Here is a 57,671-nt window from a genome sequence, read left to right on the forward strand (position 1 = left end):
GTTGCAGCGCGTGGTATTGATATTGAAGGCCTACCACGAGTAATTAATATTGATTTACCATGGCTTGCAGAAGATTACGTACACCGCATTGGCCGTACAGGTCGTGCTGGTAATCAAGGCCAAGCTATTTCGTTTGTAAGCCGCGAAGAAGAAAACACCTTGTTTGAAATAGAGTCGTTAATTGGCCAAAAAATCAAGCGTGTTTACTTAGAGGGTTATGAAGTAAGTAGCCGTGAAGTACTTATTGATAAAATAGGTAAAAAACCAGCGCATTTACGTCGTAGCCGTACTAATAAGCCTACAGGGCAAGCAACAGGCGAAGCACGTGCGGTAAATCGCTCACGTATTTCAAATGTGCGTAAAAGCTTAAAAGGCGCCAAGCTTACCCTTAAAAAGTAAGCTTAAAAAATTTAGCATTTATAAAAAACCTGAGGTTTACTCAGGTTTTTTTGTGCCTCAATTTAGCTCAAGGTTTAAACAAAAAAACCTCACTAAGTGAGGTTTTTGATTAATAACTTAAAAGGGTTAAGCGTTTTCTAACATTGAGAGTGCAACGGCTTCAGCCGCTTTAATACCATCAATGCCTGCAGATAAAATACCACCTGCGTAACCGGCGCCTTCACCCGCTGGGTATAAACCTTTAGTATTTATGCTTTGGAAGCTTTTATCGCGCTTGATACTAATAGGTGATGATGTACGGGTTTCTACCCCTGTTAATAAACCGTCGTTTGTAGAAAAACCACGAATTTGCTTATTAAAGGCTGGAATAGCTTCGCGTATTGCATCGATAGCAAACTGTGGAAGTACATTTGCTAAATCGGTGAGTTTTATTCCTGGTGTAAACGACGGTTGTACATCACCTAAATCGCCCGATGCTTTTCCTTTTAAAAAGTCGCCAATTAACTGTGCTGGTGCATCGTAGTTGCTGCCGCCTAATGCATAGGCTTGCTCTTCTAGTTTACGTTGCAAATCAATGCCGGCAAGCGGGTGACCAGGGAAGTCTTTTTCAGGTGTAATACCTACTACAATGGCACTATTTGCATTGCGTTCACTCCGAGAGTATTGGCTCATACCGTTCGTTACTACGCGGCCCTCTTCAGAGGTGGCGGCTACAACAGTCCCTCCTGGGCACATACAAAAGCTGTAAACTGTGCGGCCATTATCACAATGGTGAACGAGTTTATAATCAGCAGAGCCTAAAATGGGGTTACCCGCGTTAGGCCCAAAACGACACTCATCAATCATCGATTGCTTGTGCTCGATTCTAAAGCCCACAGAAAACGGTTTAGCTTCTACATAAATGCCTTTATCGTGGATCATTTTAAAGGTATCACGGGCGCTATGTCCCACAGCAAGTACTACATGGCGGGTATTGAGCTTTTCACCGTTTGAAAGCGTTAAGCCAGTTACTTGTCCATCATCTATATGAATGTCGTCTACGCGGGTGCTAAAGCGGATTTCGCCGCCAAGTTCAATAATACGTGCGCGCATTTTTTCAATCATAGTAACAAGTTTAAACGTACCAATGTGCGGCTTACTTACGTATAAAATTTCATCTGGTGCGCCGGCTTCTACAAATTCGGTGATAACTTTACGCCCGTAATGTTTTGGATCTTTTACTTGGCTGTATAGTTTACCGTCTGAAAATGTACCTGCGCCACCCTCGCCAAATTGCACGTTAGACTCTGTATTAAGGGTACGTTTACGCCAAAAGCCAAAGGTGTCTTTGGTGCGTTCGCGTACTTCTTTACCGCGCTCTAAAATAACAGGATTAAAACCCATTTGAGCCAGCACTAAGCCCGCAAATAATCCACACGGGCCAAAGCCAATTACTACAGGTCTCTCAGTAAGGTTAGCGGGGGCGTGGGCAACAAATTTGTATGAGGTATCAGGGGCAGGCTTTACGTGCTGATCTTTAGCAAATGCGTTTAACAGCGCTTCTTCGTTATCTACTTCAATATCGAGGGTATAAATAAGTAAAATAGCCGTTTTTTTACGTGCATCGTACCCACGTTTAAACACATTGTAGCTGTGTAGCTGCGCTGGCTGTATTTTTAGTTTATCAACTATGGCTTGGCCTATAGCGTCTTCATTATGATCAAGCGGCAGCTTTATTTCGGTTAAACGTATCATTGTTATCTCTTTTAGGTGTCTTAGCGGTAATAGTATCCGCTCACAATAAGAAGTGTAGGGCTCGTAATGGCTATACATTAAGGGCGCATATATTACGTTAAATTGACCGCAGATGGCACATATTTATTGTGTTTTTAATGGGGTTGGGTATGATCCTCGCTTTAGATAATTAATTACTAGGTTTAAACTATTATGGCGTTTGTGGTCACCGAAAACTGTATTAAGTGTAAATACACAGATTGTGTGGCGGTGTGCCCTGCAGATGCCTTTTACGAAGGCCCTAACTTTTTAGCAATAAGCCCTATTGATTGCATAGATTGTGGATTATGCGTACCAGAGTGCCCAGCTGAAGCAATTTACCAAGAAGACGAGCTGCCAGAAGACCAAAAAGAGTTTACCGAGCTTAATGCTGAGCTTGCATTGGTGTGGCCACGCATTGTTGAGGTAAAACCAGCGCCTGCTGATGCCGATAGTTGGAATGGCGTGGCTAATAAGCTTAAATTAATTGAAACCTAGCTTTTAAATTAAGCCTTTAATATTAATTAGTTAAAAAAGCTATTGTTTTTAGTATCAAACTATTAACAAATGTACTGACTTAAATTACACTGCATAAATAAGTTTACCTTTTAAGGGTAAACACGTCTAAATGGATGTTTATGCAGTACTTAATAATTATAAAAAAACAATGCAGTGCTTTATTCCCCTTCTTATTAGCACTTTTATTTTCTAACCACCTTTATGCCAGTGAAAAACAGCAGCATTCTCTTGTACATATAAATGCAGATATTACTGTAGATGGCGTACTTGATGAGCCCCACTGGCAAAATGCCACTTTAGTTCCTATAGCATTTCAAGATGAGCCTAACGAAAAGGGCACCCCACCGGTTAAAACCGATGCTTACATGTATGAAAATGGCAGCCACTTATATGTTGCTTTTGTAGCCGAAGATCCACAGCCGAGCGAAATAACAGCGTCTCTTCGCGACAGAGATACGCTTTGGCAAGATGATACGGTTATTTTAATTATTGACACTTTTAACGACGAACGTTCAGCTTACGAATTTTATGTAAATCCATTGGGTGCGCAAGGTGATACGCGAATGAGTGACACCGATGGCTGGAAATCAGACCCGTCTTGGGATGCAATATGGGATAGCGCAGGGCAAATTACCGACCAAGGGTTTGTGGTTGAAATGCGTATACCTTTTAAAGCGCTAAGATTTCCTGAAAATAAAACAGATTTAACATGGGGCTTTGCCCTTATGCGAAATTACCAACGTGATGTACTGTATCAGCTTTCAAATATGGGGTTTGACCGAGATATAAAATGCAGTTTATGTCAGTTTGATAAATTAAATGGTTTTAAAAATATAAAAGCCAGCAAAAATCTGCAACTAACGCCCACACTTACGGCGCTCAGAAATGATTCAAAACCTACCTTGCCAGGGCAGTGGGATAATGGTGATATAGACACCGAAGCTGGCCTTGATTTACGCTGGGGGGTTACACAAGATGCGGTAATTAATGCCACTATAAACCCAGATTTTTCGCAAATAGAAAGTGATGCGTTAGCCCTTGATGTAAATACCACGTACTCAATTTATTATGCAGAAAAACGACCATTTTTTTTAGATGGCGCATCCTACTTTAAAAGCAGTTTATTTGAACTATTGTACACCCGCACTATTGCAGAGCCTGAAGTAGGGGCAAAATTAACAGGTAAAACAGGGCAACATAGCTATGCATTTATGTATGCCGATGACAATAATAGCAATATTTTATTGCCAACAAATCAAGGCTCTGGTTTTGCAATTTTAGAGGATAAAACCCATGCAGCAGCGGCGCGTTATCAATACGATATTGGCCAACAAGGCACTATAGGGCTAAGTACGACTCACCGCGAAAGCGATGATTACTATAATACGGTGCTTTCTGTCGATGGCAGCTATTGGTTTAATCAATCAGATCTACTGACCTACCAGGTAGCTACAACAGATTCTAAAAACTCTGATTTTTTAACAAGTAACTATAACTTATCTAAAACTCAATCTGATGAAGCGTACGCTATAGAGTTTACCCGTGATAAACGTGACTACAATTTGTTTGCTAGCTACGAAAATATAGGTAAAGACTATCGTACTGACTTAGGTTATCAAGAAAAAGTAGATTATGAGAACGTAGGCTTTGGGGGCGGACAAACCTGGTATGCAGATGAATCTGGCTTATTAACGTCATGGTCTTATGAGGCTGATTGGGATAAAACATGGGCGCAAAATGGCGACCTACTTGAAGAAGAATACCAAGGGTTTATAACATTAAAAGGGCAAAAGCAGTCTATTTTTGAAATTGGCTTACTGCATCGTTATGAAAACTATAATGATGCTTTTTATAACCAAAATATTGGCTTTGTTTATACGGGCTTTAAACCTAAAAATAATATATGGCTTTCATTTTATGGTGAGTATGGCAGCCGCATTGATTACGCCAATGAGCAAATTGGCGATTCGTATGCTACGCAAACGCAAGTTACGTGGGATATAAACGATCATTGGCAAGTAGACGCTACGCATAACTACAGCGTATTAGATAACCCTGAAGGGGAGCGAGTTTATACTGCTAACTTATTAGATTTTAGGCTTTATTATAAATTTAGCATGCGCGCTATGCTCAAGCTTATATTGCAATTTGAAGACATTGATAGAAATAAAGACGCCTACTACTACCAAGTTAGCCACATTAATAAAGACTATGGCAGCCAATTAGTTTACTCGTACAAAATTAATGCTCAAACATTATTTTATTTAGGCTACTCAGATAAAAGCTATCAAGACGATTCCCTAAAACACGTTGAAAGAGATCAACGCACATTTTTTACAAAAGTGAGCTATGCATGGCAACTTTAAATAACCATTAAAAGGATGAATATGAAAACAATAAAAATAACTATCGCAGCTGCAATGGTAGCAACCCTAGCGGGTTGTGCTGCTAAGCAAGATATAACTCGCTTTGACACTGTGAAACCAGAAGTAGTATGTATAGCTGAACATAAGGCAGTTAAAGAAGGCGTTGTCACAGCAATGGAAGAAGGGTTTGCAAAACATAACGTCAAAACACGTGTAATTGCTGCTAACTATGTATTGAAACATCAGGAGTATCAAACTGAATTACCTAATGCTGACATCGCAGGGTGTAATGCCGTTGCTTATTACGTGGCTAACTGGCATTGGGATTTAGCGTTGTACATGTCATACGCGAATATTTGGGTTACAGACGCTCAAACCAATAAAAAAATTGCGCAAGCATCTTATCGCACCGGCGGTGGTTTGGATAAGTTTATAGACGCGAAAGAAAAAATTATCGAACTAATCGATGGTATGTATTAAATACTTGTAATATTAGTTTTTTCAAACATTTTAAGCTTAAGGTTTATTTTTATTCATCACACTCTATAATTAGTTAATTATTAAGCATTAATTTATTCTTTTTGAGTACAGTTCTAAAAATTTTAATGAATAAGGACTGTGCTATGGCTTGCTTAGTACTAAAAATAGGCGATATAATCGTCTTTTAGTAACGGGTTTATAGGATAAGTAATTTAGATGGATTTTGTTGATGAATAAATTTAAACCCTTAGGCGGCATTTTTTTTGTATTTATCTTGTTTTGCTTTTGTTTAAACATCGAACTAACAAACCAGATTAACCGCATTAATTTATTCAATCCTGATATAGATTTGCGCCACTTTGATATTGTAGATACAACGCTCGAAATGGCGCCTTGGTATAACCCTATGCTCAATGGGCACTATTTAATTCACCAGCCTTCTGCCGATTTTTTGTTAGTTAAAACTACCGACACGGAATTTATTGCTGCAAACGCAACAAAGCTTATTTTAATGACGTTAACGTCGCCAATAAACTTTCTATTGGTGTGTATGGTATTGTTTGTTGGCTTTATAATTATTCGTAAAGAGCGTAAAAAAATCTCTTATCAGCATCAAATTGCACAACTGAATAACAACGCTAATCAATTGCTTGTAGCCTTTAACCTACAACCGCAACACGACAACCCGTCAGGGCTGGGTAATTTAAGCCAGTCAATAAACAATTTAAATACCCATGTTGCTAATTATTTAAAGCAAACACAAACAAGTATCTGCCAAGATAAACTAACCTTGCTCATTGACCGCCATGCTTATATTGAGCATATAGATAGGCAAATAAATTTTACTGATGAAGAGCAGCTTAAATGCGCCTTATTGTTTATTGACCTAGATGGGTTTAAACAGGTAAATGACTCGTTTGGCCACAGCTTTGGTGATGAAATTTTGGTACAGGTTGCTACGCGCTTAGCCAACGTATTACGCCATCATAAGTTAAGTAATATTAACGAGGCGAATCAGTTAGAGCAAAATTTATCACGTTTAGGCGGTGACGAATTTTCAATTTTTATTGAGTCGGTAGATACCGATAATAAAGTGGTCGATATTGCTAAGCACGTACTCAGTGAACTTGAAAAAGACTTTGTACTGGGTAATAAAATAATAAAAATTAGCGCCAGTATTGGTATAGCGGCGTACCCAGAGAGCGCATCAACACCACAAGCATTATTGCAATTGGCCGATGTGGCAATGTACCGTGCAAAAAGCGATGGAAAAGGCATTTTTAAAGTGTACTCCCCAGAGATGGGTAATAAAATGCGCCGCTATCACTATTTATTAGAAGAGTTGCGTTTAGCGGTTGCGTGTAAAGACTTTTACTTATCTTTTCAACCTATCGTGCATGTAGAAGATTGCATGATAGATTATTTTGAAGCGCTTACACGCTGGGATCACCCTATAGAAGGGATGATTTCACCGGCGGAGTTTATACCTATTGCCGAAGAGTCTAACCTTATTTTAGAGCTCGGCGATTGGATTATGCATGAGTCGTGTAGGCAAATGGCGGCATGGCATAATGCCGGTATGCGCAAAGTGAAAATTTCGGTTAATGTATCGGGTGTGCAACTAAAACACCGCTCAGTGTACGATTGGATAATGAAAAACCTAAAAAACACAGGGCTGCCATCGCATTCTTTAATGCTAGAAATAACAGAGTCTACGTTTATTAAAGCCAGTAAAAGTATGATTGAAGAGCTTGAGCGGCTTCGTGCAGAAGGTGTGACAATTGCTATTGACGATTTTGGTACCGGCTTTAGCTCATTAAGCACATTGGCTGATTTGCCCATTGATGTAATAAAAATAGATCGCTCGTTTATCTCTCAAGCCGATAAAAGTCCAAAGTACAACGATATCCTTAATACGATTAGCGAATTAGGTCAAAAGTTAGGACTTAAAATAGTGGCAGAGGGCGTAGAAGAAATCGAGCAGTTTGAACTTGTAAAACGTATGGGAGTAAGCTCTGTACAAGGTTATTTGGTTAGTCGCCCTCAATCATCTATCAATGTGGGTAACAAAGTTTTACGTAAAAATACCGCTAACTTATCTGCAGCGGGTACCAGCGCGTGGGAAATAGAAGGTTAGAGTCTGTATATTATTATAGGTAATTTAATAGCTTATGTAGGGTTTTAGGCTCAGGTTATGCTATGAAATTGCCACTACCGATAGCGATTAACTTGAGCATTTACTGGTGCAGTTATTTAGGCCTGGAAACGTTAAACCCTGTATTGTGCTTAATTGCCCCTAAATAAAACTAAGTTCTTTAGGGCTAGAGCCTTAAAATTTAGTAAAAAAAATGCCACTTTTAAAAGTGGCATTTTTGTTTGTAGAATCTAACAACTACAATTTTTATAAATCGAATGTGCGTGATATAGCAAGTACTATACGCTCATCAGCGTAATCGTAATCTAGGCTTGTGTCTTCAGCAGCAATCTCAATGCCAAAGCCTTCGTAGCTAGTTTGGTACGCTAGGCGGTAATGTTTGTATGATTTCTTTTGGTTTACATCCCATGCCCATTTTTCGCCATCAAGCGAATTAGAAATATCAAAGCTTGCACGAATGGCATGATTTGGGGCAATTTCAAAGGTGTGGGCAATCATAGAAATAACATGGCCAGCGCCTGTACCAAAGTAATCCCAGCTATACCAAAAGTTTAGCTCTGTTTGACCATACTCACTTGCATAGCCAAATTTTGTGTAGGCTTCGGCGTAGTTACCATCACTGTTATTACCTTGGTATGTGTAATAAGCAATACCGTAATCAGCGCTAACCGTGTCAGTTAATTGCACGTATTTACCTAGGTAGGCATCAAGTTCAAAATCAGTGTCATCACCAAAATCTACATTAGATGCCCATGCACCCGCGTAAACACCGCTGTCGAACGCGTAATCAAGGCTAGCTTGAATTGCAGGGTCGTTATCACCGTTAAAAGTATAGTCAGATGCTGCTGTAATGGTTGTTGACCAGTTAGCTGACACCGTAGTTGATAAAAGTGCGAAAGGTAGCGCTACTGCTAGTTGTTTTAGTTTGTTATTCATTGTTGATCCCTAATGTACAGTTTCTATTTTTGTGTAATCTATTTTGTTTGCTTTTGGCGAACTGTCTATATTGTTAACCGTTTTAAATTTGCTGTAGCCAATAAACGCAGCACAACCAAAAAACAGTGCAATTACTAACGCGCCAACCCATTGAATTTGTAAAAACTCAAGCTTAAACAATAGGGTTAGTAACGAAAGGGCAACAATATTGAGTATCATATAGTTCATTTTACCTAAACGTTTAACCGTTAAGTTAAGGTTATCTGTGTATAAGCGTATTAATGAATCAAGCGAATTAATAACAAACACTATCCCAACAAATACCATGGCAAAGTTTTTAATACCCGCTGTTGAAATACCCATTTCGTGGTAGTGATAAAGTACGCTAAACCAAATCGCAATCGGAATAGATGGAAATATCAACATTGCACCTAATACTTGGTATGTTTTAAGGCCGCCTACAAAGCGAGACGTAAATTGGCCAATCATAATGCTCCACGCAAACCACCAAAATAGATAAAATTCATGGTAGTCATTAAGCGGTAAAACAAACTGATTTATATTGGCAAAGTAAGTACCAATTTCAGCAAGGTTATTGGTAAATGCCGACATTTCGCTATCACCAACGACAAAGGCACCTGCCCACATAAAGGCAATTAATGCGATAAATAACCACGTAGTAGAAATACTTAAAAAGCGCACGTATTTAATATCTGTACTTGAGTACACAGCAAAGCAAATAGCTGCAAATACAATAAAGTAGAAGGTAGGTATAACGCTCGAACCATCGCCTAGCTCTGGTAAGTACCACGGCAAGTTAGAAAGCAGTAGGTAAGCTGTAAAGGCACATGTGCCAATAATAACTACGTTATTAATGAACTTAACCCATGAAATTTCGAAAAATTTAACTTTGGGCTCTATTACACAGAAATAAAAGCACGTAAGAAAGTAAAATCCCCAGATCAAGAATCCCCAATAGCCAAACTCAATAGCCAGTGGGTTTGCAAACGCGTATTCTGGGCTTGCTTTTATGTCTGCATAACCTGCAAATTCGGTTAATGGAAACATGATTAGGCCAACGTCTAGGCCTGAGGTAAATAAGATTGCGATAAAGGTAAAAGTTCTCACTGGTGTTACGCCTACTACGCGTACGTTACCCCATTTAAATAAAATAGTAATAACAGCAAGTAGCGTAAATATAATGCCAGCACTAAGCCATATAGTCATTATCGCCCTCCCAAAATGAATAAAAGTAACTCATAAGTTCTCCGTTTTTGTTTTATTACTTGCACAAACACCGCGTAACCAATTTACGCCGTGAGCCACTGCAAGTTGAACGTGCCCTACATAGTGTTAGGCACGTTATGGCTTAATTAAATCTCGCTATTACGTTGCGTTGTTTGCCAGTTACTGCTCATGGCAACGTTTACCGATGCCTGTGTAAGTGGGGTTTTACCTAAAATTAGATCAGCTGCTTTTTCTGCAACCATAATTGTAGGGGCATTTAAGTTGCCATTTGGCACCGTAGGGAAGATTGACGAGTCAACAACACGCAGCCCTTCAATACCGTGAACTTGGGTATTAGAATTAACCACCGCCATATCATCTTCGCCCATTTTGCAAGAACAAGACGGGTGATAGGCACTTTCTACTGCTTGGCGTACAAAGGCATCTATTTCTTCGTCGCTTTGAATGTGCTTACCTGGTTGAATTTCTTCATCGCGGTAGTCATCAAATGCGCTTTGCTCAATAATGTCGCGAGTTAGGCGCACACACGCTCTAAAGCCTTCAATATCGTCTTTATGCTGCAAGTAGTTAAATAAAATTTTCGGCGGTTGCTCAGGATTAGCTGATTGAATAGTGACACTACCACGGCTTTTAGGTTTGTTATGACCTACATGCACCTGAAAACCATGACCCGCAAATGCACTGCGCCCATCGTAGCGCATCGCCGCTGGTAAAAAGTGGTACTGAATATCTGGCCATTCAACGTCTGGTTTTGAGCGAATAAACGCACACGACTCAAAGTGGTTTGTTGCACCTAAGCCTTTTCGGGTCAGTAGCCATTTAGCGCCAATTAAGCCTTTTGAAATAAGACCTAATTTACCGTTTAAGGTAATAGGTTGTTTACACTTATACTGAAAGTAAAACTCAAGGTGATCTTGTAAGTTTTGACCTACGCCTGGTAAGTGATGCTTTACCTCAACACCGGCTTCTTCAAGTATGGCTTTATCGCCAATACCCGAAAGCTGTAAAATATGCGGTGAGCCAATTGGACCTGCACTTAATACAACGTCTTTAGTCGCATGCGCCGTTTTAAGAGTGCCATTTACTGTGTACTCAATGCCTGTGGCTTTTTTGCCTTCTAAAATCACTTTTTGTGCTAAAGCACCTGTAATAACTGTTAGGTTACTGCGTGATTTTACTGGGTCTAAATACTCGCGCGAGGCCGAACTGCGAACACCGTCTTTAACAGTCATGTGCATCGGGCCAAAGCCTTCTTGCTGAGCTGCGTTGTAGTCGTCTGTGTGTGCATACCCTGCTTCTACACCTGCTTTTATAAAGGTGGTGTAAAGCGGGTTTTGCATTTCGTTACCGTTATTAACGCCAAGCGGGCCTGTGCCACCACGGTGCGCATTTTCACCTAAATAAAAGCTTTCTGCTTTTTTAAAGTAAGGTAAGCACGACTGATAATCCCAGCCGTTAGCACCGTGTTGTTGCCACTCGTCAAAATCTTTCGCGTGGCCGCGTACATATACCATGCCATTAATTGATGACGAACCGCCTAACACTTTACCGCGTGGGCAGTGCATTTCTCTGTTATCTAAATACGGCTCTGGCTGAGTGTGAAATTGCCATGCGTATTTATCTGTATTCATAGGAATAGAGAGCGCAGTTGGCATTTTTATAAATATACTTTTATCGCTACCACCGGTTTCTAGCAATAGCACTTTATTGTTTGTATCTTCAGATAAGCGATTTGCAAGTACACAACCTGCAGAACCGGCGCCAACAATAATATAGTCGTAAGTGTTACTCATAGTTGCCACCTTAAAACGGGCTTTCTATGTCGGCCATGCCCACATAAATAGACTTAGTTTGCGTGTAATGATCAAGCGTTTCTATGCCATTTTCACGGCCGATACCTGATTGCTTGTAACCACCAACAGGCATTTCAGCAGGTGAATTACCGTAAGCATTAATCCAACAAATACCGGCTTCTAATTGGTGAATAACACGGTGCGCACGTTTAATATCGCTAGTAAATACGCCTGCGGCTAAGCCAAGGTGTGTACCATTTGCACGGGCGATAACATCGTCTTCGTCTTCAAAAACAAGCACGCTCATAACTGGGCCAAAAATTTCCTCTTTAACAATAGTCATGTCATCGTTGCAATCGGTAAATACCGTAGGTGCTACAAAGTAGCCATTAGGCGCTGATTCAGGAGAAAGAGTTGTACCGCCAGTAAGTAGCGTTGCACCTTCGGCCAAGCCACTTTCTATGTAGCTCATTACCAATTCTTGATGCTTTTTAGAAATTAATGCCCCAAAGTTAGTATTTAAATCTTGTGGGTCGCCGGCAATAATATTTTGCTCAGTACGTGTTTTAAGCTCATCAATAAATTGTTGATAGACATTTTTATGAACATAAATACGGGTACAGTTAGTACAAATTTCGCCTTGCGTATAAAAGTTACCTAACATGGCAGCACTGACTGCTTGCTCAATATTGGCATCTTCAAACACTAATAAAGGTGATTTACCACCTAATTCCATTGTTACGTCTTTTAATGTACCAGCAGCGCTTGCCACTACTTTTTTACCTGTGCCTACTTCACCAGTGAACGACACTTTGTCTATTTCACTGTGAGAGGTTAACCACTGACCTACATCACCCGCACCTTGCACAACGTTAAATACGCCGGCAGGTACGCCTGCTTCAACAAAAACTTCAGCTAGTTTAATAGCACCTAAAGGGGTTTCTTCAGAAGGTTTAAAAATAAACGCATTACCTGCGGCAAGGGCCGGGCCCGATTTCCAACATGCAATTTGCAGCGGGTAGTTCCATGCACCAATACCAGCACAAATGCCTAGTGGCTCTTTGCGGGTATAGTAAAAGTCTTCGCCAACCATTTGCTGATGGCCAACTTGCGCTGGTGCTAGGCCTGCAAAGTATTCAATTACATCTGCGCCTGTTTCTATATCAACGCAGTTAGCTTCTTGCATTGGTTTACCTGTATCAAGCACTTCAACTAAGGCAAGCTCATCATTACGCTCACGCAATAAAGCAACCGCTTTTAATAAAATACGGCTACGTTCTATTGGGCTCATTTTAGACCATTGAGCAAAGCCTTGTTTTGCACTTTCGATAGCCGCGTTTTGAATAAATTCGTCGGCAACTTCTACCGAGTAAATAACTTCATCTGTGGCTGGGTTTTTTACATCAAAAGTTTCACCACTTTGGTTTGCAAGGAAGTGGCCGTTAATAAAGTTTTGATAGACAGGTGTAGTCACGCTAGGCTCCATATTGCTTGATGAGTGAATGTACATAGCTTTTTGCTAATGTTTCACTGTGTTTAAATTGGTTTTCGTCAGATTGACTTAATACTGCTCTTAACCATAGGCCATCAATCATGGCGGCGCTAAGTTCTGCAGCTTGTTTTGCTTGCTTTACGGGCATTAGTTGCTTAAAAGAAAATGCTAAATTACTTTGCAAGCGATTACTGTTTACATTTTGCAGCCTGTGCAGCTCTTGATCGTGCATTGACTGCGCCCAAAAACTTAACCACGTTCGCGTGGTGTCATTGCGCTGTTGAACAAGTGCAAAGTTGGCCTCAACAATAAACATCAAACGCTCAATTGCGCTGGTGGTTGGCTCAACTTTTTCAATTAATTCATTTTTTAAATTCGATAACAAATACCTAACGGTTGCCTCTATTAACCCCTGCTTGCCACCAAAGTAATGGCTAATAATGCCAGATGATAAACCCGCATTTTTACTGATGGTGTTAATGGTTGTTCCTTGCAAACCGCGCTGTGCAACTGACTCAATGGTCGCGTCAATTAGCTGCTGACGCCTGACAGGTTCCATTCCGACTTTAGGCATAATTTTTATTAATTGAACGTTCAATAAAGATAAGCTTAATGTAATAGCTCTAACAATTCAAGGCGCAAGTAAACAACCAGATACCAAGATGTAGATGGATTATTAATAAAAACGGGTTAATTTGTATTAGTGCTATATGCAGGCCTTTATTAATAAAATTACTTATATTCAGTGAGTTATGTTTCTATTTTTAAATGGTAAAAATAGTAAGGATTTGTTTACGGGGTATGAGTAATAAAAAAGATAAATATTCGTTAGAATGGTAATAGTTAGAGTACGAAGGGTATTTTAAATAAGCAAACGTAACCATTTTACATGTTTAATTAGTGTACTAATTAAAAAAGTAGCAGTGTGTACTGGTTATAAGAGGAGGTGTTAAGGTTAAAAAAGGCGTGCAAATTAGGCGCTATTAATAACGCCTTTAAATAATAGCGGGTAGCGTCTAAGGCGATTACCTATGTAATCATCGGCTAAGATTTGTTGGCATATAAAATTAACATCGTTACTGGCCTCAAACACCCAGTCAAAGCGTTCAATAGCCAGCAAAAAACCGCGTTTAAGGTGAGTCTGTTCGCGGTATTCATTTAGGTTTCGACGGATTATCTCCAGCTTTTCTGGGTGCGCTTGCAGCTCAGTAATTACCTGGTTTATAAACGAGGTGGTTTGCTTGTTTGTGGTGCGTTTACGAATGCGTCTTGGCTGCATTATTCCTCATTAGCAATGTTGTATAGTTTTTTTAAAAAGTCGTCTTTATGTTTGTCATGCTCATAATCTAGGTGATAAGCATTATGAAACCCAAAGCGCAATAATACGCCGCTACCTTCTAAGTAAATAGTGTAGCCGTCAATATCAGAGTAAGCCGTAACACCTTGATAATGTTTACCAATATTATTTTGTTTACCGCGCTGCTGAATACGTTCGTACACAGAGAGGATCTGCTTGTTATCGAGTTCGTTTTTCATCATTAACCCTTTATTGTTTAAAGCTATTACGTTTTATATATGAGGGTCGATCACCGTAAAAACAATGGCTAAAAAGCGCTAAAATAATCTTGCTATTAACTGGTTTTACCTTATGCTCAAGCCTCATTTTTTGTTGAGCTTATACTATGATAGACAAGGCTTTACTCCTTAAAACTCGCGAACTGTCAGAGCAATTAATTGCTTTACAAACACCCATTAGAATACTCGATGCCATTAACTGGGATAAACAAATCAAAGAGACGTTTTTTAGGCAAAAGTGCCAAAAAAATCCGCTAATCGATAGCGCCTATTACCAGCAACGAGATTTAGGATTTGTCCCCAGCGAATTACGCCAAGCGTTTTCTAACTTGCATCGCAATATTATTAACCAGTTAGGTCAGCTAAATCCTATTTCTCAATACATGGGTAAAATGTGTAGCGAGTATAAAACGGTGCTCAGTATGCTTGAGTATAGAGGAACGCCTGAGTTTCATGATTTGTCGGTAGAGCTTTTTGGCCACCCAAAAGATTTATTTCATGCAGGTGAACCTTCACTGTTCGAACTTGCCAATATGCTAGAAAAACCACTGCAAAACTTATTAATAGCCGATATTTTGCCTGATGATCCTAAAAATATTAATGCAAGTGATGCCGTGCGTATTTTATCTGAGCAAGTAAATAGCAGTATGGCGGGTATTAATGTTGAGGTTATACTCAGCGATGGGATTGTCAGTGATGCTGCTGCAGGTGCAAATAACATTAAGCTAAATCAAGATGTTAAATTCTCCCAGCGTGAGCTCGATATTTTAGAAGTGCACGAAGGGTGGATACACGTAGGTACAACGCAAAACGGGCTCGCTCAGCCTTATTTAACCTGTTTAAGTAAAGGGACGCCAAGCTCAACAGTGACTCAAGAAGGCTTAGCTGTTTTAACAGAAATAATTACCCTTAAATCAACGCCTAGGCGTTTATCAAAGTTAGTAAATCGTATTCAAGCAGTTACTAAAGTGATTGATGGCGCAGAGTTTGTTGATATATACCGTGACTACTTAGCGCAAGGGCTTTCAAAAGATGAAAGCTATACGTTAGCACAACGTGTATTTAGAGGCAGCACGGCAACAGGCTTACCTTTTACTAAGGATATTGCTTACATTAAAGGATTTGTGCTGGTATATAACTTAATTCGTGTTGCTATACAGCTTGGGCGCATTGATCAGCTGCCATTATTGTTGGTCGGAAAAATATCGATTGATGATTTTAGACTTATATCGCAATTACATAGTTTAGGTGTAATAGAAAGTCCAAAATTTGTACCACCACATTTTAAAGATTTACGAGGTTTAGCAACGTGGCTAAGCTTTGGCAGATTTATAGGTGACTTATCGTTTGAACAGTTAGAAAACGACTATAAACCATTATTTTTGTAATAAGTAGCGCAGGTTGCTTTTATTAGAGCCTGCTCTGTTGAGCAAAAAGGTAAAAAGCCCCAGTTATTTAATGCAATAAAAAAAACGCAGTTGGAATGAGCAACTGCGTTGAAATGTATAGGTACAAGCCAGCGTACCTATAGCGAGGAACTTATTTTCTTAACCTGTTAATACTTGGCTGTGCATTTTCTCGTTTAATACAACGACCTCAGCACGTTTAAAAAAGTTAAAGTCGGTTGCTGTAGCAAGTGTGTAGGCACCCATCATACGGCTAATAATTAAATCGCCATTGTTTAGTTTTGGCAGCATAATTGAATCACTTATTACATCTATACTGTCGCATGTTGGGCCTGCAAGTACCGACTCAAAACGCTCGCTATCTTGTTTTGCACTATCGATAGGGTAGGCTGCTTCATCAAACATTAAACCGCTAAAAGAGCCATAAACGCCATCATCTAAGTAGTACCATGTTTTACCTTCGCGCGTGGCTTGTCCCATTATAGAGGCAACACTGGTTACACTACTTGCTACAATAAAACGGCCAGGTTCAGCAATAATTTGCATTGTTTCTGGTAATTGTGCCAACGCGATATTAATAGGCGCACAAAATACATCAATTGGTAGCACATCTGCGCTGTACGGCACAGGAAACCCACCACCAATATCGAGTGTACTAAGAGCTGGTAAGCCTAACTCAGCCACCTGTTTAACCACTTTTGCAGATGCATTTATCGCTTCAACGTATTTAGTTGGGTTAGGTGATTGCGAGCCAACATGAAACGATAACCCTTTAATACGAATACCAAGTTGCTGGGCAAGGCTAATAATGTCGATTGCCGCCTCTGGGCTGCAGCCAAACTTTTTAGACAAATCAGCAAATGCATCTTTATTACGAAAGCTTAAACGCACTAAAATTTCGGCTTGATCTTTATAGGCAATAAATTTTTCAAGCTCGTTAATGTTATCCACCACAAACACTGTACAGCCGTAGGCAAGTGCGTCGCGAATGTCACTGTCGCGCTTTATTGGGTGCGTGTGAATTGTACGCTCGCTTGGTACGCCTTGGCTTGCTACTAAGTCAACTTCGCCACTGGTTGCTAAATCAAAGCTTGCGCCTTCATCTAACAAAGTGCGCACAACAGCAGCATGCGGTAAAGGCTTTAAAGCAAAATGTAACACAACGCCAGGCAGTGCATGTTTAAGTGCACGGTATTGACGGCGTATAGCGTCGCAGTCAAGCACCATTAGAGGTGCGCCAAATTGTGAAGCAAGTTGTTCAATGTGGGCAATACTCGGTTGCGCGTAATCAATTGCTTGATTTGCAGCAACCGCTGCTGCAGGTACTTTAGTTACGGTGTCTTGTTGTTGTGTTGATAAAGCCATTTTATTTTCCGAGTCAATTAAGCAACTGCTCGGGTATGGTGTATCCACGAGTCAGTTGAGTGAGATCAATAGTGCAAACGCACAGTCAAATTCACTCTTGGATAGTTGCTCTATCGCCTTGCTACAAACGGGGTTTGTAATGTACTCGGATTGGCTATCATCAAGAAGCGGCGAGATAATAATGTAGGTTTTTATCCAGCGCAATAAAAATTTTAAATAAATTTAAAATAATTTATTTGTTATTAAAATCAGTAGTTTACTTTGATTTATGGAGTTTATCTTGACGATTGATTTTACTCATCAGAGGTTAAGTATACGTGCTCTTGAGAGTAAGCAAGCATCATAGCGCTGGATGTATCAGCACTATAGGCTTGTTGTAAACTTTTTTGTAAGCGGTCGTAAATTTCGGGGGTGTTCATTAAAATATTGATGGTTTTTATTACTTTTTCGCCAAGCTCTGACTTACTACATGCAAAGTAGCCATTAACAAATTCTGGAAATTCAGCTATTTCACGACTATCTATTTGTTTTAGTTGCTCACTGGTGAGTGCACCAAGTACGTTAACCTCGTAATCGACAATCATGTCTATTCTATTATGGATGAGAAGTTGAGGTAGTTGAGAGCTGGTATCTTCTGAGCTTATCGCTGCAATTTGCTCATTATACTTTGTTAAAACAGGCTCAAGTTTTTGATAACTCGTTCCTGAGTCTACGGCAAGGGTAAAGTCTTTTTCTAGTAGTTGAGCAACAGAGACTCGTTCAGGAAAGTTTTGTAAGGTGCGTTTAAATGCGTATATTTTTCGTTGCTCGTAAATAGTAGTTGGTATATTTGAGAACAAAATATGTTTTTCACGCTCGGGCGTTTTTATTATATCGTAGCTGCATACTGCTTCATTACCCATAAGCCGCTTGATTAGACGAGCTTGGTTGGTCCACTGCAATTTAGTATTAATTGTATGATTGAGCAGGCTTTCGAACGTTTTATCTGAGTTTAAAAAGCCATCAGTAGACGCATTCGCTCTAGAGAGTAATGTAAGTGGTTCATTTGCATGGCTCAATGATGATATAAGCAGTACATGCAAGATAATCAAAAATTTAGTAAATACAGGCATAAAACTTAGTGTAAATGTTCTAAATATTTTTGTCATAAAAAAAAGCCCAAACGGGCTTTTTTTAAGTTAAAACATTAAGGCATGTTTTATTTTTAACGCGCGTTAGTGCTTTCAAAGATTTTATCAGCAGAGGCTGCAACAAACCCCGTGTAAAGCTCGCCATCGGCTTTAGGGTATCTAATGGCAAACTCATAAAAACAGCTAGGGATGCGCAGGTCACCGTCGCTGAAGGTGACAGCGTAATCATCTGCAAGGGTTGATGATTGCTCTAATAACACCTCTGGTGAGCCTTTTACTTCGCCGCCTGATGTATTTAGGGCGAAGCCTGCGTCTTTAAGTGCTTGGTTAACATCCTGAATATTATCAAACTTAGCAAGCATATTAATATTTACAGTAAAGTGGTTTGCACGATAGCCCCATGCCGACATCCACGCTGCGTACTCACTTTCAGCGAGTAACTGCTTGTAAGTATCGCTACTTACTTGCCAATGGGTACCTGAGTATAAAAAGTTATCGGCAGTTACTGCGTTTTCATCTATTTGCTCTACCATATCTGTCACAATGGCTTGTAACTCTGGTGAACACTTTTCAACTAATAGCTCTGAAATAAATACTTTAGGTTGCTTAGGGTCGCTATGCTCGTAGTGTTTAGCATAGAGCTTTTTAGCTTCAAAGTGGTATTCACCACACTCTGTATAACCAAGTGCTAAAAAGTGCGCGGCTAGTTTTTCTAGGCCTACTTTTTCAATATTAAAGGTCCGCAGCGCAATATGGTCGTTAATAATGTCATCTTTTTGCGTTGAGCCTAATAAATCATGAATTTTATCTGCCGAGGGGGTAACTGCTAAATAGTTATCCCATAGGTTTTCAAATAATGTATTTACGTTAGTGTGCATGTTAAATCCTTAAATTGGGTTATTCACTTATTCAATTACTAAGCCTGGCGCTAAAGTTTGTGGCAGGTTTACCTTATCGGCCTCAACTGATGCTACAGGGTAGGCACAATAATCAGCGGCATAATACGCACTGGCTCTGTGGTTACCACTTGCGCCTATGCCACCAAACGGTGCTGCACTAGAGGCACCCGTAATAGGGCGGTTCCAATTGACAATGCCGGCACGAATGCGTTTTAAAAAGTGGCTGTAATCATCTTCGTTATCGCCAAGTAAGCCTGCTGATAAACCAAAGTTGGTGTTATTAGCCTCTGCTATTGCGCTGTCAAAGTCGTTGTAGCGATACACTTTAATGAGCGGGCCAAAGTGTTCTTCATCGGCCATGTTGGTAATGTTAGTTACATCAATAATACCTGGGCTTACAAACCCAGTGCCTGCTTTTAGCTGCTTAAGCTCAACAAGTATTTCGCCACCACTTGCAACTAATTCATTTTGCGCTGCAACCATGCCTAAGGCGGCTTTTTCGCTGATCATGGCGCCCATAAATGGTTGATCGCTTGCAAAGCTGTCATCAACAACAATGTTTTTAGTTGCGCTAATAAGTTTTTCTAAAATGGCATCGCCATTGAGCGATTTTTCAATAAACACGCGGCGTGCACAAGTGCATCGCTGGCCAGAAGTAATAAAGCCCGATTGAATAATATCATGCACTGCAGCGCTTACATCGGCTACATTTTTAACGATTAACGGGTTATTACCGCCCATTTCAAGTGCTAATATTTTACCTGGGTGGCCTGCAAACTGTTTATGTAATAAATGGCCGGTGTTTGAGCTGCCGGTAAAAAATAAGCCGTCTATGTTTTGATGCGAAGCAAGTGCTTTACCTGTTTCTACTTCACCTTGCACTAGGTTAATAACACCTGCTGGTAAGCCTGCTTTTAACCAAAGTGATAAAGTAAATTCAGCAACGTGAGGAGTTAGCTCAGACGGTTTAAATACCACGGTGTTACCCGCTAAAATAGCAGGGACTATATGGCCATTAGGTAAATGCCCAGGAAAGTTATACGGGCCAAATATAGCCACAACGCCGTGTGGTTTATGGCGTATAAAGGCTTTTGCACCCGGCATTGGGTTTTCAGTGGTGCCGGTACGCTCGTTGTACGCTTTAATCGAAATGGCCACTTTACCTGTCATAGCGCCTACTTCTGTGCGTGTTTCCCAAAGAGGCTTGCCGGTTTCGCGCGCTATAATGGCTGCAAATTCTTCGCTGTGCTCTTTTAATTGTGCTACAAAGTTTTCAAGTATGGTTATACGCGACTCAATAGGCGTATCTGCCCATTGTACTTGTGCGGCTCTAGCTGCATTGATTGCAGCATCTACTTGCTCAGCTGTTGCGCCATTACCTTGCCATACAACTTTGCCGTTACTCGGATTAACAGAGCTAAAAGCGGGGCCTTGGCCTGAATGCCATTGGTTATTTATAAGGTGTGTGTTCATATTTGTTTTACAGGCGGAAAAAACGCGCTGCATCTCCTTGGGATAAATTAAGGGCATCAGCCACTTCTTGGCTTATTACTAATGTGTGTTTAGCGTGGTCATAGTGGGCGTGCTGGGTAAAGGTTGCTCTAAACCCACTTACACCTTGATTGCAAACGGCTAAAGTATCTGAGCTGTGCTGGCTAATATGTTCCAGCTCGCCAATAGTAATAGGGCAAACTTGTGATTCACGAATACTGCGAATATTACCAAGCTTGGCTTCTACCGTTGGGCCTGCATCAAACAAATCAACATAGCCACGGTGCTCAAAACCTTCTTTTTCGAGCAGTTTAAGTGCCGGTTTAGTTTTTTCATGCACGTTGCCAATCACTGCTTGGGCTTTTTTACTGAGTAGATTGACGTAAATAGGGTATTTAGGCATTAACTCACTAATAAACACTTTATCGCCAAGCCCCACTAAATGATCGGCTTTGGGAAACTCAATACTAAAAAAGTGCTCTTGCAGCCACTGCCAAAACGGTGAATGACCATCTTCGTCGCTTACACCGCGCATTTCAGCAATCACGGTATCGGCAAAGCGTTCGCTGTGCTGCGCCATAAATAAAAAGCGTGAGCGTGATAAAAAGCGCCCGGTTAAGCCTTTACGGCTGTTTTCGCGCAAAAACAAAGTACATATTTCAGAGCATCCGGTGTAATCGTTACACATGCTTAAAATATCAACTGTGTTATAAACATTAAGTGTAGGCGAGTGGTGTACTGTTTTACCTAAATGGTAATGATAAAGCGGCACCGATAAGCCAACAGCGGCTTCTATGGCGGTTGTACCAATGACCTCACCTGTTTCACTGTCTTCTAAAACAAATAGGTAGCTTTCATCTAACGGCTGATTGATATTTTTAGCAAAGCTTTTTTCGGCGCGGTCTATTTTGTCTTTTAATAGCTGGTCGTCCACCGGAAGTGAGGTAAACCCATGGCCCGATTCAATCGCAATTTGCTTAAGTGCAGCAAAGTCTTCAGTGGTAATAGGACGTAATACTTGCATTTATTACTTGCTCCAACAGCGCGCCCTAAGGCGCGCTTAATTAAATTAGCCGTTTACTACGTCGCTTACTGCTTTTTCAAAGCGTGCTAGGCCTTCTTTAATATCTTCAAATGGAATAACTAAAGAAGGGGTAAAACGAATAACATTCATGCCTGCAACAAGGTTCATTAAACCATTGTTAGCACTGGCAACTAAAAAGTCACGTGCACGGCCTTCAAATTTATCGTTTAATACCGCACCAATAAGTAAACCTTTACCACGTACTTCACTAAATACGTTGTATTTTTCGTTTATTGCATTTAAACCATCGCGAAATAGTTGTTCACGCTCTTTAACGCCGTTGAGTACATCCGGTGTGTTTACGGTGTCAAATGCAGCTTCTGCTACTGCACAAGCTAGTGGGTTACCACCGTACGTAGAGCCGTGCGTACCAACTTTTAAGTGCTCTGCGATATGAGTACGAGTGATCATAGCGCCAATAGGAAAACCACCGCCTAACGCTTTAGCTGTCGTTAAAATATCGGGCACTACACCTAAACCTTCGTAAGCGTATAAATCGCCAGTGCGGCCAACGCCTGTTTGTACTTCATCAAAAATTAGCAGTGCATTGTGCTTGGTACATAACTCGCGTACTTTTTTAGCAAATTCGTCGGTAGGTGAAATAATGCCGCCTTCACCTTGTAGTGGCTCCATCATTACGGCACATGTTTTATCACTGATAAGTGCTTCAAATGCTGCAATATCGTTATAATCACAATGCATAATGTCGCCAGGTTTAGGGCCAAAGCCATCAGAGTAAGCAGCTTGTCCGCCCACCGTTACAGTAAAAAATGTACGGCCGTGAAACCCTTTATTAAAGGCAATAATTTGCGATTTTTCTTCGCCGTGTTCGTCAAGTGCAAAACGACGAGCAAGCTTAAGAGCCGCTTCGTTGGCTTCTGCGCCTGAGTTTGCAAAATACACTTTATCTGCAAATGTCGCTTCAACCATTTTTTGTGCTAAACGCAGGGCTGGCTCATTAGTCATTACATTTGATAAGTGCCAAATTTTTTCGCCTTGCTCTTTTAAAGCAGATACAAGCGCTGGGTGACAGTGGCCTAAACAATTAACGGCAATACCGCCTGCAAAATCAATAAACTCATTGTTATTTTGATCCCACACACGTGAGCCTTCGCCGCGCACTGGAATAACTGCCGACGGATTGTAGTTTGGCACCATTACATCGTTAAATAAGTCTCTTGTTACTTGCATTATGTACACCTAAAAATTGTGAATATTGAATAAAGATTAGCAAAATAAAAACGTTAGCGTTTTCTCAGCTAGGTAATTTTTGTTATTAAGCACTATTATCGAAGGTTGTAGGTTAAATTTGCAGTGCTATTTTGTGAAAAATGATTACAATAAAAGTCAAAATAACGAAATTAATAAGCAATATGATAACTCCACAAGACGAAAAGCTACTTTCAATTTTAAAAACCAATGCAAGAGCCAGTATTTCTGACTTGGCACGCATGCTTAATTTATCGCGCTCTACCGTGCAAAGCCGTATGTTAAAACTTGAAGAAACAGGAGTTATAAAAGGCTATAGCGTAGATTACGGTGAAGACTATTTGACCAGTATGGTCTCGGCTCATGTATCTATAAAGGTGATGCAAAAACTCACCACTAAAACCAATTTAGAACTTAAACAAATTGATGCTATTTCCCAGCTTTATGCCATAAGTGGGGAGTTTGATTTAATTGCTGTAGTGCAAGCGCAAAACTTAGAAAAGCTAAGCCATTTACTTGATGATATAGGTAATTTAGATGGGGTAGAGCGCACAACATCGTCAGTGATTTTAGAAACAAAATTTAAGCGTTAAAGTTATGTGTTACTGAAGCGAAAGGTTACCTATTGATTTAACTTAATATTTAATTTTATCGAAGTTAGATATTTTGGCAAAGCCTTACTATACTAATTGTAATTAACACAATTATTTAGCAATGGATTATGCCCACAACGTTATTTTTTGCACTTTTAACTTTAACTGAACCCTTAAAATTTGGTACCAATGTATCGCTTACAACACCAGATAATGCGGTTAACCAAGTGCAATGTATTTTACACAATATGGACATGCCATTTGAGTTGCAATCGTTACCTTGGCTGAGGGCTCGTCGCGAGGTAAAACAAGATAGGTTGGATGGGTATTTTACAACGCATTTAACCTCTGAGATGAGCCAGTATGGTAAGTTGTCATCACCTATTTACCTAGAAAATTGGTACTGGTTTACTCACCCCGATAGCGTTAATAAAGACCCGAAAAAATTACGTTATGGCGTGGTCCATGGCAGTTATCAGGCTAATTGGTTTAAAACGCAAAATATTACCTCGTTAGTTGAAGTAAACTCGCTAGAAGAAATAGTAAACGTACTTCACCATCATAGAGTAGACAAAGTATTACTTGATTTAGATGATTTTAATAATGCTGCCGATCACTTAGGTATTGACGCATCTGCCTATCCGCGCTCATTTTATCGTTATGTGCCTCTAGGGGTTTTTGCTGCTAATAAGCTTATTAATTCGCACCCTTCTTTTTTAGAAAAATTCGACGAAACGATTCCTCAATGTGCCCCTGCACCGTTTTATTTATCACAGGGCGAACAAGTACAAATACTAAATACATTGTTAGAGCCAATAAAGGCGTTAATTTCACAGCCCATAATTACCGATGCCGCAGCGCAAAGTAACCATATAAAGCTGACTAACAAAGCGCTTAAACTCGCTGACGAGCATTGGATAAAAGAAGTTAAAACACATCAACATGATTTAGCTAAAAATATGCTATTTACTGATGCTTCATTATATTTAAAACAATGGCAAAGGCAGTTCAAAGGCATAATTACCGAAATTATAGTGACAGATGAGCAAGGTAAAAATGTGGCTATAAGCAAAATCACCAGCGATTATTGGCAAGGGGATGAGAATAAATTTAGCTTCGTATACCAGCAGTCTTTAGCGTATCGCTTTGACAGTGTTGAATATGATGCCTCAACACATCATTTTCAGGTGCAATTAAGTCTACCCATAAAAAATGCCAAGGGCGATCATATTGGCGTTATTATTTTGGGAGTTGATGTAGAAAAAGCGCTGCACTCATTTAATAACAACGCATTAAATTAATAGCGTGTGCAGCGTCTTATTAAAGCCCGCGTGTATAGCAAAATTTTGTGTAGCTATTTATTTACGGCAGTCTTTGGCGCTTGTCTGATAACGGTTTTTTGTGCTTCATTTAATTTAATAACGTAAGCATTTCCTCCTACCAGCCCTTTAAATTCTTCATCGGTAAAAATAAGTGTATTATCATCATAAAAGGTGATCGCTTCTTTTTGCGTGACAATACCTAAATCGATTCGAGACACATCACCAGAAAAAAACTTGTCGCCTTTAAAGTTTTCGAACAGCCAAATGCTTGTAGAATCAAGTAACACAAGTTTAGTCCTGTCAGGGCTAAGAGCAGCGGATGTGATCCAACAGAGTTTTTCTAGAGTTGTGCATGTTTTAAATGAATCAATTAACTGAGCATCAAAATTGGCTGCATGATCGCCCACTTTATAAACATTGGTTATGCCATCGAAAGGTTCGGTTCTATTTTTGGTAAATAAATATAAATGGCGTTTGTATTCTACAAAGGCTTCTAAATCAAAGTTGCGTTTGTTAGGAGTAATGGGAGTGCCATCCATTTCAGGATAGGTAAACTTAATAATTTCGGCTTCGGTGGTCTCTGTTTTTATATCTATTGGGTTTTCTATTTTATAGATAGTTAACCACTTTCTGTCGTTTTTATTATTGCCAAAATCACCTAAGAAAAAATGACCAAATTTATTTTGCGTCATGTCTTCCCAGTCTATATTTTTAGCATTCGTAACAAGGATTTCTTTTTCAATAGCGCCATCTTCGCCCAGGCGATAAAGTTTTGGGTCGTCACCGCCATCATTAATCGCCCACAAACGCTTTTTTTTATCAAACTCAATGCCTGAAATTTCTTTTAATTTAGGGTCTACTGATAATTGCTTTTTACTATAAAGGGTATATACAGAAAGGCTTACAAAGGAGGCAAGTGCAATAAATACAATTACCGTAGTAAATAAAATGCTTTTTTTCAACATGAAATTTTTGGTATTTCAGAGACATAAGATGCTGTGTATTATTACTTAAGCACACTGATAACGAAAGAATTTTATAGGTTAGTGTGAACCTTTATACGATTTTTTGCTCAATATATTAATAATGAAAAATGATTAAGTTGGTTTAATACTTGCTGTACATTAGTTTGTCATTAATAAGCTAAAATTTTTATCGTAATCGCACCTTATATGTGCAGCTAAAATCTTTTTTGCACTGTAATAATGCGTAAATAAAAATTTGTTTAAATTACCCGCGTTTAATGATGTTTAAATGCACCCCACATCGCCCTTTAAAGTGTTGTATCGGCCCTGTGGCAAAGATTAAGTACCCATTTTGGTTTAGTTGGAGCCTACTATGTTGAATAAACGTTTTTTCAAAACAAAAAATGAAGCTGAAGTTACCTTTGAGTTTACCCGCCCTGATGCAGAGCAAGTAAGTTTACTTGGCGAATTTACCGATTGGCAGCCGGTGCCTATGAAGCTTAATAAAAAAGAAGGGGTATTTAAATGTAAGCAACGCTTGCCAGTTGATCAGCAGTTTCATTTTCGTTATTTAATTAATGGTGATATTTGGGATAACGACCACCAAGCAGATGACTACCTACCTAATACATTTGGCACAGAAAATAGCATAGTGAACACTCAACGCATAAATTAAGGCGAGTAAATGGACGCACTTTCGCAGTTGTTTTATCTGCACGGTATCGGTTATGAGTTTACTAAATACACGGGCGAGCAGGTTATATTTAGCGAAGGCACGCGCAAACGTGCCTTACAATGTTGTGGTGTAAATACCGAAGATGAACACCAAATAGCACAGCTTAATTATCAATTAGATGTTGCGCCTTGGTTAGAGTTAGCACCCGATACCAGCTTAGTGAATTTAACTGATAACCTTTTTTATATTCGCATAGATGAGCGTCAACGTGATTTACCTGTTGCGATAACGTTGCCAAAGTTAAACGTTACCTATGAGCGTGCTAATTTACATAATTTGGCCATCACTGGCGATTACTATGTACATGGCGTGCGTTATATTGAAGTAGCAGTGCCGTTAGGGGCTATTCCGGTAGGTTATCATCAGGCGCTGGTTAGTGTAGGGGAGCAAAGCAAAGAGATTCAATTGTGGGCCACCCCAGAAAAAGTTTTTCAAGTAGATGATACTAAGCGCACTGGGCTTTCGCTGCAGTTGTACACAGTTAAAAACAAAGCAGGCCTAGGTGTAGGGGATTTTAATGATTTACTAGAGCTATGTGACTTATGTGCACAGCAACACATGGACTACATATTACTCAACCCATTACATTTGCTGTTTGCACAGCAAAGTGAGCGAGCCAGTCCCTATAGCCCTAATAGCCGTGCGTTATTAAATCCTTTGTACATTTGTGTTGAACTATCAGCTGATGCTAAAAACAATCCACAATTAGATGCTTTGTTACACAGTGATGAGGTAAAAGCGCTTTTTAACAGCAATGAACAGTTTATAAATTATGAAAAAGTAAGTGCCGTTAAATATGCATTATTTAAAGCGCTATTTAGTCATTTTGAAGCACATGCCAGCGCTTCACGACGCGATGAGTTTGCCCAGTTTTGCAAACAAAACGCCCAGACCCTAACTACGCTAAATTCAGCCAATCCTACCTTTGATTACTACTTACAATGGCAGGCTAAATTACAATTAAGCCATTGTCAGCAGCACTGTTTAAATAAAGGCATGGCAATAGGTTTAATTAATGACCTTGCTGTTGGTTGTGCAGGTGATGGCGTTGAGTATCAATCTCAGCAATCACTTTTTAGTGATAATGCCAATGTTGGCGCACCGCCAGACCCTTGGGCGCAAGCAGGGCAAAATTGGGGGCTGCCTGCGCTTAACCCGCAACAATTAAAAAATGATCACTTTGCCTTTTATCGATCACTTATTAGCGCAAACATGCAAGGCGTTGGCGGTTTGCGCATTGATCATGTTATGGCACTAAGGCGCTTATGGTGGTGCTTTGAAAATAACCATACACAAGATGGCTGTTATGTTTATTACCCTTTCGAGCACTTATTGGCTATTTTAAAAATAGAGTCTCACCTTAATCAGTGCATAGTAATAGGAGAAGACTTAGGCATAGTCCCGCCCGAGGTAAAACACGCACTTGCTGTAAGTGGTATTTATTCAAATAGCTTATTTTATTTTGAAAAACAACATGATGGCGAGTTTTTACCGTTACAAGAATTACCTAAGCATTGTTTAATTATGATAGCGAATCATGACGTACCACCATTTTGCGGCTGGTGGCAAACAGATGATTTAGATATTAAACGTCAGTATCAGCTTATTGATGATCAGCAGTACCAACAGCAATTGCACGAAAGACAACAAGAAAAACAACGATTACTGCGTTTTATACAGTTACATAGCGCAGAGCAACTTAGCGAAACTAGCGATGCTATGTGCGTTTACGGTGAACTTGCCAAAGCACTTGCACACAGTGAGACCCGTTTATTTGCACTTCAGCTTGATGATTTAGATAAACAAACGTATCCGGTGAATATACCCGGTACTAATACCGAATACCCAAATTGGCGCCGTGTTTTAACTCATTCAAGCAACGCTATTTTTAAAAATAATGCCAGTACCTTGGCTGCAGTTAATTCAATAAGGAAAGGATATGAGTAGTACCGCACCAAAGGATTCATTACAGACCCATTACGACGCACAGGTAACTGCACTTCAAGGCGGCAGATTTAAAGACCCTTTTAGCTTTTTAGGGGCACATGCTTATAAAAATGGCTACGAAATACGCGTGTATTTACCCGCGGCTAAAAATGTAAATATTATTATTAATGATAAAAAAGTTATTGCTAAGCGTTATAACAGTAGCGATTTATTTATTGCAACAAGCAACGAAATGCCCTCCCAGCCTTATAACTGCAACGTTGAATATGCAAACTCAGCATTATGTTTTTACGATGAATATAGCTTTGCAAGCAGCCTAGATATAGATGCAATGTATTTATTTAACGAAGGCAGTTTAGAGCATGCATATAAACATTTAGGCGCACACTTTATTAACCAACAAGGGGTTGATGGAGTGCGTTTTTGTGTGTGGGCGCCAAATGCAGCCAGTGTATCTGTTATTGGCGAATTTAACCTTTGGCAAGCTAATCGTCATTATATGCGCTTTCATCCTGCATGTGGTGTGTGGGAGCTTTTTATCGCAGGGCTTCAGCCCGATACCTGTTATAAATTTTCTATTGTGACACAGCAAGGCGATGTGCTTGAAAAAGCAGATCCGTTTGCCTTTAAAATGCAGCAAGCTCCGGGTACAGCCAGTGTGTTACAACAGCAAGCAACGGCTATTTCGCTCAGTGATAGCGAGCTTAAAAATCGTCAAAAGCGTAACCATATAGACGCGCCCATAAGTATTTACGAAGTGCACTTAGGGTCATGGCAAAGGGCTGAGGAAAACCGCTATTTAAGCTATAGCGAACTTGCCGACAAACTGGTTAATTACACGCTTGAAATGGGCTTTACGCATATTCAATTAATGCCAATAAGTGAATATCCGTTTGATGGCTCTTGGGGTTACCAGCCGGTGGGGTTGTTTGCACCAACTAGTCGCTTTGGTGATTACAGCAGTTTTAAATACTTTGTTCAGCAGTGCCACAAAGCAAACTTAGGCGTGCTACTTGATTGGGTGCCTGGGCATTTTCCTAGTGATCCTCATGGTTTACACCACTTTGACGGCACGCATTTATTTGAACATGCCGATATTCGGCAAGGCTTTCATCCTGATTGGAATACCTATATTTATAATTACGACCGCCCGGAGGTTAAAAGCTTTTTAATCTCTAATGCGATGTATTGGCTAGAGCAATTTGGCCTTGATGGACTGCGCGTAGATGCGGTGGCTTCAATGCTTTATTTAGATTACAGCCGCAAAGAAGGTGAATGGGTTGCCAATTGTTATGGTGGGCGAGAAAACCTAGGCGCTATTGAGTGCTTAAAGCAGGTAAATTTGCGTAGTTATAAAAATAATTTGGGCATTATGATGGTGGCTGAAGAGTCGACCGCGTGGCCGGGGGTCACTCAAAGTGTTGATCACAATGGCTTAGGTTTTGGCTACAAATGGAATATGGGGTGGATGAACGACAGCCTTCATTACATGCAACATGATCCGCTTTATAGGCAGCATCATCATCACGAAATGACGTTTTCTATGGTGTACGCATTTAGCGAAAATTACATTTTACCGCTAAGTCATGACGAAGTTGTACATGGTAAAGGCTCATTAATTGAAAAAATGCCCGGTGATGATTGGCAAAAATTTGCGAATTTACGTGCGTATTACGCATTTATGTGGGCGCACCCAGGTAAAAAGCTGTTGTTTATGGGCGGCGAAATAGCACAGCGAAAAGAGTGGGATCACAATCATTCTATTGATTGGCATTTGCTAGAGCATAAAAGCCACCGCGGTATACAAAACACTGTACAAGCGCTTAATACTGTTTATAAAAAGTCGCCTGCACTGTATGAACTGGACTCAAGCCCTGCGGGTTTTGAATGGATAGATAACAACAATAACGAGCAAAGTATATTTAGTTTTGTACGTTATGCTAAAAATGCCCACGACTTTATTGTAGTAGTAGCAAACTTTACGCCTGTTTCTTATCAAGAGTATGAAATTGGGGTACCCGCAGCGGGTAAGTATAAGGTTATTTTAAACACCGATGATGACGCTTTTTTTGGCTCAGGTATTAAAGTAACAGCAAACAAAAACGCCACGGTTAGTAGCGTTAAGGCAAGCGCTCATGGCTTTTCGCATAGCATTAAAATTGCAATGGGCGGGTTAACGACTATTTATTTACAAAAGGTTGAAGATGAGTAATCGATTTGAGGTTTCACATGGGCAACCACATCCACTTGGCGCAACTATTAGCAGTGGCGGCGTTAACTTTAGCTTGTACGCACCTAAAGCAACACAAGCTTATGTGTGCTTATTTGATAAAAGTGGGCACTCTGAAATATTAAAAGTAACCATGCATATCAACGAAGGCGGTATATGGACAGCCCATGTAGCGCCCTTAGCCGAAGGCGCATTATATGGTTATCGCGTAGAAGGGGAGTACAGTCCTGAAAAAGGTCTGCTGTTTAACGAGCACAAGTTGCTGATAGACCCTTATGCAAAAGACTTATTTGGCGAATTTACATGGAGTGAGCGCCACTATGGGCAAATGCCTATTGGCACGAAAAGCACCGTTAATAATGCCATTGATATACCTAAATCACGGGTTATTAATAGCCAGCCTTATAAACATAAAAAGCCAAACCATAGCTGGTCTAATACCGTTATTTATGAATGCCATGTAAAAGGCGCCACGTGCCGACACCCTAATATCCCTAAAAATTTACAAGGCAAGTTTTTAGGTTTAAGCCACCCTAGCTTTATTGAGCATTTGCATAATTTAGGGGTTACCGCACTAGAGCTGCTCCCTGTGCATGCTTTTATAAGTGAGCAGTTTTTAACAGCAAAAGGGCTGCAAAATTATTGGGGCTACAACACGCTCAACTTTTTTACCCCGCATAAAGATTATTTAGTTGATGATGACATTAACGAATTTAAGCGCATGGTTAGCGAGCTTCATAAAGCAGATATAGAGGTTATTTTAGATGTGGTTTATAACCACACCGCAGAAGCGGGCGCCGATGGGCCGATTTTATCGCTCAGAGGGCTAGATAACCTAGCTTATTACCGGACGGTGGCTGATAAGCCTCAGGTGTATATAAACGATACAGGCTGCGGTAACACCATTAATATTGATCATCCTAAAACCTTAAAGCTGGTACTTGATAGCTTACGTTATTGGGTGCAAGTAATGGGAGTAGACGGATTTAGGTTTGATTTAGCCACCATTTTAGGCCGAAATGCCCATGGTTTTAATAGCGCCCATGCGTTTTTTCAAGCCATTGAGCAAGACCCTGTATTAAGTCGTGTAAAGCTTATTAGTGAGCCCTGGGATATAGGGCCAGGAGGTTATCAACTGGGGGCTTTTGCTGCACCTTGGCGAGAGTGGAATGACCAATACAGAGATGTCATACGCCGATTTTGGCAAAGCGAAGAAGGCGTTATTGCAAATGTAGCAAAACGTATTCATGGCTCATTTGATATTTTTGAGCACAGCCAGCGCGGGCCGCTAAACAGTATTAATTTTATTACCAGCCATGATGGTTTTACGCTTGCCGATTTGGTGAGTTATGAGCATAAACATAATGAAGCGAATGGCGAGCAAAATCGCGATGGCCACAGCGCTAATCACTCCACCAATTGTGGTGTTGAAGGATTTACTAATGATGCCAAAATTATTGCCCTAAGGCTGCAGCAACAAAAGAACTTTTTACTTACGCTAATACTCTCAAAAGGGGTGCCTATGATTGCCTCAGGCAGTGAAATGGGTCACTCGCAAGGGGGCAATAATAATGCGTATTGTCAAAATAACCGCACCAGTTGGTTGGCATGGAAAGACTCACAGCTAAATCATTCACTAACCCGATTTATTGACGATGCACTAAAAATAAGACGTGGTCACAGTGCGTTTAAACACAGTGTGTTTTCAGAAGATATAGACGAGCGCTTTACGGTTAAATGGTTTACCGAGCAAGGCGTAAAAATGACCAACGAGCATTGGCACGAGCCACAGCGCCAGTTTTTAATGTATAGCTTGTTAGATAAGCAAAATAAATACGCCTTATTAATCATTTTAAATGCGAGTAAAAAAACAGTTTTTTGTAAGTTACCCCCATCGCCTATCGCGGCGCAATGGGACATGGTTTTATCAAGTGTACATAACGCATCGGTGAGTAGTAAAGAGGATGCAATAGTCGAAATTTCAGCACAAAGCAGCTGGGTTTTTAGTGCAAATTTAGAGGACGATGGTCATGTCTAAGCAAGACGAAAATGTGTGTGTGGTAAAAGGGTGGCAAGAAGGCCCTGTAATTGATGAAAGCACTTTAAAAGATGATTTAACTCGGCACTTTTATTACAGTTTAGGGCGTGACAAAGTGGGTGAGTCGCAACTGTATTTATATCATGCGCTTGCGCTGACAATCAGAGATCGGCTTGTTGCACGTTGCAGAGAAACCAAACAACAAATCAAGGAAGAAAAACGCCGTAAAACAGCTTACCTATCGCTAGAATTTTTAATGGGTAGAGCACTTGGTAATGCAATTTTAAATCTCGACTTAGACGAACAAGTCTCCAGTGCACTGCAAGAGTATTGCACCACAATTGAAACCGTAGCCCAGGCAGAGCACGATGCAGGGCTAGGTAATGGTGGCCTTGGGCGTTTAGCTGCCTGCTTTTTAGATAGCTGTGCAAGCCTTGCGCTTCCCGTGGTTGGTTACGGTATTCGCTACGAATACGGTATGTTTAACCAATCATTAAAAAATGGTCACCAAGTTGAGCAACCCGATAACTGGCTTCGTGAGGGGCACCCGTGGGAGCTTGCCGCGCCTGAGCAATCACAACGAGTGAAGTTTTTTGGGCACGTACAAAGTTATACCGACAAACATGGGCGCGAACACCGTCAATGGGTTGGTTGTCACGACGTATTAGCTGTGCCATATGATGTGCCTATTCCTGGTTATAAAAACGACATTGTTAATACGCTAAGGCTATGGAAATCAGAAGCGACCGACGAATTTAATTTAACCGAGTTTAACGCGGGGAGTTATTCAGAAGCGGTAGCGCAAAAAAACCTAGCAGAACAAATTACAATGGTGCTTTACCCAAATGACAGCAGCGAAAATGGTAAAGAGCTTAGATTGCGCCAACAGTACTTTTTATCATCAGCGAGTATTCAAGATATAGTATCGCAATGGGTTGAACAGTACGGCGAAGACTTTAGTGACTTTGCTGCACATCATGTATTTCAATTAAACGATACGCACCCAAGTATTGCCGTGGCAGAGTTAATGCGCATTTTAGTTGATGATTACGAGCTTGATTGGGATAACGCGTGGGAAATTACAACCAGCACAATGGCTTACACTAACCACACGCTATTGCCAGAGGCATTAGAAAAGTGGTCAGTGCCGCTTTTTGCAAAACTATTGCCGCGAATTTTAGAAATTATTTATGAAATAAACGCCCGCTTTTTAGCGCAAGTGGCTCAGCATTGGCCAGGCGATGCAAGTAAACAGCGTGCGCTTTCGTTAATTGAAGAAGGCGACGTGCCGCAAATACGCATGGCTTATTTAGCGATTGTGGGTAGCTATTCGGTAAATGGTGTGGCCGCACTACATACCCAACTTTTAAAAGAAGGGCTATTTAAAACCTTTTACGAGCTTTGGCCTAACAAGTTTAATAATAAAACCAACGGGGTTACCCCAAGGCGTTGGTTAGCACACTGCAACCCGGCCTTGAGTCATTTAATTACAGAAAAAATTGGCTCAAAATGGGTTAGCGATTTTGCAGATATAAGCCAATTACGCCGCTACTTCGACGACACTGCGTTTCATCAGCAATGGCAAAATGTTAAACGCGAAAATAAACAACGTCTCGTCGATTTAGTGAAAGAGCGCTGTGGTGTTGATTTTGATGTAGAGATGATGTTTGACGTACAAGTTAAACGTATTCACGAATACAAACGCCAGTTATTAAATGTACTTCATGTTATTCATTTATATGACCGTATACGCCGAGGCGATACCACAAACTTAGTACCACGTTGTGTGCTACTAGGGGGTAAAGCCGCCCCTGGTTATTACATGGCTAAAAAAATAATTAAGCTAATTAATAACGTAGCTGAGGTTATTAATAAAGACCCACTTGCAGCGCCTTATTTACGAGTTGCGTTTTTGCCAAATTATAATGTAACCGCCATGGAAACTATTTGCCCTGCAACCGATTTATCAGAGCAAGTATCGACCGCAGGTAAAGAAGCATCAGGCACCGGTAACATGAAGTTTATGATGAATGGTGCGCTTACTATTGGTACGTTAGATGGGGCGAATATTGAAATTAGAGACGCTGTTGGCGCTGATAACTTCTTTTTGTTTGGTGCGCAGGCTCATCAAATTGATGATATTAAATCGCGATATAACCCTTCTCATTTAATAGAGCAAAACAGCGACCTAAGCCACGTAATGCAGTTACTCGAAAGCGGGCAATTTAACCTGTTTGAGCCCAATTTATTTGACGACATTATCAATGCTATTAAAAGCCCTCACGATCCGTGGTTGGTTGCACATGACTTTGAAAGCTATGTGGCAGCGCAAAAGCAGGTAGAGGCTGCGTATCAAGACCAAACGCATTGGACGCAAATGAGTATTTTAAATACGGCCGCAAGCGGCATATTTTCAAGCGATAGAACCATAAGCCAATACAGTGAAGATATTTGGCACCTAACCCCCCTAACTATTAGTGAAACAGACTTACACGCAACTACGAGCCATGCCACTAAGAGCACAGACTAAACGGAGAGAGTATTATGCCTAGTTATGCAAATCGTTACATAAGTAGCTTAACCCGAGATACGTACGCGTTAATACTGGCTGGTGGACGCGGCTCACGCTTACACGAATTGACAGATTGGCGCGCAAAGCCCGCTGTTTATTTTGGCGGTAAGCACCGTATTATCGATTTTCCATTATCAAATTGTATCAATTCGGGTGTGAGGCGTGTAGGCATAGCCACACAATATAAATCGCACTCTTTGATTCGCCATGTTAATCGCGCCTGGGGCCATTTTAAAAAGGAGCTGGGGGAGTCGGTTGAAATTTTACCCGCATCTCAGCGTAATGGTGATGAGTGGTATTGTGGAACTGCCGATGCGGTTTTTCAAAACATGGATATTATTCGCCACGAACTGCCAAAATATGTGATGATTTTGTCAGGCGATCACGTTTATCGAATGGATTACGGCGCTCTATTAGCCGAGCATGTGCAAAAAGGCGCCGACATGACTGTATGTTGCCTTGAAGTACCTGTTGAAGAGGCTGCAGATACCTTTGGGGTAATGACTGTTGATGAAAAAAATCGGGTATGTCGCTTTGATGAAAAGCCTTCGATCCCCAGCTCAGTCCCTGGTAAGCCAGGTACCTGCTTAGCCTCTATGGGCAACTATGTGTTTAATACTGAGTTTTTATTTGAGCAGCTAAAAAAAGATGCTGAAAATGAAGGTTCTGGCCGCGACTTTGGGCACGATATTATTCCGGCAATTATAGAAGAGCACAGTGTGTATGCGTTTCCGTTTAGAGATCCCATGCAAGAAGGGCAACCTTATTGGCGCGATGTAGGAACGTTAGACTCGTTTTGGGAAGCCAATATGGAATTGGTAATGCCCGAGCCACAGCTAGATCTATACGATCCAACCTGGCCGATTTGGACCTATCAAGAGCAGTTGCCACCGGCTAAGTTTATTTTTGATGATGAAGATAGACGCGGTATGGCGGTAGACTCAACGGTATCAGGAGGGTGTATTGTATCGGGCTCAGTAGTTAGAAAATCACTGCTGTTTTCAAACGTGCACGTGCGTTCATTTTGCGAAATAGAGCAATCAGTAATTTTACCCGGGGCTCTCATTAATCGTCATTGTAAAATTAAGCGAGCCANTGTGAAATACCCGCAGGGCTTGAAATTGGCTACGATAGAAAAGCCGATGAAGAAAATGGCTTTAGGGTATCTAAAAAAGGCATCGTATTAGTCACCCGTGATATGCTCACGGAACTTGCTAAAAAGCTTGAACGTCAAGCACACGAAAATAAAAAGTTCGCTTAAAATCGGATGCGAATAACAAAGGTTAAGGAAGTAGTAAATAAATGCATGTATTAATGGTTGCCGCAGAAAACGATGCTTTACCAAACGCTAAAGTGGGCGGGGTAGCAGATGTAGTCAGAGATGCTCCAAAAGCACTAGCAGCACAAGGCGTGAGCGTAGATGTTGTTATTCCTGATTATGGGTTTGAGCAACTGCAACGTGAATATATAGGTGATGTCACTGTTATATTTAGAGCGCAGCCACAGGTATTATCTTTATTTAAAATAAGTGATGACAACACACACATTAATCAATTTGTTATTTCGCACCCATTGTTTAGCCAATCGGGTTCGGTGTATTGCAATGACGAACCCGGGCGACCTTTTGCTACTGATGCAACAAAATATGCATTATTTAGTGCCGCTCTATGTGAAGCGCTGCTACAGGGTTTAATAACGCGCCCTCAAGCACTGCATCTACATGATTGGCATAGCGCGTGTGTCGCCGTATTATTAAAATTTGATAAACGCTACGATACCCTCGCTAATTTACATATTGCCTATACAGTTCATAATTTAGCACTGCAAGGGATCAGGCCTTTTAAACACGACGACTCGAGTTTAGAGGCTTGGTTTCCTTCGTTAGGTTATAACGGGCAACATTTGTGTGACCCTCGTTACCCACACTGTTTTAATCCTATGCGCAGTGCTATAAATTTGGCAGATAAAGTTCATTTAGTCTCACCTACTTACAGTACCGAGGTACTAAAGCCGAGTAATTATCAGCAAGGTTTTTTTGGTGGAGAAGGCTTAGAGCTTGATTTACAAAATCAATCGGCTCAAGGCAAGGTGGTGGGAATATTAAATGGCTGTGAATACCCTGAGAAAAACCCTGAGCAGGTTACTTTATCTCTCTTGTATGAGCGTATTGAACATACTTTATTTAACTGGATGGCAAAACATGAGCAGCTTGAAACGAGCTACTATGTGGCGCATCAGCGCATGCTGCAGTTTAAAAACACGCCAATAGATGGGCCCCTCGTAACAAGTGTTGGCAGGCTGACCGAGCAAAAGGTGTTATTACTTTGCCAACAATACGGTAATGCATTAGCGCTTGACAACGTGTGTGAAATAATTAACCGTTTTAATGGTCGTCTTATTATTTTAGGCTCTGGTGACAAAGCCCTTGAAAGCATTTTCACCAAGGCCATGGCACGCAATGCAAACTTATTGTTTTTAAAAGGTTATGGGCAAGGTATTGGCGATAGCCTATATGAGCTAGGGGATTTATTTTTAATGCCAAGCTCGTTTGAGCCATGCGGAATTAGTCAAATGCTTGCTATGCGCGCAGGGCAACCTTGTTTAGTACACAGTGTTGGCGGTTTAAAAGACACCGTAAGCCACAACAACAATGGCTTTGCATTTTCTGGCGGCTCGTTGAATGAACAAGTTGATGGGTTAATGACATGCTTGACTGAAACCCTTACGCTAAAACAGCAAAATCCTAAGCAATGGAGTAACATTACAGCTAATGCTAAAGGAGCACGTTTTTCGTGGGAAACGGTCGCTGCTGATTATATTTCAAGCATGTATTGCTAAATCATTAAAATTAAACGCAGCAGAAGTGACATTTATACCTATTTACGCTATTAATTACTTAGTTTGAGTATAAAAATAAGAAGTAGGTAATGTGTCTGTATTTGTTGCAAGGCAAGCAATATTCAATCGTAAGCAAAATGTAGTTGCTTACGAGCTTTTATTTCGTAATAGTGCTGAAAACTTTTTTCCCGATATAGAAGAAGGTCAAGCAACTGCTCGCCTAATAATGGAAAACCAGCTTAATTTAGGCACACGCCACATCACCTCAGGTAAAACGGCACTGATAAATATAGGCCCAGACTCTTTAAAGCACAATTTATGTGACTTTTTACCCTGCAAAGATGTGGTCATTGAGCTATTAGAAACCATTGAACCCACCGACGATAACTATCAGCTTTGCAGAGAGCTTTTTCATAAAAACTATAAACTCGCATTAGATGACTTTGTTTATAACGAGCAATGGGAGCGATTTTTAAAGTTTATTAAGCTAGTAAAGTTTGATATTGCGCAAACGCCTTTATCAGATATTGCTGAGATTGTAGAAAAACTAAAACAGCATAAAAAAATAAAAATATTAGCAGAAAAAATAGAAACCCAAGCCGATTATCACCAAGCACATAAAATGGGGTTTGATTACTTTCAAGGCTACTTTTTTGCCAAGCCCACAATGCACGAACAGCAAGACATTGATTATAACTATGCGTTAGTTGTGGCTATTTACGCGCAAGTAATGAAACCAAGCCCAGATATAAAGCAAATTAGTGCGTTATTTGAAGCCGATGCGGCCTTGGCTTATAAGCTTATGCGGCTAATTAACAGCGGTGTTTTTCCTATTCAGAGTAAAATATCATCTATTAAGCAGGCGTTAGTGTATTTAGGGCATGAGCGTTTAAAAAAGTTTGTTAGTTTAATTGTTACCGCGCACACCGCGGGTAAAAAGCCAGCAGAACTAATGCAAGTGTGTGTAGTTAGAGCACGCTTTTGTGAGCTAATAGCAAAGCAGGTGTCTAAATCGTTGGCGGGTGAGGCGTTTTTAACCGGCTTGTTTTCGTTACTAGATGCCATACTCGATCAACCTATGAGTTTATTAGTCGAAAAATTACCTTTTCCTGATGATATTAAAGCGGCATTATTAAACGAAAAAAACACCCTATATTATATTTTAAATGTAGTACAAGCGTACGAAACAGGTAGCTGGTGGACATTAGAAAAAGCCGTTATATTACTTAATGTTAAAAGTGATGTGCTGCCAGGGTTATATAATCAAGCCGTAGATTGGGCAGATAATTATAAAAATAATAGTTAAAGGACAGTAACCGCTCATTATGCGAAATTATAATATGGACTTTATTCGCGGCATTGCCGTGCTTTGCTTAGTGTATATGAATGGCTATGCGTTTGGCTTAATGGATTATAGCTATATTCCTTTATCTACCCCGCCTTTTAGCGACACCCTTATCCATGCTGTGAGTACTTTTTTTGTTGATGGCCGATTTAGAACGCTGTTTAGCTTACTGTTTGGGGCAGGGCTTTATATTCAATGGCAAAAAGTTAAATCAACAGCGCCTTTAAAAGCGCGATTGCATTGGCTTATCATTTTTGGTTTGGTACATGGTTTTTTACTTTGGGCTGGCGACATTTTATTTTTGTACGGTGTATCTGGCTGGTTTGTTCTAAAATATTTGCAAAGTAATAACCAACTGCTTGTAAAAAGGGCTGGGGAGTTTCTTTTAATTGGTTGTGTAGCCACGGGGTTGGTGCTCTTTAGTGCACCAGATGAGGTCGTTTATCGTGATTCAGCACAGTATATCGATTTATATAGCCCGTATTACAGCGATTACTTTTTGAGTAATCTAGGTATGAATGTATTAATGCTGGTAGCTGTTCCTATCATGATCATGTGGCTGTGCGTAGGGCTAATGCTGATTGGCATATATTTATATAAAAATGAGGTTTTTAGTAAAGGTTTAACTAAGCCGCACCTTATTGTTTGTATAGCTGGCGCCTTTATTTTTTCAGGCATGAGGCTTTATGCGTCAAAGTTCACAGGGGGAGCAGGGTTCGCCATACAAGAGTTTATAAATACCTTTGCCGCATTGTTCATGGCTGGATTTTATATTCATCTCATCGTTAAATTTTGCAATAACAGTGCCCATGTGGGTCGGCTTATTCAGCAAGCTGGGCGTTTAGCCTTTACCTTATATATATGCCAAACACTGATGCAGCTATTGCTTTATAAAGTGTTGTATCCGCAGTGGGTATTAAGTTTTAACCGAATAGACTATTGGATAATCGCGACTGGCCTAGTTAGCGTGCAGCTATTGTTTACTGCTTTATATTGTCGCTATTATGAGCAAGGGCCACTGGAATATGTTTGGCGCAGGTTAACTCAAGCAAAAATTGCAAAAATTAATGCGTAAAGGTTTAAATTAGGGGCGAAAAATAATGGCGTGTGGTTTACACTAGTCGCCTTTAAAATTAGGACCATTAAGTGCCATGACCGAATTAAAACGTTTAAATAAATTTATTAGTGAAACAGGTTTTTGTTCACGCCGTGAAGCCGATAAATATATTGAGCAAGGTCGTGTAACAGTTAATGGTAATACGCCTGAAATGGGCGTAAAAGTGGCTGATACCGATACTGTTTTAGTAGATGGAAAACCGCTGCGCGAAAAACCAAAACGCGTGTACATTGCGTATAATAAGCCAGTGGGTATTACCTGTACCACCGAGAGTAAAATTCAAAGTAATATTGTCAAAGCCGTTAATTATCCCACCCGTATATTTCCTATCGGCCGTTTAGATAGACCTTCAGAAGGATTGATTTTTTTAACTAACGAAGGCGATATCGTTAATAAAATTTTGCGAGCGGGTAATAACCACGAAAAAGAATACGTGGTGACAGTTGATAAACCACTCAATCGCCAATTTGTGAGCAAAATGGCCAACGGTATTCCTATTTTAGATACCGTTACAAAAAAATGTAAAGTGACACAAACAGCTCCGCAAGAATTCAAAATAGTGCTTACGCAGGGGTTAAACCGCCAAATTCGTCGTATGTGTGAATACCTAGGTTATGAAGTTGTGACCCTTAAACGTACCCGCATTATGAATGTAACGTTAAAGGGCTTAAAAGTAGGCCAGTGGCGACATTTAACCGACGTAGAAATGGCGCAAATTAATGACTCCATTGCTGATTCGGGTAAAACGCAAGAGCACTCGGTTGATACCAATAAGCAAAATGCCAATAACAAAGGCGAGCCTAAAAAGCGTGATTTTCAGGGTGAAAACCCACGCGCCTTTAATAATGAGCGAGGCACTCGCACTCAAAGAAGTAATACCCCTTTTCAAAAGCGCTCAACCACCTATGTAGGTAAAGGGGGCGCTAGCAAAAATACGCAAGGCGATAGCAAAAGTGCAAACAACAAAAAGCCAGCAAACGGTAAAGCGCGTTCATCTGGCACATTAAGTTTAAAAAAATAGCGTGCGCACTTACCATTGTATTTGATGTACAACGTTACCGAGTGGGCTTTTAACGCCCACGATGTTTATTTTCTCATTTTTTAGCCGCTTTAATGCTGGTTTATCTAAATACCACCTAAAAGAGCGCTTTCTGTAAGTTTGTAAATCAAGCACAACCAGTTTTGCGCAGCTGTATTCGTAATCACTCGGACACGCCTCTACAGCCAGTAGCTGGTACTCTTGCTGCCAGCTATTGTCGCTATAATAATACGTCCATAACTTTACTGAAATACAAAAACTAGCCCACAGCCATAAATAAACTAAAACCGGTATAAACAAAATACCCAGCCAGCCCCTAAGCTTCCCATCATCCTCTAAGTAGTCTTTAAAATTTGATTTAAACGTTATGCATGCGTTGTACTTTTTGTATCCGTACATCCCCCCTGCAATACTAATTATTACTGACAAAACAGGAAGCAGCTTATGTGTTAAAAAATCATAAGCGGTATTGGCAATAAAGGGGGGATCGAGATTTTCATCCCAAGCAATAAAAAATAGGGGTGGGAATAGTAAACTAGCGGTAATTATTATTCTAAAAAGTTGTTTTGCTGTCATTTGAGGGGTTATTTATAAAACACAACGCCAATATAAAGTAAAAAAAGCTCTAAATAAACGGCTAATGTAGATACGCTGTTTTTAGAGTGTAGCCGTTTAATTAAATCGTAAGTACCGTCAAACGTACCTGTTATTACCAGTGTAATACCGCCCGTGAAACGGTAGTTGTTTAAATCTACATTGCCATTTTCGTCGGTTATAAAGCGAAAATAGCCAAAGAGAATACATATACAACCTAGTTTATTAAGTTCATCTTTAACCTCGGTTTAAATAATAAAAAACGCAGCTACTGTGAGGTAAGCTGCGTTTTAAACGTCCTGTAAGGCTTTTAAATTACTTTCTAGGCTCGTAGTCTATTCTAAATACAACAGTATAAAGCACAGGCACTACAATAAGCGTAAGTATGGTTGCAAAACCTAAACCAAACATAATAGTTACCGCCATTGACTGGAAGAACACGTCAAACAACAGCGGGATCATACCTAAAATGGTGGTAATANATAGCCGCCATGGCTACAGGGCGTACACGGCTGACGCCAGATTCAAACACAGCTTGATAAGGCGATTTACCATCGCGAAGCTCAAGATTTATCTGATCGACCAACACAATGCCGTTTTTAATCAGCATCCCGCTTAAACTTAGTAATCCAAGTAGTGCCATAAAGCTAAATGGCGCATTCATTATTAACATGCCCGCACTCACACCAATAATGGCAAGTGGCACTGTAGCCCAAATAACTAAAGGCTGTTTAAGTGAATTGAACAGCAGTACGGTTACCGCAAACATCGCTAAATAACCCAGCGGTAATGAACCAAATATAGCGGCTTNACTCATACTCGCCGCCCCATTCTAATTTATAGCCACGCGGTAGCTCTATTGCCTCTACGGGTCCGCGCACGCGTGCAAATAACTTAGCGGCAGTTTCATCGCCTAATACGTTGTGATCGGCCATTACCGTTATTGTGCGCTTTCGGTCGCGGCGCATAATTAGGCTATCTTCCCATTCAACCACAAATTCGTCAACCACTTGTGTTACTGGCACAAATACACCCAGTACTGGGCTGTATATTTGTAAATCGTGAACGCTTTCTACATTTAGGCGCTCATTTGCCGGCGAGCGAGCAATAATTGGCAGTAGTTGTGTACCATCTCGGTATACACCCACTTGCTTGCCTGAAAGGCTAGTAAGCAGTACATCATCAAGGTCTGACTTACTAATACCTAAGCGGCGCGCTTTTTGTTCGTTAAATTGTGGGCGAATCATTTTAGTACGTGCGCGCCAATCATCACGAATATTATAAGCGCCGTCGTCTTGTGCGATAACTTCTTCAGCCTGGGCGGCTAATCGTCTAAGTATTACCGGATCGGGGCCTGTAAAGCGTGCTTCAATTTTAGCATCGGTTGAGGGGCCAATTTCCATGGGCTTAATTTTAAGCTCAGCTGAAAGCGGTGTATTTTGCGAGTATTCACGCACTTTTTGCATTACTACAGCCACCGCCTCGCGGTTTTTTACTCTAATAATGAGCTGCCCGTATGACGAGTACGACTTTTGCGGTGCATAAGTAAGCATAAAGCGTGGAGCACCTTGGCCTGTAGTACTGGTTATTTCTTCAACTAGCTCTTCTTTTTGAAGGTAGTTTTCAAGCTTTTTAATTCCCTCTAGCGTTGCTCTTATGTCGGAGCCTTGTTGCTGCCAGTAATCTACATAAAACATAGGGGTGTTAGAGGCTGGGAAAAACGATTGTTTAACCGCACCAAAACCAACCACAGCCGAGCAAAGGAGCACGACCATAAGCACAAGCGTGGTTTTACGATAATGCATAGACACATCTAAAAGTGCTTTATAGCCGGTAAAAATAAAGCCTTGGTATGGGTCGTCATTTTCCTCTTCGCCCTCAGCATTTTTAGCTTTTTTAAATTCATCTTGTTTAAACATTAAATTTGCAAAAAATGGCGTAAGCGTAATGGCGGTGATCCAGCTTAGTAAAAGCGATATAAACAAGACCCAAAATAAGCTACCCGCAAATTCACCGGTCGCATCAGAGCTTAGGCCAATAGGGGCAAACGCAGTAATACCAATAACTGTAGCGCCTAGTAGCGGCCATTTAGTTTGTTCTACAATATTAACTGCAGCTTTTAACTTAGTTTGGCCACGCTTTAAATTTATTAATATGCCTTCGGTTACTACTATGGCGTTATCTACCAGCATACCAAGGGCAATAATAAGCGCACCCAGAGAAATACGTTGCAAGTCTATGGCGAACAACTTCATAAATATAAAGGTGCCTAAAACGGTGAGTAATAAAATACCGCCAATTAAAATACCACTTTTTAAGCCCATAAATATAAGCAGTACCACGATTACAATGGCAATCGCCTCTACTAGGCTGACAATAAAGCCATCTACCGATTTTTCTACTTCTTTAGGTTGGTTATACACCGATTCTACATGAATGCCATGTGGGCGCTGGTACTCAAGCTCTGCTAAGTGCTCGTCAATACGTTTACCTACATCTACTACGTTCACGCTATTCATAAACGAGACGCCAATTAAAAGCGCTTGTTCTGAGTTGTAGCGAATAACATTGCTGGGTACTTCTGCGTATTCTCTAAATACTTTGGCTACATCACCTAAGTAAATAAGCTCGCTAGCACCGGGTTTAGATATAAGTAGGGTTTCGAGCTCTTTAACATCTTTAAATTCGCCGGTTGGGTGAAAGCGTATAGACTCATCGCCCACTCTAATTTTACCTGCGTTAGAGACTGTATTTTGCGATTGCAGTAAACCAAAAATATGGCTTGGGGCAATACCGAGCTGCGCTAATTTACGGGTAGACACTTCAACCATTACTTGAGGCTGTTGCTCACCAGCAATGGTTACTTTACTCACACCTTTAACCAGTACGAGTTCACGCTTTAAGTAATCGGTGTAATCTTTAAGTTCATCATAAGAGTAGCCATCGCCGGTAACCGCATACATAACGCCGTATACATCACCAAAGTCATCTAAAATGGTGCTTGGGTAAACGCCACTCGGGAGTGAAGGCGCTAAGTCGTTAATTTTACGGCGCATTTCATCCCAAATTTGGCGCAGCTGCTCTTTTCGGTAGGTGCTTTTCATTTCTACCGATATTTGCGACTTACCATTTGATGAAATAGAGGTCACATAATCTACGTAGGGGAGTTGCTGAATCGCATTTTCGATAGGAAAGGTGACTTCTTCCTCGACTTGTTGTGGCGATGCGCCCGGATACATAGTAATAACCATGGCGGTTTTAAGCGTAAACTCTGGGTCTTCTAGTTGGCCTAAATCAAAGTACGACACACTCCCGCCAATTAACAGCAGTAGTGCAAACATCCAGCTAATTACTTTTTTCTCTATGGAGAGTTGCGCAAAGCTCATAATTATAAGCCTCGCTCTTTATTCCATGGACGTACTTTCATGCCTTCATCTAATGAGTGTACGCCAGCGGAGACGACAATTTGGCCTTCTTTAATACCGCTTAGGACTTCAATACCGTCGCGGTGTACTTGGCCCACTTTAACGGCTTGTTTATTAACAACACCGGTTTCTGGGTTATATATCCACACATAGGCGTTATCTGACACGCTTTCTTTAGCTTCAGAAAAAACCGACTCAACCGGCAAAATAGTGTAAGCCACTTGCGAGCTGGTTACTTTTGATAAATCGATAAATACACGCCCTGTCATCCCTGCAAGTAGGTTAAAGTCTTTAGGCACTGGTAGCGAAAAAACAACTTTGTAGGTAAGCGTAGTAGGATCAGCCTGCGTATCCCACTCTTTTAAATCAAGGGTGTACTCTTTATTATCATAACCGTCAAACACAACGGTAGGGTGGTAGTCGCTGCCTTTTTTAATACGCGCTATTATTTTTTCAGGAACTTGGATTTCTACATCCATTAAATCGCGGGTCTCTAGGCGTAAAATGTTTTGCTTGGCTTGAATGTTTTCAAAGTTTTTAACAAATACTTTGGCTACAGTCCCTGCAAATGGGGCGCGCAGCTCGCTGTATTCTAGGTTGGTTTCGGCAATTTTAAAGGCAGACTCTGCCACTTGCATATTGGCCAATGCTTCATCGTACTCTGATTGACTCGCGATTCTTTTTTCAAGTAATTGTTCAATGCGGCTAAGTTGTGATTTAGCAAGCTCATAACGGGCTTTTCTATCATCGTACTGTAACTGAAAGTCTTCTGGGTCAAGCTTTGCTAAAAGTTGTCCTTTTTCAACTTCTTCACCTGCTAATACCGGAAACTCTACCAGTTCACCATTGACTCTAAATGCTAAGTACGAGCCTTGGTTAGCAACCACTTCAGCAGGAAAACTGCGCACATTTGTTTGCGAATCATGTCCTATATTGAATAACTTTACAGGCCTAATGGGCTCTTCTTTTACTTGCTTTTCTGGCTCTGAACAGGCCATTAAGGTAAGTAAAGTCGTAGTAAGTATACATAGACGAAAGAGTTTCATGTCTTCTCCGTGGCAATGATGGGCAAAATAATTAAGTGCAGGATACGCCGCAACCATATAAAATAAAATTCATTAAATTTTAGAAACATAATAAGTTTTATTTATGATCATGTTGAGCGCAGTATGAAGCTGAATCAATTACAAATTTTAGATGCCATTGTACAAAGTGCAAGTTTAAGTGGCGCGGCGCTTAAATTACATAAAACTCAACCTGCGCTTACATTAGCAATTAAAAACCTAGAGGCAAAAATTGGCTTTGAACTACTTGATAGAAGTAAGTACCGATTACAGTTAACTGAAAAAGGGCGTGTTTTTCATCGTGAAGCACAACAATTATTGCATGCAAATGATGAGCTAGCGCAGCTTGCTAAAGAGCTTGCACTGGGTAACGAGCCACAATATCGAATTTGCTACGAGCAAATTTGTCAAAAAGACAGTTATAACGAGATCATAAGTAATACTTTTAGACTATTTAAGCGTACAGAGTTTAATTTAACCAGTGGCAAACGCTTTGTCTCTTTAGAGCAAGTAAATAGTGGGCAAGTGGAGTTAGGCATAGGCCCCTGGTTTGACTTATTTCATGCAACAGGGCACTTAGAAAGCCTACCAATTGGTAAATTAAACATTGGAATTATTGCTTCTACTAATGCGTTTCCTAAGTACATGACCTTTAACGAGCTACAAAATTACCCGTGTTTGGCTATGTTTGAAAGTGACTTAAGCATAGACAGTGACAAGCTTTCTTACTCAAAAGGTTCTGCCTTAATGAAGATTGACGATGTAACCAATTTAAAGTCGTTTTTGCTTGCTGGTGCCGGCTGGGCAATGATGAACATAGATTATTGTGCCCCTGAAATAGAAGCAGGGCTGTTGCAGCAAATACAGATAAACGACAGAGAAGATGAGTTTGGTATAGAAGTACGTGCATTTAGGCGTGATGCAATACACCATGGCCCTGTTGCGCGCTCTATTTGGGAGCAATTTAAAGTACTCAGTGAGGCGTACGTTAATGACCGCTGATATTGATAAAGAAACCCTCATTTACACCATTATTGCAAATATACCTGCAGGTTTTGTAGCAAGTTACGGGCAAGTAGCAACGCTTGCCGGTTATCCGCAAAATTCACGCTTGGTAGGACGCCTTTTAAAGCAAATGCCAGATGATTCTGTTATACCGTGGCACAGAGTAGTAAACAGCCAAGGTAAAATATCATTTCCTGTAGGCAGTGATAAATACCAAGAGCAGCGCCAAAAGCTATTATTAGAAGGGGTTAGCTTTAAAAACGACAAAGTAAATATGCGCGAGTATAGATGGCAGTAGTGAAGGTATTATCTTAAAAGAGCTTTAAAGGCTGCTTTATTACAAGTGTGCGGCTTACTTTTTTGTTTTTAGCTAGCGTAAATCTACAAAAAATAGGGTTATTCAGCTTCTAGTTTTACCTTTAACACAACCTCCTTATCTAGATTTGTGAATGAAAAACTTACAATGATAAGCGATATATTTTCTATTTTTTACACAATAAAAATATATACGGCAAAGTAAAAAACACCTCCACACCTACCTATAGCTAGAATGGCATTAAATCAATTTAACGTCGAGATTTGGCATAACACTTGAACTACTTATTACTTGTAAATAGATATTGAGCATACCAAATGTTGGCTCACGGGCGCGTTTAAAAATGGTATCTCATTTACATTAAGGTAAAAACGTAAGTAATCCTCAAGCCATCTTAAAAGTGAATGATAATTTATTTGAAAAATATGGTTTTTCACATCGCTTGTGATGAATGAAGAAGCTGATGAAGTGTAAATGTTTAGTTTTAAGCATGAGGGTTATTAAAACCAAATATTAAGGACTAACAAACTATGACTGACCCAACTTTATTGATTTTAATGTATTTTGTGATCCCTGTTTGGCTTGCTGCTGGTATTGCTGATTGGTTTTGTCATCGACGTAGTAATATTTCTACAACCAGCGGTGCTAAAGAGTCATTTATTCATTTATTAATGTTTGCCGAAGTGGGCATCCCGTTAATCCTCGTTTTAATTTTTGAAGTTAATAGTTTGATTATTGCCATTTGTATTGTGTTGTTTTTTCTGCATGAACTTACAGCAATGTGGGATGTAACTTATGCGGTAAGTAAGCGAAGGGTAGGGCCGGTAGAGCAGCATATACACAGTTTTTTAGAAATGATACCCCTGTTAGCTTTGGTATTAATTATTGCGCGCCATTGGGAGCAATTTACCGCTTTATTTACACCTGGCGGCTTTCCTCCTGACTTTACGCTTCAATTAAAAGACTCTCCTTTACCAATAACTTACTTGGCAACGGTGCTATTTATAGCACTTGCGCTAGAATTTACGCCTTATTTAGAAGAGTTCATTCGCGGTATACGTGCTAAAAAAAATAACACTTAATCGGCTTGGGTTATTTAAGCAGTTAATTTATGCGTGTCTAAATAGGCACGCTCTTGCTCACACTGAGCTAAATAGTGCTGCGTGAGCACAGGTTTTAGTACCAAGCTAAGATGCTGTCTAATGTATTGTTAACCAGAGCCTCACCAATACTTAGTGGGGCTTATTTAGGTATGATTAAAAAAGGCTAGGTAATAATAGCGGCGTAAATACGCCGCTATTATTTTATAAAATCAATAAGCTGAGATTAACTAATATGAGTGAGCCAGTATGATTAAGGTAGATGCTGCCCACCTGTAACACCCATTATTTCAGCGGTAATGTAACTTGACTCTTGCGATGCTAAGTAGACATAGGTGGGTGCTAGCTCAGCAGGCTGGCCTGGTCTACCTATTGGCACGTTATCACCAAATTCAGGCAATTTTTTAGCCGGTTGGCCACCACTTTGTTGAAGCGGGGTCCAAATTGGCCCAGGAGCAACCCCATTAACCCGAATGCCTTTATCAATCACCATTTTTGCTAAACTTTTAGTAAAGCTTGTAATTGCGCCCTTAGTCGATGCGTAATCAAGAAGCCCAGCAGAGGGTTGATAGCATTGGATAGAGGTTGTATTAATAATACTAGCGCCCGGTGGCATATGTTTTACCGCCGCTTTTGTTATCCAAAACATAGCAAATACATTTGTTGCATATGTTTGGCAAAATTGCTCGGTAGATAAATCGTCTAACTCGGCAACAAACTGTTGTTTACCCGCATTATTCACTAATATGTCGATTGAGCCTAAGTTTTCAACGCTTTGAGCCACAAGGTCGTTACAAAAACTCTCATCAGAGATATCGCCTGCAATTCCCCATGCTTTGTTACCGCTGGCTTTTAATATATCGAGTGTTTCTTTCGCATCAGCTTCTTCGCTGGCTAAGTAATTAATAACCACATCGGCACCTTCTCTGGCAAATGCAATGGCAACCGCTCTGCCAATGCCCGAGTCGCCCCCGGTGATCAACGCCTTGCGACCCTTTAATCTGTCGCTACCTACATAGGTATCTTCGCCGTGATCTGCTTTAGGTTTTAAAATTTCATCTAGGCCTGGGTCTGGTTGATCACTGTCTTTTTCGGTTCGTGCCATTTGGTATTGGCTTCTAGGGTCTTGCATCGTAAATTGGTTAGTTGGCATATCAACGTCTCCTTTAACGTAAAGTTTAAGTTGGATTAACTGCATGTAATCACAAAGAGCCTAATGGCATATAACGCAGCAATGCGTGTTACCTATGTCTTTGCTTGGGGGAATAGACGTAAAAGTGAGTGTGGTTGTAAAATATTGAGTATAAGTAGCAACTTACGAATGTAGCACTTAACTCAATTGTAGAGTCAGCTTGAAATGCGCCCACTTTGTATCTCCTTTAACGTATTTGCTTGGCCAAGGTTTTACTGACCATTTATATTGAAGGAGCAATAGGTATGCCATAGCGCTACATTCAAAATATGAAGCTATGTCACTTATTTTAATGCATTTATTTTTAAACTAGGAAAAGAGTAAGTGAATAAAATGGGTAAAAAATGGATAAGAGTACCGAAAATGTTACACGCTGTTTATCGAGCTAGTTAATTATGCGAGTAAGGTAAAGTGATAGGCTTATAGACAAAGCCGTAAATAACAGCGTTTTTAATTAAGGCTTAGGTGATAACGCCTAAGCTACAACGCGCTTTTATCGCGCTTTTATATAGAAGGGTAGCCAAATTATTGCGGTTTATGTACGTAGCGTAAAATTACTAATTACATGCATTAATACACGTAATTAGTAATTGAAATGTAGTGGCACACACACCCAGCTATTACAAAGAGGTGCCAAATTGCGTGGCTAAATTGAGTGCTTTTAGCGCTATAAAATAATGTACCTAAGCTATAAAAAATGCCACCGGCCAGTAACCAGTACAGTGCTTTTACATCAATATTTAAATAAAGTGGGTATACAATCGCAAGGGCAAACCAGCCCATAAGTAAGTAGGTAGCCAGCGAGACTTTTTTATTACTATTTTTAACCAGCACTTTATAAGCAACGCCACCAAGCGCGACTGCCCAAATAAAGCTCAGTGTCCCCCAAGACCACCATCCATTAAGAGATAGCAACAAAAATGGGGTGTACGTACCCGCTATTAATACGTAAATAGCGCAGTGATCGCACTTTTTATAAAAAGCGCGTAATTTTGGCTGTACACTGGCGTGATAAAGTGTGGATGATAAAAACAATACAAATAAACTAGCCCCATATACAGCGGTGCTAATATAAGCTTTTACGCTGGTGGCTTGTTTAAATAAATCCCACATTACAAACACAGCAAAAAATATTCCCAGTGCATGGCTTAATACATTGAGTTTTTCTTCTTTGCGAGAATAGGGTGCCTCTATAGTCATACTAGTCCTACCACTTATTAATTAAACTTGAGTGTACAGGTGTACGCTCAATGTTTCAATGTCAGCATTGTTACTGTAAATTAGTCACCGTACTTTTATTGATTTTAAAGGGAATTAATCGGGTATAGTGTGGTCGTATAGTCTCAATTAATTAAGGCACGTTTATCATGAAAAAAGAGCTCAAAGCCGTTTTACTTACTGCCATTGTGTATCCTGGGGCAGGGCATTTTTCGCTTAAAAAGCATTTAATAGGCTGTATTTTTGCAGGTGTATTCACGCTACTTTTGTTTATGACATTAGGTGATATTTTGGCTATAGCGCAATGTAGCGCAAATGAAATTTTAGCAGGTGAAATTCCGATGACGGCTTCAGGCATTTTACAAGCCGCCCGTAATCCATCAGGTGAATGTGCACAGCTAGGGGAATATAAATATCTTCCTTTAATGGTGGTCATTTGGTTACTAAGTATGGTTGATGCTTATCGGTTAGGTAAAAAAGTTAAACCCGATACGCAAAATAAAAAGTAATGGTAGTCGTTGTTTTAAACTGCAAATAGTGAGCTGAAAAAATTTACTAATAGTTAGTCAAAAAATTAAAAAGGTTAGCTAAATTAACCAAGCCTGAATGCTGCGTTGCTGTATGGTTTTTAATATAATCTTTATATATCAATGATTTAATTTTTATTTTTCTGTTGGCACAACCCTTGATTATGTTATTGCGTCTAAACAATATACACAACAAGGAATACCATTATGAAACATTCAATTAAAATCGCTATGGCAAGTTTATTAGTATTAGGTTCTTCGCAAGTACATGCGAGTGAAGTGGACCTAGATGTAACTGATATTATAACGCAAAACGTAACAAGCTATATTAATCAAGCAACGGCAGAACTTGAACAATCAATTTCGCAGAGCCTTAGTTTTGATGCCCAGGCAGTACTTGAGCAATTTGTAAATCAAGCGCAAGAACAAGCTGACGTTACCACGCAGTCTACAATGCCGGTAACTACGCAAGTTAAAGCTAAATAAGTGTAAAAGGATAAGACGATGAGTAACGAATTAGGATTATTTGCACTTATGTTGGCGCCTGTTGTAAGCATGATTAGTGTTTACTATATGGTTCAAGTAATAAAAAGTATGGGAAGTTGGATCAACTTTTAATTTATAGGTAAATAATTCGATTTGAGTAAGCTGATCGACTTAGTAAAAGCGCACGTAAATAAAGGCAGTGTAATTTAAAGAAGTAGACTTTATGAAACGTGCGATTTTCCCATTACCAATATTTGTGTTACCAGAAGGCTATACGCGTTTGCGTATATTTGAGCCTAGGTATTTAAACATGGTAAAAACCGCACTACAAAATAATGTCGGTTTTGTACTGTGCACCTACCAGCACGACACGCCATTTAATATTAGCGCTCAGGGCTGTTTGGTCGATATTATCGACTTTGATCAAGACCCTAGCAATATGCTACTTATTGATGTGTACGCAGCTAAAAGCGTGCAAATAAATGACGTATACCAAGATGAAAGTGAATTGCGCCATGGCTTATTAAGCGATTGCAATACGCCGTATTGGTACAATGACTCCCACAGTGAAATTTCGGCTGATAATCAACGTTTGTCTGATTCTTTGCAGGACATATTTTTAAACAATAAAGAGCTTTCTAGTTTATATAGGCAAACCAAGTTTGATAATTTAGCCTGGGTAGCTGCGCGCTGGCTTGAACTATTACCTATATCTATCGATAAAAAACAGCAACTTGCGTTCGAAAGTAACTTTGCTAACTTACTAAACTTCCTCCATACTGTGATTAACAATGAATTTGCCTAAAATAATGTGATCTGCGTTTAATTGCTTGGCGTATAGATATATACAAAAGCATACACGGGATTAATTATTATGGTAAGTCAACAACCCTCACCACGTTGTGAACCTAATACAGGTAAATATACTGCCATGCCAGAAACGCCAAGTGCAGAGCTTATGCAAGCTCTGCTTGATGTAGCTACTTCGCGAGACAAAAGAGCGTTTGCTTACTTATTTGAATACTTTTCGCCAAAAATTAAACGCTTTGGAATTAAGCAATTTGGCTCTGAGGCACAAGCAATGGAGCTTGTACAAGAAACACTAACCTCAGTGTGGCGAAAAGCGCATTTGTATCACAGCGATAAAGGGGCTGCGACGACTTGGGTATATACCGTAATGCGTAATGCCTCATTTGATATGCTTCGTAAAATGAAAAGTAATAAAGAAGAAAATATAAGCGAAGATATTTGGCCACTTATTAACGAATCTCAAGATACAACACTTGAATTTAGCGACCACTTGGAAGATCAACAAATTAAACGTTACCTAGACAAACTACCAACCGCACAGCGAGAGGTAGTCAGAGGCGTTTATTTCCAAGATATGTCGCAAGAGCAACTTGCTCAACAATTAAATATTCCTGTAGGCACGGTAAAATCACGATTGCGTTTAGCCTTGCAAAAATTACGTAATGAAATGGGAGATCAGCATGATTAAACATCACCCTAGTGAATCTTTACTAGCACAATATTGTTCAGCGCAGTTACCTGCATCGTTAAGCGTTGCGGTATCTATACACGTTGATATGTGCCCAGTTTGCCAAGCAAAAGTGGCAAAACTTGAAGCCGCTAATGCAAAGGATGTATTTAGCGAGCCGCCACACGCCCCTGATACATTAAATTTAAGTAATGATTTACAAGCGCCAGATTTTGACGCTGACCTGCTAGATTTGATAACCGCCGATGCTAGCATTGATGAAGTTTACGAAGTTGAGCCGGTAACCGTACAAGTTAATGAGCATAACTACGAATTACCACGCGCCTTAACACGTATTTCGCATGGGCGTTTTACGCAAGTGGGTAAGCTTGCTCGCTCTCGCGTTGCTATTGATGATGGCCCATTGCGCTCAAGCCTTTTACATATTGGCGCAGGGGGCGAAATCCCCGAGCATACTCATACTGGCTTTGAAGTAACCTTGCTACTTGATGGTGAGTTTAGTGATGAAGAGGGCAGTTACGTGCCAGGAGACTTTATTTGGCAAGATGGCTCTCATCAGCACACTCCACTTACAAAAGATGGCTGTTTATGCTTTACAGTAGTCAGTAGTGCGCTACATTTTAATAAAGGGCTCAGTAAGTTACTTAATCCTATAGGTAACTTGATTTATTAAGAGAATTTATGCAAACAGACACAATAAAAATAGGTATTAGCGCCTGCTTAGCAGGCGAAAAAGTACGTTTTGATACAGGCCATAAAAAGTCTAACTTTTGTATGGATGAGCTTGGAAAACATGTAGAGTACACGCGTTTTTGCCCAGAGGTAGCCGTAGGGTTACCTATTCCTAGGCCAACCATACGCCAAGTACGCGTAGGCGATACAATAAAAGTTTGTCGCCCAGATGGCACTGGCGATGTTGGGCCTAAGTTAACTGAATACGGTAAAAAAGTAGCCACAGAACAAGCTAAAAACCTAAGTGGTTTTGTTTTTTGTGCGAAAAGCCCAAGCTGCGGTATGGAAAGAATTAAAATTTATAACGAAGCGGGCACCGGCAACACATCTGAAGGCGTTGGTTTTTTTGCTGAGCAAATAATGAAGCACAATCCATTACTGCCATGTGAAGAAAACGGCCGCTTAAACGACATGCATTTACGCGAAAACTTTGTAATGCGCGTGTACGCCTATAAACAGTGGCAGTTATTAGCTTCTGAGCCGCTCACAGTGCATAAGCTTACCCAGTTTCATTCGCAATATAAGTACTTATTAATGGCTCATAATTATCAAGCTTACCGCGACTTAGGTAATTTACTTGGTACTTATAAAGGTGATGATATTAACGCTTTAGCAGATGAGTACATTCTTGGGTTAATGAACGGCCTTAAAAAGCCTGCATCACGCAGGAATAACTGCAACACGTTAATGCACTTGCAGGGCTACTTTAAAAAAGACTTATCTAAGGTTGAAAAGCAAGAGCTACGCGATGCCATCGATGAATACCGTAAAGGTTTAGTGCCTTTGTACGTACCGCTTACTTTGCTAAAACATCATCTAAAAGTACACCCTAATGAATACCTAGAAAAGCAGGTGTTTTTTAATCCTTACCCTAATGAACTAAAATTACGTTACGGCATATAATGAATACACTTTTTTGGTTTAGGCGCGATTTGCGCTTTTTTTCTAACGAAGCGCTTATTGAAGCGCTAAATAATGGCGCTAAACAGGCCATTTTTTTTATCTGCGAAAAGCAATGGCAACAACACAACGCCGCTCCCATTCAAATAGATTTACTAAAAAGACGCCTCAATTATATACGCGAGCAGCTAGCACAGTACGCAATAGAGCTGCATATTTTTGACGCTCCTTACTTTGACGATTGTGAAAGTGCGCTTTTATCATTTTGCGATAAACATCAAGTAGAACATGTAATTGCTAATAAAGAGTATGAGTTAAATGAAGTAAATCGTGATGCGCAAATACTTGCAAAGTGTGATGATAAAAATATTACGTTTACCCTCTATGAGGGAGATGTAATAGCGCCTGTAGGCAGTGTTAAAAACCAAAGTAACGAAATGTACAAAGTGTTTACGCCATTTAAAAAACAGTGGCTTAAACAACACCAAGATACTCACTTTAGCTTATTACCGTGGCCTTTAAAAAAACAGCCGATAAATAACAACGCACAGGCAATTAAAAGTGATGGCAGCTCAGAAAAATGGCCAGTTGATGATGAAAGCTTAGCAACCATTGTTGATAATTTTATTTGCGACAAATTAAGTAGCTACGACGATCAGCGTGATATACCCAACATTAAAGGCACATCGGGTTTAAGCCCTTATCTAGCTCTGGGTATTATAAGCCCTAAGCAGTTACTGGTTAATATTCAAAACCGCTACCCAGATATTTTAACAACATCTAAAAGTAAAACTTTTACTTGGGTAAACGAGCTTATTTGGCGCGAATTTTATCGTCATTTAATTGCGCAATTTCCTAAGCTTTCTCGTGGTTATAACTTTAACGAAAAGTACAATGGCGTTAAATGGCGTAAAAACGAGGCTGAGTTTAAAGCCTGGTGCGAGGGAAAAACAGGTTACCCACTCGTTGATGCAGCGATGAGACAGTTAGTTCAAACCGGCTGGATGCATAACCGTTTAAGAATGGTGGTCGCCAGCTTTTTGACCAAACATTTATTAATTGATTGGCGTGAAGGCGAGCAGTTTTTTATGCAGCACCTTATTGATGGCGATTTAGCCTCTAATAATGGCGGTTGGCAGTGGGCTGCAAGCACTGGCTGTGACGCGCAGCCTTATTTTCGCGTATTTAATCCTATCACTCAAAGTGAGCGCTTTGATCCTAATGGTAAATTTATACGTAAATATTTACCAGAGCTTGAAAAAGTGCCAGATAAACATATTCATTTTCCTCATGCTTATTTAGCGTCAATAGGGGCTGATAAGCAATGTTACTGGCCGTCAATCGTAGATCATAAAGCAGCTCGCGAGCGTGCAATAGCTGCATTTAAGGGGTGATATGGAAACAGCATTACCGGTAGCAAAATTTGTAGAAATATATCAACAACTCGATAAATCAAACCTGCATTCGCTTAATGATATTTACAGCGAGCAAATTAAATTTAAAGACCCAATGCACGAAATACACGGGCTAAGCGAGCTTACCCGATATTTTTCTAATCTATATAGTAATGTTA

At 40.2% G+C, this 57,671-nt stretch carries 47 protein-coding genes and 2 pseudogenes (1 of these 49 running past the window's edge); 29 read left to right on the forward strand and 20 right to left on the reverse strand.

Annotated elements, in window-relative coordinates; translation table 11 throughout:
* Positions 1-399, forward strand: a 399-nt coding sequence (locus tag L650_RS0122350) for a helicase-related protein (protein ID WP_029774456.1), incomplete at its 5' end; no start/stop codon positions are given.
* A 126-nt stretch (positions 400-525) separates the two neighbouring features.
* On the opposite strand, the gene L650_RS0122355 is transcribed toward L650_RS0122350, so the two are convergent.
* The gene (locus L650_RS0122355; RefSeq protein ID WP_029774457.1) at positions 526-2,133 is read right to left on the reverse strand and encodes an NAD(P)/FAD-dependent oxidoreductase; all 1,608 of its coding nucleotides are present in this window, start codon (positions 2,131-2,133) and stop codon (positions 526-528) included.
* Between the two features lie 192 nt (positions 2,134-2,325).
* Between L650_RS0122355 and fdxA the strand changes: the two genes are divergently transcribed.
* The 4 genes from fdxA (at position 2,326) to L650_RS0122375 (ending at position 7,653) form a co-directional block, all read left to right on the forward strand.
* Positions 2,326-2,649, forward strand: a complete 324-nt coding sequence (gene fdxA, locus L650_RS0122360) for a ferredoxin FdxA (RefSeq protein ID WP_029774458.1) — start codon at positions 2,326-2,328, stop codon at positions 2,647-2,649.
* Positions 2,650-2,789: 140 nt separating this feature from the next.
* The gene (locus L650_RS0122365) at positions 2,790-5,036 is read left to right on the forward strand and encodes a carbohydrate binding family 9 domain-containing protein (protein WP_029774459.1); all 2,247 of its coding nucleotides are present in this window, start codon (positions 2,790-2,792) and stop codon (positions 5,034-5,036) included.
* A 21-nt stretch (positions 5,037-5,057) separates the two neighbouring features.
* Positions 5,058-5,516 (forward strand): Sbal_3080 family lipoprotein, encoded by a 459-nt coding sequence (locus L650_RS0122370; protein WP_004586456.1) that lies wholly within the window; start codon positions 5,058-5,060, stop codon positions 5,514-5,516.
* 229 nt (positions 5,517-5,745) lie between these two features.
* On the forward strand, positions 5,746-7,653 hold the full coding sequence (locus L650_RS0122375) for a putative bifunctional diguanylate cyclase/phosphodiesterase (protein ID WP_029774460.1): 1,908 nt from the start codon (positions 5,746-5,748) through the stop codon (positions 7,651-7,653).
* A 264-nt stretch (positions 7,654-7,917) separates the two neighbouring features.
* On the opposite strand, the gene L650_RS0122380 is transcribed toward L650_RS0122375, so the two are convergent.
* The 7 genes from L650_RS0122380 to L650_RS0122410 form a co-directional block, all read right to left on the reverse strand.
* Positions 7,918-8,607, reverse strand: coding sequence for a TorF family putative porin (locus tag L650_RS0122380; protein ID WP_029774461.1), 690 nt, complete (start codon positions 8,605-8,607; stop codon positions 7,918-7,920).
* 9 nt (positions 8,608-8,616) lie between these two features.
* Positions 8,617-9,834: a BCCT family transporter gene (locus tag L650_RS0122385; RefSeq protein WP_004586453.1), complete on the reverse strand. Its 1,218-nt coding sequence runs from the start codon at positions 9,832-9,834 to the stop codon at positions 8,617-8,619.
* 146 nt (positions 9,835-9,980) lie between these two features.
* Positions 9,981-11,648 (reverse strand): choline dehydrogenase, encoded by a 1,668-nt coding sequence (betA, locus tag L650_RS0122390; protein ID WP_029774462.1) that lies wholly within the window; start codon positions 11,646-11,648, stop codon positions 9,981-9,983.
* A 10-nt stretch (positions 11,649-11,658) separates the two neighbouring features.
* A complete protein-coding gene (gene betB / locus L650_RS0122395; protein ID WP_029774463.1) occupies positions 11,659-13,122 on the reverse strand; it encodes a betaine-aldehyde dehydrogenase in 1,464 nt (487 codons plus the stop codon).
* A 1-nt stretch (position 13,123) separates the two neighbouring features.
* Entirely contained in the window at positions 13,124-13,699 is a 576-nt protein-coding gene (gene betI, locus L650_RS0122400; protein ID WP_024031790.1) for a transcriptional regulator BetI, read from the reverse strand.
* Positions 13,700-14,113: 414 nt separating this feature from the next.
* On the reverse strand, positions 14,114-14,419 hold the full coding sequence (locus tag L650_RS0122405; RefSeq protein ID WP_024031789.1) for a hypothetical protein: 306 nt from the start codon (positions 14,417-14,419) through the stop codon (positions 14,114-14,116).
* Complete coding sequence (locus L650_RS0122410; protein WP_029774464.1) at positions 14,419-14,676, reverse strand: DUF3081 family protein; 258 nt, start codon at positions 14,674-14,676, stop codon at positions 14,419-14,421. Before L650_RS0122410 ends, L650_RS0122405 begins: the two co-directional genes overlap by 1 nt.
* A 146-nt stretch (positions 14,677-14,822) precedes the next feature.
* Here L650_RS0122410 and L650_RS0122415 point away from each other — a divergent pair, with 146 nt between their 5' ends.
* The gene (locus tag L650_RS0122415) at positions 14,823-16,103 is read left to right on the forward strand and encodes a flavohemoglobin expression-modulating QEGLA motif protein (RefSeq protein ID WP_029774465.1); all 1,281 of its coding nucleotides are present in this window, start codon (positions 14,823-14,825) and stop codon (positions 16,101-16,103) included.
* Positions 16,104-16,262: 159 nt separating this feature from the next.
* Here L650_RS0122415 and L650_RS0122420 read toward each other — a convergent pair whose 3' ends face one another.
* From L650_RS0122420 to L650_RS0122445, 6 genes are all read right to left on the reverse strand, one after another.
* Complete coding sequence (locus L650_RS0122420; protein ID WP_029774466.1) at positions 16,263-17,486, reverse strand: type III PLP-dependent enzyme; 1,224 nt, start codon at positions 17,484-17,486, stop codon at positions 16,263-16,265.
* Between the two features lie 293 nt (positions 17,487-17,779).
* Entirely contained in the window at positions 17,780-18,634 is an 855-nt protein-coding gene (locus L650_RS0122425; protein ID WP_085065560.1) for a transporter substrate-binding domain-containing protein, read from the reverse strand.
* Between the two features lie 56 nt (positions 18,635-18,690).
* Complete coding sequence (locus tag L650_RS0122430; protein WP_029774468.1) at positions 18,691-19,494, reverse strand: DUF1338 domain-containing protein; 804 nt, start codon at positions 19,492-19,494, stop codon at positions 18,691-18,693.
* A 27-nt stretch (positions 19,495-19,521) separates the two neighbouring features.
* Positions 19,522-20,988: a succinylglutamate-semialdehyde dehydrogenase gene (gene astD, locus L650_RS0122435; protein WP_029774469.1), complete on the reverse strand. Its 1,467-nt coding sequence runs from the start codon at positions 20,986-20,988 to the stop codon at positions 19,522-19,524.
* Positions 20,989-20,995: 7 nt separating this feature from the next.
* Positions 20,996-22,030 carry an arginine N-succinyltransferase gene (gene astA, locus L650_RS0122440; RefSeq protein WP_029774470.1) on the reverse strand — a complete coding sequence of 345 codons (1,035 nt, stop codon included), beginning with the start codon at positions 22,028-22,030 and terminating at the stop codon, positions 20,996-20,998.
* Between the two features lie 45 nt (positions 22,031-22,075).
* Entirely contained in the window at positions 22,076-23,281 is a 1,206-nt protein-coding gene (locus tag L650_RS0122445; RefSeq protein WP_029774471.1) for an aspartate aminotransferase family protein, read from the reverse strand.
* Positions 23,282-23,463: 182 nt separating this feature from the next.
* Between L650_RS0122445 and L650_RS0122450 the strand changes: the two genes are divergently transcribed.
* On the forward strand, positions 23,464-23,892 hold the full coding sequence (locus tag L650_RS0122450; RefSeq protein WP_004586440.1) for an Lrp/AsnC family transcriptional regulator: 429 nt from the start codon (positions 23,464-23,466) through the stop codon (positions 23,890-23,892).
* 128 nt (positions 23,893-24,020) lie between these two features.
* Positions 24,021-25,193: a hypothetical protein gene (locus L650_RS0122455; protein ID WP_029774472.1), complete on the forward strand. Its 1,173-nt coding sequence runs from the start codon at positions 24,021-24,023 to the stop codon at positions 25,191-25,193.
* Between the two features lie 53 nt (positions 25,194-25,246).
* Here the strand turns inward: L650_RS0122455 and L650_RS0122460 are convergent, their stop codons facing one another.
* Positions 25,247-26,179 carry a hypothetical protein gene (locus L650_RS0122460; RefSeq protein WP_029774473.1) on the reverse strand — a complete coding sequence of 311 codons (933 nt, stop codon included), beginning with the start codon at positions 26,177-26,179 and terminating at the stop codon, positions 25,247-25,249.
* Between the two features lie 373 nt (positions 26,180-26,552).
* Between L650_RS0122460 and L650_RS0122465 the strand changes: the two genes are divergently transcribed.
* The 10 genes and pseudogenes from L650_RS0122465 (at position 26,553) to rluF (ending at position 42,023) form a co-directional block, all read left to right on the forward strand.
* On the forward strand, positions 26,553-26,855 hold the full coding sequence (locus L650_RS0122465; protein ID WP_029774474.1) for an isoamylase early set domain-containing protein: 303 nt from the start codon (positions 26,553-26,555) through the stop codon (positions 26,853-26,855).
* 9 nt (positions 26,856-26,864) lie between these two features.
* Positions 26,865-28,862 (forward strand): 4-alpha-glucanotransferase, encoded by a 1,998-nt coding sequence (gene malQ / locus L650_RS0122470; RefSeq protein WP_029774475.1) that lies wholly within the window; start codon positions 26,865-26,867, stop codon positions 28,860-28,862.
* On the forward strand, positions 28,855-31,074 hold the full coding sequence (gene glgB / locus L650_RS0122475) for a 1,4-alpha-glucan branching protein GlgB (RefSeq protein WP_029774476.1): 2,220 nt from the start codon (positions 28,855-28,857) through the stop codon (positions 31,072-31,074). The genes malQ and glgB overlap by 8 nt, the downstream gene beginning before the upstream one ends.
* On the forward strand, positions 31,067-33,130 hold the full coding sequence (gene glgX / locus L650_RS0122480) for a glycogen debranching protein GlgX (RefSeq protein ID WP_085065561.1): 2,064 nt from the start codon (positions 31,067-31,069) through the stop codon (positions 33,128-33,130). The genes glgB and glgX overlap by 8 nt, the downstream gene beginning before the upstream one ends.
* Positions 33,123-35,660, forward strand: coding sequence for a glycogen/starch/alpha-glucan phosphorylase (locus L650_RS0122485; RefSeq protein WP_029774478.1), 2,538 nt, complete (start codon positions 33,123-33,125; stop codon positions 35,658-35,660). Before glgX ends, L650_RS0122485 begins: the two co-directional genes overlap by 8 nt.
* A gap of 14 nt (positions 35,661-35,674) precedes the next feature.
* Positions 35,675-36,963 (forward strand): annotated as a pseudogene (gene glgC / locus L650_RS0122490) (glucose-1-phosphate adenylyltransferase).
* Positions 36,964-37,004: 41 nt separating this feature from the next.
* Positions 37,005-38,540 (forward strand): glycogen synthase, encoded by a 1,536-nt coding sequence (locus L650_RS0122495; RefSeq protein ID WP_029774479.1) that lies wholly within the window; start codon positions 37,005-37,007, stop codon positions 38,538-38,540.
* 91 nt (positions 38,541-38,631) lie between these two features.
* On the forward strand, positions 38,632-39,846 hold the full coding sequence (locus L650_RS0122500; protein ID WP_029774480.1) for an EAL and HDOD domain-containing protein: 1,215 nt from the start codon (positions 38,632-38,634) through the stop codon (positions 39,844-39,846).
* 34 nt (positions 39,847-39,880) lie between these two features.
* Positions 39,881-40,960, forward strand: a complete 1,080-nt coding sequence (locus L650_RS0122505; protein WP_029774481.1) for a DUF418 domain-containing protein — start codon at positions 39,881-39,883, stop codon at positions 40,958-40,960.
* A gap of 76 nt (positions 40,961-41,036) precedes the next feature.
* Positions 41,037-42,023 (forward strand): 23S rRNA pseudouridine(2604) synthase RluF, encoded by a 987-nt coding sequence (gene rluF / locus L650_RS0122510; protein ID WP_029774482.1) that lies wholly within the window; start codon positions 41,037-41,039, stop codon positions 42,021-42,023.
* A 9-nt stretch (positions 42,024-42,032) separates the two neighbouring features.
* On the opposite strand, the gene L650_RS0122515 is transcribed toward rluF, so the two are convergent.
* The 3 genes and pseudogenes from L650_RS0122515 to L650_RS0122525 form a co-directional block, all read right to left on the reverse strand.
* Positions 42,033-42,617 (reverse strand): hypothetical protein, encoded by a 585-nt coding sequence (locus tag L650_RS0122515; RefSeq protein WP_029774483.1) that lies wholly within the window; start codon positions 42,615-42,617, stop codon positions 42,033-42,035.
* A gap of 333 nt (positions 42,618-42,950) precedes the next feature.
* A pseudogene (locus L650_RS0122520) lies at positions 42,951-46,021 on the reverse strand (efflux RND transporter permease subunit).
* A 2-nt stretch (positions 46,022-46,023) separates the two neighbouring features.
* Positions 46,024-47,106 carry an efflux RND transporter periplasmic adaptor subunit gene (locus L650_RS0122525; protein WP_024031767.1) on the reverse strand — a complete coding sequence of 361 codons (1,083 nt, stop codon included), beginning with the start codon at positions 47,104-47,106 and terminating at the stop codon, positions 46,024-46,026.
* Between the two features lie 123 nt (positions 47,107-47,229).
* Between L650_RS0122525 and L650_RS0122530 the strand changes: the two genes are divergently transcribed.
* The 3 genes from L650_RS0122530 (at position 47,230) to L650_RS0122540 (ending at position 49,527) form a co-directional block, all read left to right on the forward strand.
* A complete protein-coding gene (locus L650_RS0122530) occupies positions 47,230-48,126 on the forward strand; it encodes a LysR family transcriptional regulator (RefSeq protein WP_024031766.1) in 897 nt (298 codons plus the stop codon).
* Complete coding sequence (locus L650_RS0122535) at positions 48,116-48,427, forward strand: MGMT family protein (protein WP_029774484.1); 312 nt, start codon at positions 48,116-48,118, stop codon at positions 48,425-48,427. Before L650_RS0122530 ends, L650_RS0122535 begins: the two co-directional genes overlap by 11 nt.
* 548 nt (positions 48,428-48,975) lie before the next feature.
* A complete protein-coding gene (locus L650_RS0122540) occupies positions 48,976-49,527 on the forward strand; it encodes a hypothetical protein (RefSeq protein WP_029774485.1) in 552 nt (183 codons plus the stop codon).
* 271 nt (positions 49,528-49,798) lie between these two features.
* Here the strand turns inward: L650_RS0122540 and L650_RS0122550 are convergent, their stop codons facing one another.
* Entirely contained in the window at positions 49,799-50,698 is a 900-nt protein-coding gene (locus L650_RS0122550) for an SDR family oxidoreductase (protein ID WP_029774486.1), read from the reverse strand.
* 609 nt (positions 50,699-51,307) lie between these two features.
* Positions 51,308-51,937: a PAQR family membrane homeostasis protein TrhA gene (trhA, locus tag L650_RS0122555; RefSeq protein ID WP_029774487.1), complete on the reverse strand. Its 630-nt coding sequence runs from the start codon at positions 51,935-51,937 to the stop codon at positions 51,308-51,310.
* A gap of 167 nt (positions 51,938-52,104) precedes the next feature.
* Between trhA and L650_RS0122560 the strand changes: the two genes are divergently transcribed.
* From L650_RS0122560 to L650_RS0122600, 8 genes are all read left to right on the forward strand, one after another.
* Positions 52,105-52,464 carry a hypothetical protein gene (locus L650_RS0122560; protein ID WP_029774488.1) on the forward strand — a complete coding sequence of 120 codons (360 nt, stop codon included), beginning with the start codon at positions 52,105-52,107 and terminating at the stop codon, positions 52,462-52,464.
* Between the two features lie 225 nt (positions 52,465-52,689).
* The gene (locus tag L650_RS0122565; protein WP_024031759.1) at positions 52,690-52,968 is read left to right on the forward strand and encodes a hypothetical protein; all 279 of its coding nucleotides are present in this window, start codon (positions 52,690-52,692) and stop codon (positions 52,966-52,968) included.
* Between the two features lie 223 nt (positions 52,969-53,191).
* Positions 53,192-53,773: an LON peptidase substrate-binding domain-containing protein gene (locus L650_RS0122575; RefSeq protein ID WP_004586417.1), complete on the forward strand. Its 582-nt coding sequence runs from the start codon at positions 53,192-53,194 to the stop codon at positions 53,771-53,773.
* 69 nt (positions 53,774-53,842) lie between these two features.
* Positions 53,843-54,466 carry a sigma-70 family RNA polymerase sigma factor gene (locus L650_RS0122580; protein WP_004586416.1) on the forward strand — a complete coding sequence of 208 codons (624 nt, stop codon included), beginning with the start codon at positions 53,843-53,845 and terminating at the stop codon, positions 54,464-54,466.
* The gene (locus L650_RS0122585) at positions 54,459-55,139 is read left to right on the forward strand and encodes a ChrR family anti-sigma-E factor (RefSeq protein WP_029774489.1); all 681 of its coding nucleotides are present in this window, start codon (positions 54,459-54,461) and stop codon (positions 55,137-55,139) included. The genes L650_RS0122580 and L650_RS0122585 overlap by 8 nt, the downstream gene beginning before the upstream one ends.
* 8 nt (positions 55,140-55,147) lie before the next feature.
* The gene (locus L650_RS0122590) at positions 55,148-56,101 is read left to right on the forward strand and encodes a YbgA family protein (protein ID WP_029774490.1); all 954 of its coding nucleotides are present in this window, start codon (positions 55,148-55,150) and stop codon (positions 56,099-56,101) included.
* Positions 56,101-57,492 carry a deoxyribodipyrimidine photo-lyase gene (gene phrB, locus L650_RS0122595; protein WP_029774491.1) on the forward strand — a complete coding sequence of 464 codons (1,392 nt, stop codon included), beginning with the start codon at positions 56,101-56,103 and terminating at the stop codon, positions 57,490-57,492. The genes L650_RS0122590 and phrB overlap by 1 nt, the downstream gene beginning before the upstream one ends.
* A 1-nt stretch (position 57,493) precedes the next feature.
* On the forward strand, positions 57,494-57,671 hold the 5' end (the start) of the coding sequence (locus L650_RS0122600; RefSeq protein WP_029774492.1) for a nuclear transport factor 2 family protein. Its footprint extends 251 nt past the window's final position; the window shows 178 of its 429 coding nt (coding positions 1-178); the start codon lies at positions 57,494-57,496; the stop codon falls past the right edge of the window.

Source organism: Pseudoalteromonas sp. TB51, assembly GCF_000498055.1.
Lineage (GTDB): Bacteria > Pseudomonadota > Gammaproteobacteria > Enterobacterales > Alteromonadaceae > Pseudoalteromonas > Pseudoalteromonas atlantica.

Bases quoted from the DNA above. Each gene is read 5' to 3' on its own strand.
- L650_RS0122445 (WP_029774471.1), bottom strand. From the start codon at position 23,281: ATGCAAGTAACAAGAGACTTATTTAACGATGTAATGGTGCCAAACTAC.
- L650_RS0122530 (WP_024031766.1), top strand. From the start codon at position 47,230: ATGAAGCTGAATCAATTACAAATTTTAGATGCCATTGTACAAAGTGCA.
- L650_RS0122375 (WP_029774460.1), top strand. From the start codon at position 5,746: ATGAATAAATTTAAACCCTTAGGCGGCATTTTTTTTGTATTTATCTTG.
- L650_RS0122535 (WP_029774484.1), top strand. From the start codon at position 48,116: ATGACCGCTGATATTGATAAAGAAACCCTCATTTACACCATTATTGCA.
- L650_RS0122425 (WP_085065560.1), bottom strand. From the start codon at position 18,634: ATGACAAAAATATTTAGAACATTTACACTAAGTTTTATGCCTGTATTT.
- L650_RS0122370 (WP_004586456.1), top strand. From the start codon at position 5,058: ATGAAAACAATAAAAATAACTATCGCAGCTGCAATGGTAGCAACCCTA.
- L650_RS0122590 (WP_029774490.1), top strand. From the start codon at position 55,148: ATGCAAACAGACACAATAAAAATAGGTATTAGCGCCTGCTTAGCAGGC.
- phrB (WP_029774491.1), top strand. From the start codon at position 56,101: ATGAATACACTTTTTTGGTTTAGGCGCGATTTGCGCTTTTTTTCTAAC.
- L650_RS0122560 (WP_029774488.1), top strand. From the start codon at position 52,105: ATGAAAAAAGAGCTCAAAGCCGTTTTACTTACTGCCATTGTGTATCCT.
- L650_RS0122385 (WP_004586453.1), bottom strand. From the start codon at position 9,834: ATGACTATATGGCTTAGTGCTGGCATTATATTTACGCTACTTGCTGTT.
- L650_RS0122355 (WP_029774457.1), bottom strand. From the start codon at position 2,133: ATGATACGTTTAACCGAAATAAAGCTGCCGCTTGATCATAATGAAGAC.
- fdxA (WP_029774458.1), top strand. From the start codon at position 2,326: ATGGCGTTTGTGGTCACCGAAAACTGTATTAAGTGTAAATACACAGAT.
- L650_RS0122580 (WP_004586416.1), top strand. From the start codon at position 53,843: ATGGTAAGTCAACAACCCTCACCACGTTGTGAACCTAATACAGGTAAA.
- L650_RS0122455 (WP_029774472.1), top strand. From the start codon at position 24,021: ATGCCCACAACGTTATTTTTTGCACTTTTAACTTTAACTGAACCCTTA.
- L650_RS0122460 (WP_029774473.1), bottom strand. From the start codon at position 26,179: ATGTTGAAAAAAAGCATTTTATTTACTACGGTAATTGTATTTATTGCA.
- L650_RS0122565 (WP_024031759.1), top strand. From the start codon at position 52,690: ATGAAACATTCAATTAAAATCGCTATGGCAAGTTTATTAGTATTAGGT.
- L650_RS0122540 (WP_029774485.1), top strand. From the start codon at position 48,976: ATGACTGACCCAACTTTATTGATTTTAATGTATTTTGTGATCCCTGTT.
- L650_RS0122365 (WP_029774459.1), top strand. From the start codon at position 2,790: ATGCAGTACTTAATAATTATAAAAAAACAATGCAGTGCTTTATTCCCC.
- betI (WP_024031790.1), bottom strand. From the start codon at position 13,699: ATGGAACCTGTCAGGCGTCAGCAGCTAATTGACGCGACCATTGAGTCA.
- betA (WP_029774462.1), bottom strand. From the start codon at position 11,648: ATGAGTAACACTTACGACTATATTATTGTTGGCGCCGGTTCTGCAGGT.
- astA (WP_029774470.1), bottom strand. From the start codon at position 22,030: ATGCAAGTATTACGTCCTATTACCACTGAAGACTTTGCTGCACTTAAG.
- astD (WP_029774469.1), bottom strand. From the start codon at position 20,988: ATGAACACACACCTTATAAATAACCAATGGCATTCAGGCCAAGGCCCC.
- L650_RS0122465 (WP_029774474.1), top strand. From the start codon at position 26,553: ATGTTGAATAAACGTTTTTTCAAAACAAAAAATGAAGCTGAAGTTACC.
- L650_RS0122550 (WP_029774486.1), bottom strand. From the start codon at position 50,698: ATGCCAACTAACCAATTTACGATGCAAGACCCTAGAAGCCAATACCAA.
- L650_RS0122525 (WP_024031767.1), bottom strand. From the start codon at position 47,106: ATGAAACTCTTTCGTCTATGTATACTTACTACGACTTTACTTACCTTA.
- L650_RS0122405 (WP_024031789.1), bottom strand. From the start codon at position 14,419: ATGCAGCCAAGACGCATTCGTAAACGCACCACAAACAAGCAAACCACC.
- L650_RS0122415 (WP_029774465.1), top strand. From the start codon at position 14,823: ATGATAGACAAGGCTTTACTCCTTAAAACTCGCGAACTGTCAGAGCAA.
- malQ (WP_029774475.1), top strand. From the start codon at position 26,865: ATGGACGCACTTTCGCAGTTGTTTTATCTGCACGGTATCGGTTATGAG.
- L650_RS0122575 (WP_004586417.1), top strand. From the start codon at position 53,192: ATGAAACGTGCGATTTTCCCATTACCAATATTTGTGTTACCAGAAGGC.
- L650_RS0122585 (WP_029774489.1), top strand. From the start codon at position 54,459: ATGATTAAACATCACCCTAGTGAATCTTTACTAGCACAATATTGTTCA.
- glgX (WP_085065561.1), top strand. From the start codon at position 31,067: ATGAGTAATCGATTTGAGGTTTCACATGGGCAACCACATCCACTTGGC.
- L650_RS0122410 (WP_029774464.1), bottom strand. From the start codon at position 14,676: ATGAAAAACGAACTCGATAACAAGCAGATCCTCTCTGTGTACGAACGT.
- L650_RS0122420 (WP_029774466.1), bottom strand. From the start codon at position 17,486: ATGGCTTTATCAACACAACAACAAGACACCGTAACTAAAGTACCTGCA.
- glgB (WP_029774476.1), top strand. From the start codon at position 28,855: ATGAGTAGTACCGCACCAAAGGATTCATTACAGACCCATTACGACGCA.
- L650_RS0122515 (WP_029774483.1), bottom strand. From the start codon at position 42,617: ATGACAGCAAAACAACTTTTTAGAATAATAATTACCGCTAGTTTACTA.
- L650_RS0122505 (WP_029774481.1), top strand. From the start codon at position 39,881: ATGGACTTTATTCGCGGCATTGCCGTGCTTTGCTTAGTGTATATGAAT.
- trhA (WP_029774487.1), bottom strand. From the start codon at position 51,937: ATGACTATAGAGGCACCCTATTCTCGCAAAGAAGAAAAACTCAATGTA.
- L650_RS0122485 (WP_029774478.1), top strand. From the start codon at position 33,123: ATGTCTAAGCAAGACGAAAATGTGTGTGTGGTAAAAGGGTGGCAAGAA.
- L650_RS0122450 (WP_004586440.1), top strand. From the start codon at position 23,464: ATGATAACTCCACAAGACGAAAAGCTACTTTCAATTTTAAAAACCAAT.
- rluF (WP_029774482.1), top strand. From the start codon at position 41,037: ATGACCGAATTAAAACGTTTAAATAAATTTATTAGTGAAACAGGTTTT.
- L650_RS0122430 (WP_029774468.1), bottom strand. From the start codon at position 19,494: ATGCACACTAACGTAAATACATTATTTGAAAACCTATGGGATAACTAT.
- L650_RS0122380 (WP_029774461.1), bottom strand. From the start codon at position 8,607: ATGAATAACAAACTAAAACAACTAGCAGTAGCGCTACCTTTCGCACTT.
- L650_RS0122495 (WP_029774479.1), top strand. From the start codon at position 37,005: ATGCATGTATTAATGGTTGCCGCAGAAAACGATGCTTTACCAAACGCT.